This is a genomic window from Oribacterium sp. WCC10 (genome assembly GCF_900113415.1).
Lineage (GTDB): Bacteria > Bacillota > Clostridia > Lachnospirales > Lachnospiraceae > Oribacterium.
In genome coordinates this window covers 57,672-115,342 of record NZ_FOPH01000003.1, presented here as the reverse complement: position 1 = coordinate 115,342, position 57,671 = coordinate 57,672, and the positions used below count along the sequence as shown (strand labels likewise).

Below are 57,671 nucleotides of genomic sequence, written 5' to 3'. Positions count from 1 at the left end.
CTATACCGCCGATAAGGAATTTCACCTTCCCTGAAGATCTATATATGAAATCATACTCTCAGATTGAATTCTGTGAGAAAATTTCTTTTTGTTATCAGTATGATATATTCAATTATCAAAAATGTAAACAATAAACTTAAAATTAATTGCACAAAATCCATGAAATAAATTCATGCATAAATCACAAAAAGTTATAAGTGTAAATAACGATGAAATCATTGTTTTCCTATAGTATCTTTCTTCATTCTCCGCTTACACCGGTACATCAGTATATCCGCTTTGTTGACAGCATCAAAAACAGATTCATCAGATTTCTTCACCAGAATCCCATAAGCCGCCGACAGGTCAAAGTTTCCAAACTCCTCGTCTGTTTTTTTCATACCATCAAGCTTTTCCATTACTTCTTTTACTGCATCATGATTCTCTCCGAGGAACACAAATTCATCGCCACCTATTCTGTAAATCTTTCCGTATTTCCTGAGATACTTGTTGTATGTCAGTGCACTGGCTCTTAAATATGCATCCCCCACGGCATGGCCAAGTCTGTCATTGATTTTTTTAAGATCATTTACATCGATGCTTACCACAACCAGTGAACCTGCATTCTCGTATTTAAACGCATCCTTGGTATAAAGAACACGATTGGCAAGGCCCGTTACAGGATCTGTTTTCATCTCCAGGTTATTGAACATACTTGTGATAAATGAGAATCCTGCCGCCATGATCATCTCTATGATCTGCCCCGAATAAAAAATATCGGTATATATAACACCCACTATAAAAAGAATGATCACATGGTTTACTGTCTTTATCTCCCCCATGGATAAAATATATTTTTTCCTGATGATCTCGGCAAATGCAGCAAAATATATCAATGCCATAATCATTGACCTGAGATACCAGAACTGACCCTGTACATATTTGCAGCCTTCATCAATAGTGAAATATACAGGTATAAACAGATTTATAAACATGCTGACGACATACATAAAAACAATCAGAAGTACAATATGTCCGTGTCTTGTTTTCAAAAAACCTGATTCAACTGAATCACTGTAAACTATCGGAACCAGCATTGGGACTGTGTAAATCACAGTATATACTAGAAAAACAAGGTATCTGAAATCACTCAAACCATAAAAATAGTAGCCGATCATATCCGCTATGGAAGCAAATATGATCAGACCTCCTGTTCTGTATACTGCAGTTTTCACGGCTCTGTTCACTATATGATTTTCTTTTGTACTCATAATCACAAATATTGAGTCAATAATAGCCAGTAAACACCAGACATTGGCATACTTTATTATATGAATTATGAATTTCAGTATATCGATAAACAAAAACTATCTCCTAAAAAATGCCCATTCAAAAAATGAATGGGCCAAAATACTATATATATGATTTGAGTTTCAAAAGAACATACCATTGATACTGATACCTTAACCCGGATGTTCGCGCGCCGGGATGCATCACATCACAAAGCCTTAAACAGCTCTCTGTCTGAAGGATCCGATATCGAAAGCTCCAGATCTCTGACATATCCATGATTAAATATCCTTGCAAGTGTATACATCTGAGTAACCTTACTCCTTAAGTTGATACAATCACCTGCTCCGGATATGAGTTCTATATCTCCCTTACATCTATCAACGATTGAGAAAAATCTGACCGGATTTCTAATTTCTCTTACATTCATCGATTGCCCCTCCATAATAACATACAAGTATACTTTGAAATTACAATATTTCTTAATTTTTTAGGAATTTTTGTTCCGACAGTAAATATATCACCCATAATGTCACAGATGTATCACAGTATTAATACATTAAATCAACTGATTAAGCATGAGTTCAGACAACCTCCATCATATTTTCTCAATATAAACATTTTATTAACTCTTCATTTGTATTCTAAAAAAATCATTAGGGATATTGCATACAAAGACAACAAATGACATAATGAAGCTGCGCGATACTTCGCAGAGGACTCTGTACGATAGTCGTATAGAGAAGGCCTCGTAAGACAAAGACCGCAGCAGGAGGAAAATATGAATAATAATGTTTCAACAACCACTTCAGCATCCGGCATCGGTGTGTCAAGCCAGGTACGTGACCTTTCGATCATGGCTATGTTTACAGCTATAGTTCTGATCATGGCATTTACCCCATTTGGAATCATCGATCTGCCACTTATCAAAGCTACCATTTTACATGTACCGGTTATCATAGGTGCTATCGTCCTCGGACCAAAGAAAGGTGCATTTCTCGGATTTCTTTTCGGAGCAACAAGTCTCTTTAAGAACATCATGACTCCGAGTATCTTATCCTTTGCATTTACACCTACAGTTCCTGTTCCGGGTCTTTCACACGGTTCACCATGGGCTTTGTTTATCTGTTTTGTACCACGTATGCTTGTAGGCGTTACACCATTTCTTCTTTACATGGCAGTCAAGAAAGTACTTCCTAAGATGAATGATGCGGTACGTTTTGTTTTACTTGCAGCCTGCGGTGCACTTGGTGCTTTAACCAATACAAGCCTTGTCATGGGTTCAATCTTTGTCATCTTCAAGAATGCTTATGCTACAGCAAACGGCATCCCTGTTGATAAGGTTCTCGGTGTTATACTCGGTATTGTATTTACAAACGGTGTTCCTGAGATGCTTGTGGCTGCTGTTATAGTTCCTGTTATTGTGACAGCGCTTATCAAAGCTCGTATAGTAACAAAGTAATATAATATATAATGCCGGTCAGACACTATGTTTTGACCGGCATTTTCTTATTTAAATATTTATTGCAGATATCAGCAGCACTGTTGCCTTTGATTTTTGATTGAAGAATCAAACGGTTTTGAGTGGTTCAAAGGAATACGAACCAATTCCCGTCTCATAACACAAAATGGTGCGTGCTGCACACTATAAAACGGTTTTAATATGAAAATACTTTTGATAGATGTTGGCAATTCAAACATCGTTATCGGACTTTTTGAAAACGGAGTTAAGCTTTTTCAGGACAGAGCAGAGACAAGACGTAAATGGGATCAGCTCAGCTTCATGAATGAACTTAAAACCATATTTTATGAAAATTCAATTTCCAGCAATGCCATCGACGGAGCCATCATTTCCTCCGTTGTCCCGGATATTAATCCCATACTGGTATCGGCCATCAAACGTCTCACAGGCAAAAAGCCGATTATAGCAAACAAAAACAATGTAGATATTCCTGTCAGGAACTACGATATGTCCTTACTTGGAATGGACAGGATGGTTGATATGCTTGCCGCAAGAGAAAAATACGGCTCACCGCTTATGATCTACGACCTGGGCACCTGCACCACTATGTCAACTCTTGACTCTGAAGGATACTTTATCGGTGGAATGATTTCACCGGGAGTACAGCTCAGCCTTGATGCAGAAGCCGAAAAGACAGCTCAGCTCCCTGAACTCATGGCAGACGCACCGGAAAAACTTTTGGGCGATGATACAGTTTCATGTATGATTAATGGTGTAGTCATTGGCACTGCGGCAATGATAGATGGTATTCACCAGCGTGTGGCTGAAGAAATGGGTCTTTCAGCTGATGAACTTCCGCTGGTACTTACAGGCGGTCTCAGCAAACTTGTACTTCCATGGATGAAGCATCAGGCACATTTCGAACCTGACCTTCTGCTGAACGGACTTGAGATCCTTTATAAAAAGTCAAACAGTTGAACAGTTTGAATATTATGATGATGTAAGGGTCAAAAGTACAAATCATGTGCTTGCACGTTTATTTGGTACTTTATGACCCGCCAGAACACAAATAACACGGTATTTTAACACAACGATTCAGTTTGGCGAATCCGTGACGATTCTTTCGTGACTTACATAAGATTTTTACATAAATGGAGAACAAAATGCTAAAAGGAAAGAATATATTACTGGGAGTAACAGGTGGCATAGCCGCTTACAAAGCTGCAGACATTTGCTCCCGACTTGTAAAACTTCATGCCAATGTTGATGTCATCATGACAGAGCATGCATTAAACTTCATTACACCGAACACCTTTGAAGCTCTAAGCCACAATAAAGTGACTACAGATACATTTGACAGAAATCACCCTTTTGAGGTTGAACATATAGCTCTTGCGGATAAGGCGGATTGTGTTATCATCGCTCCGGCAACTGCCAATATCATAGGAAAACTCGCAAACGGCATAGCTGATGATATGCTTTCAACCACTCTCCTTGCCTGCCGTTGCCCAAAACTTATAGCTCCCGCCATGAATACACATATGTGGGAGAACCCTATAGTACAGGACAACATCACTAAGCTTAAACATTATGGATTCACTATGATAGAACCCGAAAGCGGTCATCTTGCATGCGGATATAACGGTTCAGGAAAGCTTGCAAGTCCTGAAACCATAGTTGACATGGTCGTTAATTCCTGTGCCCACGAAAAGGACATGACAGGACTAAAGCTTCTTGTAAGTGCAGGACCTACCTGCGAGGATCTTGACCCTGTTCGCTTCATCACAAATCGTTCCTCCGGAAAGATGGGATACAGCATTGCTTCCGCTGCCGCATGCCGCGGTGCCGAGGTAACTCTCGTAAGCGGTCCTGTGGAACTTTCTGCCCCTGCCGGTGTCAATATCGTAAATATCAGAAGTGCTGAAGACATGTACCGTGAGATAACCGGACGACAGAGCGAATCGGATATCATCATAAAAGCTGCAGCCGTAGCGGATTACAGACCTGCCACAATCTCAGACAATAAAATCAAGAAAAAGGATGACGGCTCTGATCTGAGCCTTCCTCTTGAAAGAACAAAAGATATACTCAAATATCTTGGTGAACATAAGAAAGAAGGTCAGTTCCTCTGTGGTTTCTCCATGGAAACTGAGAATATGCTTGAGAATTCACGAAAAAAGCTGGAAAAGAAAAATCTTGATCTTATCGCAGCAAACAATGTAAAGGTTGACGGCGCAGGGTTTCAGGGTGACACCAATGTACTGACACTTATATCAAAGGATTCCGAAACCGAACTTCCTCTTATGTCAAAGTGGGATGCCGCAAACCGGCTTTTGGACGAAATACTGAAATTAAAAAAAGATGAAAACGGCAGTGAACAATTAGTATAAGTTTAACCCTGCCCATGAATTATTTTTGAAAAGCACCAAAGGGCGTCCATTTTAAAATGGACGCCCTTTGGTACGAATCAGAAAAAAACAATCTCCGGTTTATCAAATTTCATCAAGAACTTCCATAAACTTTTCCTTCATCTCTGCCACATGCTCACGCTCTATAACAAGAGGCGGAACAAAACGGATAGTGTTGTGCTCTGCAGAAATCAATATAAGTTTCTTATCAAGAAGTGCCTTGCTTACCACATCAGAAATCTTAACGTCCGGAGCAAATTCCAGTCCCTGAATAAGACCTTTACCTCTGTGATCCACGATCTTCTCAGGATACTTTTCCTTTATCTCATCAAGTGCCTTCCAAAGATATTCTCCCATGGTCTTCGCATGTCCGGGAATATCAGCCTCTTTAAACACATCAAGAACAGCTGAAGCCACTGCGCAAACCAACGGATTTCCTCCATAGGTCGAGCCGTGATCTCCCGGCTTCATGGCATCACTTGCCTTACCCGATGCGAGAAATGCTCCTATAGGAACACCATTGCCAAGAGCCTTTGCCACTGTCATAACATCAGGCTTTACATCATACTCCTGCCATGCAAAAAGATAACCGGTACGTCCCATACCGCACTGAATCTCATCAAATATAAGGATGAGATCATTATCATCGCAGATCTGTCTTACCCCCTTCAGGAACTCTTCTGTTGCAGGATATATTCCGCCCTCGCCCTGGAAAGTTTCAAGGATGATAGCACCGGTGTTTTCATTAACAAGCGCCTTTACCGAATCCAGATCATTGTATGTGGCAAACTTCACGCCACCTACAAGAGGTTCAAAAGGCTCACGATAATGATCCTTTCCAGTAACACTGAGGGCTCCCATACTTCTTCCGTGGAATGATCCCTGCATGGCTATGATCTCTGAATTCTTCTTGCCTTTATTGAAATTATACCGACGTGCTATCTTAAGAGCACCCTCTATGGCTTCAGTGCCGGAATTGGTAAAGAATACCTTATCCATACCTGTCATGGTCGTAAGCTTTTCCGCAGCTTCTATGGCAGGCTCGTTGTAGAACAGATTGGATGTATGTAAAAGCCCCTTTTCTATCTGAGATTTCAATGCATAGTTAACAAGATCATTGCCGTAACCCAATCCGCAAACAGAAATACCTGCACCAAAATCAAGATATTTCTTATCTCCTACATCATAAATGTATACGCCTTCAGCATGGTCAAAAACCACAGGAAATCTGTTGTAGGTCTTATAAAATACCTTTTCTCCTTCATTTAAGAGACGGTCATTGACAATGTTCCCTTTCACAATAGAATCATCCATAAATTTCATTAGTCGCTTCCCCCGATTTATCCAACATCAGCAACACATTGCACACGGATGTGTATGTGCCGCGCATCATTCTTGACTGTCTTGATAGCATTACTTATATAGACTCATCAAAAATGCTTATCTATAGACTTCTCGATCATGGTTCCGATTCCCTGATTTGTAAAAATCTCAAGAAGCAGGCAGTGAGCAACTCTTCCGTCAAGGATATGAACCTGATTAACACCTTTCTTCATTGCATCGATACAGTTCTGAAGCTTTGGAAGCATTCCTCCTCCAAGGATTCCGGATTCAATCATCTTCTGTGCTTCATCAAGATCAAGTGTGTGAATAAGAGAATCCTTATCCTCAAAATCCTTATAAACACCTTCAACATCGGTAAGATAAGCAAGCTTCTCCGCATGCATGGCTGCCGCTATGGCACAGGCAGCATCATCTGCATTGACATTGTAGCTCTGACCGTGATCATCAAAACCTACAGGACAGATAACTGGAATGAAGTTCCTTTCCAAAAGATCATTGATGATGGTAGTATCTACTTTTACAACCTCACCTACGTAACCAATATCCTGTCCACCGCTGTACTTCTTTACGCACTTAAGCAGATTTCCGTCTTTACCGGAGATACCTACCGCCTTGCCGCCAAGATTATTGATCAGCTGTACAAGTGATTTATTGACCTTGTTGAGTACCATCTCAACGATTTCCATGGTGTTTTCATCAGTGACACGAAGACCATTGATGAATTTGGGCTCCATGCCCACCTTCCCGATCCATTTGGATATATCCTTGCCGCCTCCATGAACAAGGATCGGCTTAAGTCCGACAAGTTTAAGCAGTGAAACATCCTGCATTACCTGCATCTTCAAATGCTCGTCAGTCATGGCAGAACCACCATACTTTACGATAACAACCTTATCCTGAAACTTCTGAATATATGGAAGCGCCTCCACCAGTGTAGCGGCTTTATCCATTATCACCTGTTCTATATCCATGCTAATACTCCCTTGCTTCTATCTTTTGGCACTCACAAATGAAACGTAATGCAGATTACGAACGATACTCGGCATTAATGTCTACATACTCGTGTGTGAGATCACAGCCCCATGCTGTGGCAGTTTCTGAACCCTCATTCATCTCGATGAGTGCTGTAACTTCTTTGTAGCTCAATATCTCTGATGCAAAATCCTCATCAAATTCAAGAGGAACACCCTGTCTGTAAACTTCAATCTTGCCGATATCATTAACAAAATAGAGGTTGACCTTTTCAGGATCAAACGCTGCACCACTGTAACCCATGGCACAAAGGATACGTCCCCAGTTGGCATCTCTTCCGTATATTGCAGTCTTTGTAAGAGTTGAAGAAACTACAGATCTCGCAATAGTTCTTGCCTCATCCTTATCCTTTGCACTCACAACCTTAACAGTGAAAAGATGTGAAGCCCCCTCTCCGTCTGCAGCCATCCTCGTGGCAAGTGTGCTGTTTACCTGATGAAGCGCCTGACAGAAGGTCTTATAGTCTTCATTTTCCTCGGTTATCTCAGCATTACCCGCGGTACCGTTTGAAAGGATGACACATGTATCATTTGTGGAAGTATCTCCGTCAACAGATATCATATTGTATGTATCAACGATATCGTCGCTTAATGCCTTCTGGAGTAATTTCTTTGAAATCGCAACATCCGTTGTCAGGAAGCAAAGCATGGTACACATCCTTGGGTGTATCATACCTGAACCCTTGGTCATACCACCGAGATGTACCTTTTTGCCATCAAGTTCGAACTCTACGGCAAATTCCTTGTTGACTGTATCTGTGGTCATGATTGCCTTACTAGCAAGTGTTGCATTGGCTTCGCTTGCTTCAAGCTTCGGAACCATCTCTGTGATCGCATCCTTCATCCTGTCAACCGGAAGCTGTACTCCGATAACACCTGTTGAAGCAACGAGTACTGACTCTTCTGTAAATGCTCCGCCAAACTGCTCACTTGTTGCGAGGGCCTCGGCTTTGCATGCATCCATGCCTTCTTTGCCGGTGCAGGCATTGGCTATACCGGAATTGATGACCACTGCATGAACTCCGATTCCTTTGTCTACTATATTTCTGTCCCACTGAACAGGAGCAGCTTTAACCACATTAGATGTAAAGGTACCGGCCACATTGCATGGCTCCTTGGAAAATATAAGAGCCATATCCTCGCGACCTTTTTTTCTTATTCCGGCAGCAGTAGAAGCTGCCATAAAACCGGAAGCGGCACAAACTCCGCCATTAATTGAAATCATTCCCATAACCTGCCTCTTTATGATTCGATTCATAGATGTGAGTGCCAAAGGTATCTGCCCTCACCGTTGATGCGCATAACTAAAGTAATAAACGTTAATGCCGAAACCGGCACTACTATTAGTATATAGAATAATAATTATTCATACCATAATTGAATTAATATTCATTTTATGCATATCCGCTTTTATCGACTGATATCTCAGTATAAGTATGAAGCTCTCCGGTTTACCGCGCCGAAGAGCCTCATTCTATGAGCAAACTTTTTCGGATCGTTGGATTTCCGCTGATTCGAAAAAGCTCTTACCGATTTTTCGGTATCACTTATTGTTTTCGAGATTCTTGACCTCAAGCATCTTCATGGCACGTACCTTCTCAGGAAGTCCGAAAAGAGTGATGAAACCGGATGCATCGTGATGATCGTAGAGATCTCCTGTTGTGAAAGAAGCAAGTGACTCGTTATACAGTGAATAAGGTGATGTTGTTCCCGCCTTGATGACATTGCCCTTATAGAGTTTCATCTTTGTAACACCGGTAACATACTTCTGTGTTGATGTAACAAATGCTTCAAGAGCTTCACGAAGCGGATCAAACCACTTGCCTTCATATACTACCTGAGAGAACTTGGTGTCTACCATCTGCTTGAATTCCATGGTCTGACGGTCAAGTATGAGCTCCTCGATCTGCTTGTGTGCCTCCATAAGGATAGTCAAACCCGGAGTCTCATATACACCACGGCTCTTCATACCAACAACACGGTTCTCAACGATATCAATGATACCGATTCCATTCTCGCCGCCAAGCTTGTTGAGTTCAATGATGATATCCTTGACTGACATCTTCTTTCCGTTAAGCTCTACCGGAACTCCTGCTTCCCACTTGATCTCCACATCTGTTGTCTTGTCAGGTGCCTTCTCAGGAGAGTTTGAAAGAACAAGCATGTGGTCATAATTCGGCTCCTGTGAAGGATCCTCAAGCTCAAGTCCCTCGTGAGAGATATGAACAATGTTTCTGTCACGGCTGTAGGAATTGTCAGCTGAGAATGTAAGTGGAATTCCCTTTGACTTGATGTAGTCGTACTCATCCTCACGGGACTGGAATGTCCAGATATCTGTCATACGCCATGGAGCAATAATATCAAGATCAGGTGCAAGTGCCTTGATGGAAAGTTCAAAACGAATCTGATCATTTCCCTTTCCGGTAGCACCGTGACAGATTGCCTTGGCTCCTTCCTTACGGGCGATTTCTACCAACTTCTTTGCTATAGCCGGTCTTGCCATAGATGTTCCAAGTAAATATTTATTCTCATATGTTGCATCAGCCTGAAGACAAGGAACAACATAATTGTCGCAGAAATCATCTGTAATATCCTCAATATAAAGCTTGGCAGCACCTGAAAGTTTTGCTCTCTCTGCCAGTCCGTCAAGCTCATTGCCCTGTCCTACGTCTACGCAGCAGCAGATAACCTCATATCCAAAGGTTTCCTTAAGCCATGGTACGATAGCTGTTGTGTCGAGTCCGCCTGAATATGCGAGAACCACCTTCTCGCCCTGTGTGTCGTTCTTTGGTGTAAGATTGCTCATAATTTTCTCCTTTTCAAGACTTCTTGATCTGCAAAGACTAATGCTTTGAATGTGAAATGTGGTAAGCATTTCTCAAAAAGTATTTACTTCATCTGTTGTTTGGATAATACGCTCATTCGAATAAAAATGCAAGGACTTTTTGTATAAAAATGCATATTTAGTCATTTTGAAATGTATATAAATACCTATAATGCATATTTAGAGTATATTTATACATGCCAGTATTTATATCTCATATAACTCAAAGGCATTGTCGATGTGAGTGTCAAAAAAGGCTCTGCTGCCGTATTTGATACCGAACCGATATCTGTATCCGACTGCAGAGCCATCATAATTCAATCAAAGAAGTTCTCCGGGAGCACCCTTTGTTCTTCTGTTTTTCACACAGCATTCAAGAGAAATGCTTGTATATATATCTTCATCGATTTTGTCACAGATCTCACGATATTCACTGAGAGTGAGATCATCAAGCGCACACTTTTTCTTCTCACAGAGAAGTACAAGTTCACCTACTATACCGTGTGCTGTACGGAACGGAACTCCTTTACGCACGAGATAATCCGCAACATCTGTAGCATTGGTGAAACCAAGCTTTGCAGACTCATTCATACGTTCCCTGTTCCATGTCATAGTGCTGAGCATACCATTCATAAGAATAACCGAATTCTTAACTGTATCCATGGCATCAAATGCAGATTCCTTATCCTCCTGCATATCCTTGTTGTAAGCAAGAGGAAGACCCTTCATAACTACCATAAGGCTGTTGAGATCTCCGTAAACACGCCCTGTCTTGCCTCTGATAAGTTCAGCAATATCCGGATTCTTCTTCTGAGGCATGATACTTGAACCTGTTGAATATGCATCTGAAATCTTCACAAACTGATATTCGTTGGAATTCCAGATGATGATTTCTTCGCTGAGACGGCTCAGATGCATCTGGATAGTTGAAAGATCAAACACATACTCCAAAAGATAATCTCTGTCAGATACTGAATCCATAGAATTGTTTGTGGGTTTACGGAAGCCGAGCTCACGGGCTGTAAAGTCTCTGTCTAACGGATAAGTTGTTCCCGCAAATGCACCGGCACCGAGAGGACACTCATTGAGACGGTCTCTTGTATCTCCGAGACGACTGAGATCTCTCATGAACATCTCCCTGTAGGCTCCCATATGATGTGCAAGGGTAGTAGGCTGGGCCTTCTGAAGATGAGTGAAGCCCGGCATATAAGTATCGCGGTTTTCATCTATAATTCTCTCAAAGGTATCAATAAGCTTTTCAATTTCAGTTATAGTGTCATCAAGGTGGTCACGGGTATACATCTTCATATCAAGTGCTACCTGATCATTACGACTTCTGCCGGTATGAAGCCTTTTACCAGCTTCACCTATACGTTCTGTAAGTTCCGCTTCAACAAAACTGTGGATATCCTCTGCATCTCCGCCTATCTCAAGTTTTCCGTCTTCAATATCCTGAAGAATCGACTCCAGTCCTTTTACGATTTTTTCAGAATCTTCACTTGAAATTATTCCCTGCTTACCAAGCATGGTTGCATGTGCAACAGATCCCCTGATATCCTGCTTATACATGCGTTTATCAAAGCTGAGTGACTCATTAAACGCTTCTGTTAATGCATCCTCTGCCTCTGTAAATCTTCCGCCCCAAAGCTTCATTTGATCCCCTCCGTCATACATAATAATCTTCCGGATATAAAATATACCCAGTCTGTATATAACAACAGACCGGGTATAATGTCAAATAAATAAAATGAATATCTTTGGAGACACTGATTATATCAGTGTTTCTAAGAACCTCCTGCGTCGGGGTACGGATTTTAAAGGAAGTTTATGCTTCACATCGAAAATCCGGCCGGGAAAACACTTAAATCAGCGTTTCCCTTTAAACTGAATTTTCATGTTACCGGATTACAGAAGTTCAGATTCCGGGATTTCACTGTCCTTTTTTTCTCTGAAATCCCTGTCCTCATTTAATTTTTCCGGCATTACAACACTACTCTCTTCAGTCTCAGCAGAATGATCCTTCTTATCTTCATTTTGTAATGTTTCTATGGATTCTTCATCATCCTTGGCGAACTCTTCTTCATCTTCCATATCTTCATCAAGATAATAATCTTCACTCAGTTTTTCCGGAAGTATCCTTTCTATATATCCGTAACGTTTTGTAAACCATGATATAACGAAAAGTGTCGCCAGACTTAAAAGACTTATGATCATGCCCGCCTTCAGGCCCCGTGGGAAATACCTCATCTCAACTTTGTGGGATCCTGCTGAAAGCTTCACACCTGCAAAAGCCTCTTTTACCTTGGTGAGTTTTGTTTTCACTCCGTCTACGTAAACTGTCCATCCCTCATCATAAGGAATCGACGTCATCATGAAACCACCTTCCTTTGTAGTGATATCTCCGGCAAGGTATGTATCCTTCCATGTGGTAAGATTCCAGGTTTCATCATTCAACTTGTCATACACTTCTTTTAATGCCGCATAATCAAAGTAATAGACGTCGGCATCCATAGACTTTCCGTTTGTCTCATTAACCAGCGTCACACTTTCGCCCGCATTCAGATAACCGAGTTCAACAAAGAATCCTCTGTCAACATTGCTCACCTTTTTGTTTCTGTAGCCGTAATCTACCGTGACCTCTTTAATGCCGGAATTATTTACATAAGCATAATACTCCCCCGCGATACCGGCAGTGAAGACATACTTATCCCCTTCAAATGTACCAAGTACATTCCGCATAACGGGAGAAACGTTAAGAGCCTCGCACAAACTGTTCTGTGCCAGTGCCGGTGTTCCAAGATCAGCGTACCACTCCTGCATCTCCTCGTCAGAAAACATATATCCAAGCGGTAATGCATAACTGTTCCGGTAAATTGAAGTGTCCCCTGATTCACTAACGTAATTAAGCGCTGTTTCATCGGGAGCAGTCGGTTCCTGCGAATAAATGCCGTATTTTACGGAAAACAGCATATTCATGAGGGGAGTGGATCCTGTTATGGAATAAGCATTGGTTGATGCCTCCATACCCATTTTCTTGAAAAAGTCCGAACACTCCGCATAAGCTGTGGATGAAAACAATGACACACTCGGGTAATTCATCCAGGCACCATCATCCTTGGTCTTTCTGGTCATCTTCTCGAATCTGTAGAAGCTGTCATCCTTTTCGCGTACTTCAGCCACAAGCTTTCTGACGTCAGCATTATCCGAAGTATAGGAAACTCTGGAGGTTGTGGTAACCGATGTGACCGCCATATTGATAGTGAGTTCAAGAAAGAGAATGAATACAACCACGATAACTGCTATATCTCGCGATAGCTTCCTCATCTTATCCGCATAGAGAAGACAATAGTATAAAAGTATAAATAAAAGTGTCACGTAGAATGTGTACCACTTAAATGCATCATCTGTCACCAGTTTCTGGGAAACTATAATAAATAGAATTGCTATGGCAAGAGATATATTCACCTGTCGTACAGATATCTCTTTACGCTTCAGATATGCTTCATAGCACATCACAATGAGAATGAAGATATATTCAAAACTCTGACGGCATGGAAGTGAATTCGGATAATGAAAGCCATGCCATATGAAATTCAGAATATTCACACTGAAACTCAAAAAGAAGAACAACAGCATGATTCCATTCACGATCTTTTCTCTGATTCGTATGTTGGAATTCATGTAGTATAACGGCAGCAGAAGGAAAACCATGGACCCGGCATAAATATTGGGCCAGTGATCAAGCCCCTGCTCCGTCTCCACCAGCGGCATCTGTCTTGCAAACATGTCGATGATAGTAAAGTACTGCTGAACAGTGCGCGGAAAATTGATGTCTCCGGAAGCAGTAAGCTGAAGTGCATAAATCTCGGGAAGTAAAGTTACGGCCGCAAGACCTCCTGCGATAAGTGAATATATTCCGAACCTTACCATCCGGACCAGCAATGAATCTATGATATCGTGTTCCTCCACTCTTTCAGTCATATTAAGGCAAAGGAAATACACAACCATAAAGATACAGATCATTATGGAGATATAGTAATTGGACAAAATGCTTAATCCAAGAGAGATCACATACATCATGCCACTCTCTCCCTTAACAAGCTTTTCGAGACCAAGCATTATAAGCGGAAAAAGAATGATACAATCAAGCCACATCAGATTCCAGCTATAAGCGGAAATATAGCCTGACATAGCATAGCATACTGCAAAAAAAGCACATCCATAGCCGGTCTTTCGGAAATGATGTCTGAGATAATAGCACATGCTTACTCCGCAGAGTCCTATCTTCAGAACTATCCCATAGGTCATAAATTCAAGTATCAGTCCCTTGGGGCAGAGAATCATAAGCCAGTTTAAAGGACTTGCAAGATAGTATGCATAAAGAGCTGTGAAGTTTATACCAAGCCCCACATCCCATGTATAAAGAAGTGAGCCTGCATGCTGCAATTTATAGTTAAACTCAGAAGAAAAGGGCGCATACTGATGATACATATCGGTACGCAGAAATGTCTCACTGCCAAAGGGATATATTCCTTTGAAGAAAAAAATCAGCAGCATCGCCACAACCGGGAAAAGAAATGATATCAAATAGCTTTTGCCATGTTTCAAATATCTAAACTTCATCAGAAAACTCCTTACTACTTCCTGCCAAATACCAGGTATTTGCTGAAAATATAGTTTGTGATAGTCACTATGACCTGTACAAGCAGCTTCGCGACTTTATCATTCATACCCATAAAAGTAACCGTCATAAACATAATCGCCATATCGAGAAGAAGTGTGCTGACACGGGATACATAAAATCTCACAGCTTCCGCATAAAGATTCTCGGCAGAACTCTCAAACACATACTTTCTGTTTGTGAAATAAGCAAACGTAACTGCCGCCACCCATGAGATAACATTGGCAATCTGTAATTGAACAGGTGACTTGGGATCAAATACAGTGGTAACGCATATATAGTAACTAAACAGACTTACAACAGTTGTAAGACCACCAACTATGAGATAATTGATGATCTGCCTGTAACTCATATATAAATCTTTTAATCTTTGCATGACTGACTCCGGGTATATTTTCATTATTTCATTATCCTTATATCTTAAATATAGGCAATCACGGTAAAGTATAGCCCAATGGCGATTTCTTATCAAGAAATCGCAGAAATTTTGATTGTTAATTGTGCAAAATTGACTTTGAAAGTTTTTCAAAAAAATGTAAAATATATAATATATGGATTATAAGTTCAATTGTCAAGATGTAATCAAACTTTTTTTGCGTAAATCCAATCACACTTTTTTACATCTGTATTAATAGCTCATTTCGTATGAATTGCGCTATTTTTCTTGCCTTAATTTTCTTCTTAATGAATTTTCTGCGCTGATTTATTAAAGTTATGATCCCTATATTTGTTTCTCGTTAGACCATAAATTGAAAAGGAGGTTTTATGTTTCAAAATGGTGATTATGTAGTTTATGGATGTAAAGGCATACACAAAATCATCGACACAACAACATTAAATATGGATGGTGTCTCAAAGAACAAAGAGTACTATGTGATGCAGCCATATGACAAACCAACAGGTTCCGTCTACGCTCCTGTTGATGCAGCCAAGATTAATATGAGAAAGATTATGTCAAGAGCTGAAGCAGATGCATTTATCAAAACTGTTCCGGGCATCAGCATCCTTGATATCAAGAACAACAAGCAGCGTGAGGATGCTTACAAAGAGTGTATCCGAAGCTGTGACCCTGACGAACTTATGAGGGTGATAAAGACATTGTACGTTCGTAAGGAAGAGCGTATAAGTCAGGGAAAGAAACTTACACTTACCGACACACATTACATGCAGCAGGCAGAGGGGATCCTTTATGATGAGCTGGCTCTCGTACTGGATATGCCTAAGGATGATGTACCGGACTATATTTCCGGCATCGTACACAAATCAGTAGTTTAATTTTTACTTTATCCATATATGGCACTTATAGTGCTGCCGGCAGCCGGCGATGATTTTTATTGTGGGTGATAAAGATCACATATTGAATTTCGGATATAAGCTAATTTATTTTTTGTTTTAGTATGAATATAGATATAAAAAAGAGGTTTGAAGATATGATTCTTCAAGCCTCTATTTTATTCCGTTGAGTTTTTAACGGCATTTGTTTTAATGATATTGAGTATTTTGATATCGATGATTTAAGGTTATTCAACGGGATTATTGCTATCGATAAAAGAATACCTGATATCAGTATCCCGACTCATATGCACAATATCACTAAAACTTGTGAATCACCGTCACTTGTGATACGGCTCATTACTGTTTATCTTGAAGGCTCTGTATACCTGCTCAAGCAGTATTACCCTCATAAGCTGATGCGGAAATGTCATCCTGCTGAAACTAAGCTTATAGTTTGCCCTTCTCAAAACCTCAGGCGAAAGTCCAAGAGAACCTCCTATAACAAATACTATATCTGAGTTCCCCCTGACCATAAGATCAGACATTTTATCCGCAAGCTCTTCAGAACTCAGCATATCACCATTAATTGCTAGAGCTATCACATAGGCTCTGTCACTGATCTTCTGAAGAATGCGATTACCCTCAGTTTCCTTAATCTTCTCTTCTATGGAAACCGGTGCCTTATCAGGGGTCTTCTCATCCTGAAGCTCTATAATATTAATATCGTAATATGCAGAAAGCCTCTTAGAGTATTCCGCTATTGCATCCTTCAGATATTTTTCCTTGATTTTTCCAACTGTAATTAGTGTAATCTTCATAACTTTTAAATAAGGGTTGAATGCAGCCTGAGTTCGGGGGCATTCTTTTATAACGTAAAGCAGAGACTTGAAAAATCAAAATCGGACCCCTTAGAGGCAGTCGGTTCAATTTTCCTTAGCTCCCTCGTCAAGTCTGAGTTTTCATAAAGAAAACTCAGACATTGACGAGGGTCTACTGCCTCTTAGTGGTCCGATTTTTAATTTTTCCGCCGAGGCGCCTCGTTATTAAAAGAATGCTTCCTGACTCCGGCGTACGTTTATCAATGAAGTGACTCTAAACGATCAGTAACCTGCTTAAGCATCTGCTTGTTCTTCTCAAGCTTATCTCTTTCTTCCTTGACCTTAGCCTCCGGAGCCTTTGAGATAAATCTCTCGTTATTGAGCATACCCTCGGAACGCTTGATCTCAGCTTCCCACTTTGCCTTCTCCTTGAGAAGTCTCTCCTTCTCCTTCTCGATATCTACAAGATCTGCAAACGGAATATAGATAACAGCATCAGGAATGGCAACTGAAACCGCATCATCAGCGATACCTGACTTATCCTCCTGAATGATGACATCTGAAGCATACGCAAGTGTTGCAAAGAATACCTTACTATGCTCAAAAGTCTTTCTTACTCTGTCATTAGTTGTAACAACATAATTCTGAGCCTTTCTTGAAGGAGCAACATTCATCTCTGTACGAACATTTCTGATAGCACGTACAGCTTCCTTTATAGCCTCGATTTCTGCCTCATCCGATGCAAAATCAAGTGACTCTGTGTATACAGGCCAGTCTTCACGCATAAGAGGTGTTGCAGCATCTGTAAGTGTATCGTAAATCTCCTCTGTGATGAATGGACAGAACGGATGAAGAAGCTTAAGTGATGTTACGAGAACATGTTTAAGTGTCCAGAGAGCAGCGCCCTTTGTCTCATCATTCTCATCCCAGAGTCTAGGCTTAACCATCTCAATGTACCAGTCACAGAACTCCTCCCAGATAAAGTTCTGAACCTTATCAAGCGCGATACCAAGGTCAAATGCCTCCATATTACGTGTAACATCAGTAACCAGGTTATTAACCTTGCTGAGTATCCAGCGGTCAGCCATTGAAAGGTTTGCCGGCATACTCTCAGGAATATCTGCCTTATCAAGATTCATCATGATAAATCTTGAAGCATTCCATACCTTATTCATGAAGTTACGTGATGCCTCTACTCTTGACCAGTAGAAACGCATATCATTTCCCGGAGCATTACCTGTAAGAAGTGTCATACGAAGAGCATCTGCACCGTAAGTCTTGATAACCTCAAGCGGATCGATTCCGTTTCCGAGAGACTTACTCATCTTACGTCCCTTATCATCTCTTACAAGGCCATGGATAAGCACCTTACCGAAAGGAACCTTGCCTGTCTGCTCAATACCGGAGAATACCATACGTACTACCCAGAAGAAAATGATATCGTATCCTGTTACAAGCACATTGGTAGGATAGAAATACTTATACTCAGGAGTCTCCTCAGGCCATCCTAATGTCTCAAACGGCCAAAGGGCACTCGAGAACCATGTATCAAGAGTATCAGGATCCTGTGTAAAATGTGTCTTGCCGCACTTAGGACAAACAGCAGGAGCTTCTGAAGAAACCACCATCTCACCACATTCATCGCAGTAGTAAGCCGGGATTCTGTGACCCCACCAAAGCTGTCTTGAGATACACCAGTCTTTGATATTCTCAAGCCAGTGAAGATATGTCTTTGAATAGTTTTCAGGAACAAACTGAAGGTCTCCAGTCTCTATTGCCTTGATAGCAGGCTTTGCCATCTCAGCCATCTTAACGAACCACTGTGGCTTGATCATAGGTTCTACAGTAGTTCCGCAACGGTCATGAGTACCGACATTATGCTTTGTAGGAACGATCTTTACAAGAAGTCCGAGATCCTTGAGATCCTGAACCATGAGCTTACGTGCCTCGTAACGATCCATGCCATGATATTTTGAACCTGGACAGTTAATAGTCGCATCGTCGTTCATGATATTGAGTTCAGGAAGATCATGTCTCTTTCCTACCTCAAAATCGTTAGGGTCGTGTGCAGGAGTGATCTTAACAGCACCTGTACCTACCTCCATATCAGCATGCTCATCACCAACGATCGGAATCTCTCTGTCAGTAAGAGGAAGCTTAACAGTCTTTCCGATGAGATCCTTATATCTCGGATCCTCCGGATTTACTGCGACTGCAGTATCTCCAAGCATAGTCTCAGGTCTTGTGGTGGCAATCTCTATGAATCTGCCTTCCTGACCTGCGATAGGATAGTTAATGTGCCAGAAGTTACCATCCTGTTCCTCATGGATAACTTCAGCATCAGAAAGTGAAGTATGACATACAGGGCACCAGTTGATGATACGTGATCCCTTATAAATATATCCCTTCTTGTAAAGCTTTATGAAGGTAGTCTCTACAGCCTTTGAACATCCCTCATCCATAGTGAAGCGAAGTCTGTCCCAATCTGCCGAAGAACCCATCTTATGGAGCTGGTTAACGATTCTTGACTCGTACTCTTCCTTCCATTTCCATGCTTCCTTAAGGAATCCTTCACGTCCGAGATCATGCTTGTCAATGCCCTGCTCCTTAAGCTTATTAGTAACCTTAACCTCTGTGGCAATAGCGGCGTGGTCACATCCCGGCTGCCAGAGAGCTTCAAAGCCCTGCATTCTCTTCCAACGGATCAAAGAATCCTGAAGAGTATTGTCAAGAGCATGTCCCATATGGAGCTGCCCTGTGACATTTGGAGGTGGCATCATGATGGTAAATGGCTTCTTATTGGCATTTACCTCTGCATGAAAATGATTTCCTTTCATCCACATTTCATAAATGCGGTCCTCAACCTCTTCCGGATTGTACTGTTTTGCAAGTTCCTTCATAAATGTTGTACCTTTCTGTAATGTGATATATAGGCTCCTAAACATAATGCAAGGCTTCCTATATCGACTTATGTCACTTACTTTTATGATTCTCAGATTTTTGCCCTGTATTCGCGTTTCCACTTTAAGACCATGATCTTCGCATGTTCACGGAATTCCGAATGGCTTTTCTGATATAAATCAAATATTTCCATGGCACGTTCATCGTGCTCAGCCTTTGCCTGTACATTATCATACTCTTGCTCCCAATCTGCAAGAGTTTCTACATCGATAGTATCAAGATACTTTTCGATAGTATTGACAGACGGCTCTAATTTACTTATGAAATACAGCTTTCGTAACGGCTCCTGGGAAACTGTGGTAACATATACTTCCTCATAAAGATCCGCCGCCTTACGGAACTGCATAACTGTCACATAAGTTCCGGCCAGCTTCATCTGTACTCCGGTATCCACTTCTGCAAGAAGTGATTCCTCATAAGACTCTATGGCCCTTCCGTATCTTCCCATACGGAAGTAGGTGTCTCCCAACATGTTCAAAAATACATGTCTGTCAATGTTTCTTAGCTTTTTATACTCTGACTCAAAGCGTGAAATCTCGACCTGAGTGTAGTAATTGCTCTCTCTCAGGATCATAAGCAGTAATCGCTCCTGATCAGTGTCATCCCCGGCTCCCATAAACTGTTCGAGCTTCGCGGCAAGAATGCCCATGGACAACTCATCTCTTATCCACGTCGTAAGTTTATGGTCAACAAAATCCGAAGGGATGATGACCGGATACCTGTATATGACATAGCTCAGTTCCTGAATAGACCATATATCTATATCAAGCTTCTCATAATAGAACGGATGCCTTGCACCCTTATTACATAGTAGTAATCCCATGAATTTATCCTATAACTTATTTTTCCGACAAATCTATCTCTTCAACTATCTCCTTATCAGAGGCAGGGAAGAGATCTCCGAAGCCCAAATCCTTAACTGTTACACGAAGAGTATCCGCATCAGCAAACTCCGTAGACATACGTATCCTTGTCGTGCGGCTTTCTCTTTGTGGAAAAGTATCAAGCATCATACGCAGTCTCAAAGGTCTCTGAGGCTTTGTAATTGATGTGACCTGAAAATCAATAAAATCCTGATCATCAAGTATCATCTCATAACTTGCACTCGTATCCATCCAACTCTCACCGGCACGGACAATCGGAAGAGTTTCAATCTTTTCATTAACCAATACCTTAACCGAAACATCCGAATTGCAACGGGTGTCACATAAGATCATATACTCGTCATTCTTGCCATCAGCCATATTCTTGACATATATCTCGGCTCCAATGGCAAACATACCGGGCTCTATAAGCACTCTGCGACGCTTGCAGATGAAGTTCATGAAGTTTGTTGCAAAGTTTGTATCCTGAAAACCTCTTCCGGATAAAAACACTGAAGAATATGAATTTTTACTCATGACTCTTTCAGCAACAGTGCTCAATATCTTGTCAGCGATCTTTCCACCTGATGCAGTCTTAAGGATATCGAGATTAAATGCTTCCTCTTCCGCCTCTGACCCAACCATAACATAACGTCTGGTTCCTCTCGAAACATGCATCTCATAATAGTAAAGGCACTGATTGTTGAGCTCGAACATGCCAACCATGCGGTTATATAAACTGCTGTCCTGATCCAGAACAAAGTGGGCAAAACTTTCGGTATGGCTCACTATGTAAATATTGTTTTCATGTACACCCGCTCTGATAAGTGCTTCCTTAAGCTTATTCACAATCTCACGACCGGGCTTTCTAATGGATACAGCAACGATATCATCCTCTGAACCGCCACTGTCTTTTCCGAGAAGTTCATGAAAATAATGTGCAAGAATATCCACAGCATTGTATTTTATTCTGGAAATCGTCGCAGTTCCGTTCTTTTCAAGAAGGCTCAACAGCTTATCAACAATGACGCCTGAACCGGCAAGAGTAGCCTTATAAGCATCTTCTCCTATGGTCCACTCATCTTCCTTTTTATCCTTTGCGATAACAGTCGGTTGAAATCTTGAAACCGTTTTATCATTTATGCAGATGCACGTATAGTCATCATTTAGTGAAATTCCAATGTAGCGATTCACTTAATCATTGCTCCTTATCTTTCGTTTCGGTCAATTCTTTGGTGAAAAGTTCTTCAATGACCGACTCATTTCTCACATAGCGAAGCATCACTTCGCGAAGCTCTCTATCATTATCCTGACCAAGCAGGCCTGACATTTCGTTTAAGATATCAAAGGTATCTCCCTTGAGACGGATACTGTTATCAGCTTTAATTGTTCCGCTCATAACGATATCATTGCCCTTAGTCTCATCATAGATCTGATACTCAGCCTTTTCCCTGGTGAATAATGTCACCGGTCGAACATAAATGTTCTGATATACTCTGCTGATCTCTTCCTCTTCAAAATCATGTTCATCCGGTAGTATCCTCATATAGAGTGACGGACGAATGGTCTTATCTCCATGATATTCGATATAATATTTGTCCATGACAAAATCAGGTATACGTATAACATCACTGAGAGTTCTTGTATACTGGAAAATCATCTTCTTTTGGATAAGAATGTCCATGACATCCTGAAGAATGAGTTTTTCTTCTCCTGTCAGCTTTTTGTTTTCTGCCATATGTTTTGACATGGCAAGCAGGTATATCATAGGTACTCTGTCTTTGTATCTCTCATCACGAATGATCCCGAACACATCCGAAAATACATCGTCCGAAATCTTCTGACCGTATATAAAGTAGTCTATACAACGCTTGGTAATATAAGCCCTGATCAGAATATTCTGCTGTGAAGGCTGCTCTCTGTAAATGTGGTAAACCTCATCGAGTCCATCCTCTGTCCAACTGAAGATCATCTGGGCAAGAAGTCTTTCTGTCATATCAGAAGCATCGACGCCGGTCTTCCTGCCTCTTCTTAAGATGGCAAGCATATCTCTGGACAGACCGTTATACTCCTTTAAAAGGAATCTGATGATATCCTTGTCATTTGTTCCCATCTGAAAAATCTGAAGAGCAAGCATCATCACTTCTTTGGAACGTCCATGCTTCTCATCTTCAATGATGGCACGGCAAAGTTTTTCAAGGTACTGGCGCTTGATATCCGGTTCACCTGTCTCCAGAACAATCTCGTATGCTTCCTTGAAAAGATTAAGCTTTATATAAGTCCGAAGTAAACTGTCGATATCCTCGTGACTAAGATAAACGATATCAAGGCTTCTGAGGAAATCTATATCCATATCACTGATACTCTTATCAGAGTCCCTGGTATGATCATCATGATATGAAAGCACTGCATGCTGAAGGAATAAACGGTATGGCCTTGATATATCCATATCGTTTACAACCTGTTCCACAAGTCTAAGCTGATTAATACTGTCTATGCCGCTCTTTGCTATGGATCTGGCCTTCGACAGTTTCAACATGGCATGCTCTGGAAGTATCTCAAAGCACTTCTTTTCCAGACTCTCTTTATGCATGATACGTGTCATATCATACTTTACATCGATATATCTGTTTCCATAGACATCCTGAAAAAGTATCTCACTGTTCTCAAAGAATACAGGCACATAAGCCACGCCATCCTTAAGAGCATATACTTCCTCGCGGTCAAGTTCACGATACTTTATGACAACAAAACTCATGCGCTTATCATCAGTAGTTATCCTGTAGGAACGCAATATGGCAGGAAGTACCGATGCAATCCTTTCGTCGATCATATCGGAAAGAATCATTCTGTCATAAATGACACTAAGTCGCTGGTCGAATTCCGATCTCAGAAGCTTATCTATGGCAAAGCTTTGAATCTTATGCTCGAAACGCTGATATATGTCATCTTTGTCATCAAAATTCACAAGTATATTGTAGAAAAGAGGAAGCTTCATATTTTCCTCTATAACCTTCTCGTACGCAAAATACAGGTAAACCTCTCTTGGAAGTTTACCATCCCAGCCCTTAGGCATGGCATAAATGTAGTATTCATACAATCTTGTGATGGTTGATCCCATCTCAATGGCTCTCTGATAAATGTCAAATGCCATCTTGTCTGTAGCGCCTTCTCTGATGCAGATTCCCGCAGCCTTTTCGATAAGCGGCTTATCTTCTACACTTAATGCAAAAACATCCTGCAGCTTCGGAGAAGCTGCAGTTTTCTTAGCAGCTTCAAGTAATGTTTCCTTTGACGTATCGGTCTTTCTGTCAGCAGTATTCTGTAAAGCAATAAGAAACTGTCTGTGGGCAATGCTTCTGTCCTGACCGCTTTTCAGTCCCTGATATATAGTGAAGAGTCTTGAATCCTGCATGAATTCAGCATCCTGAAAATCACAATAATCGAAAACACGAAGTGCGAGCTCTTCATTATCATTACAAAGATTTATATAATCCTCTTTGGTATGAATACCTGAAATGATCTCACCGGACCTGTATGATGAACGGACATCAAAAGAATACGGAAGCTGTACTTCGCCTCCGTTTGACACGATATAAAGCTGACCCTCTACCTTGTCACCGTCCTTAAGCTTACGTGTATCAACATTACACTTAATGCGTGAACGGATGCCTCCAAATGCATCCTTTTGTACAGTGACATTAGGATTGTCCGAATATATAAGGCCCTTTAGTAATATCCCATTTTCCGAATAAAGTATGAGTTCAAATTTAGCGAGCTCTCCTGCATTAACCGTACCCTTAAATGACTCATCGCTAAGTTTAAGTTCCGGTTTATCAAGCTCAACTATCCCTCTTGCTAGTTTATTTATACGTTCTTTCATTCTATATTTTCTCCGGGAAAAATCTCCATGAAGACATATTTTAACACAGAAAGGGCTCTTATTAAAGATGTTTATATGATATTGGCCCCATTTAGCGCGGCTTCTGCTCTTATGTCGATTGAAATACAGAAATTTTCCTGTTATGATAGTCAAGCATTATAAACATTATATTCAAAATACATATGCATATATATACGATTCACAAAGAGCAACCGATATTATCAGGTATATATGTACATATAATAAACGCAAAGGAAGCCTAAGCATGATAACAGAACCACTGACTCTCTATAAATTGATGATTCTTTACTTATTAAAGACTGTAAACTATCCTTTAACCAATAATCAACTCAGCGGTTTCTTTCTCGACTATGAATACACCACCTACTTCACATTGCAGCAGGCCATATCAGAGCTTGATGATGCAGGTCTGATCAAGACCCACCAGAGCAAAAAGTCAACCAGATACGAGATAACTCAGGAGGGTTCCAATACCATAGAACTTTTCGGCAATGACATCTCCTCCGGTGCCGTAGAAGACATGAACCGTTTCCTGAAGGAAAACAAGGTACAGCTCAGACAGGAATCTTCAAACTATACAGATTATTTTGAGACTGAGAATGGCGAATACATAGTTCATGCCGAGGTCAGAGAGGAAAACTCTATACTTTATGCCATTGATATCAATGTCCCGGATAAGGAATCGGCTGAGCGTATGTGTGCGAAATGGGGTCAGAAAAACCAGGAAATATATGCATTTATAGTAAAACAGTTACTAAGCTGATACAGCCGCTTCGACATGAAGGCAATGTCATTTTTCTTTTATCTTCTCAGTTAATCGATTGTTTTCAACGACATTACCCTAACTGAATATCACGATACAAAAAGAGTGCTGCAAGCCGCAGCACTCTTTTTCATTTATTTCTTCTTTTCAACAATTACTTCTTCAGGCTTCTCAGCATCAAGCTTCTTGATATCCTCACCGGTCTTTGAAGAAAGAAGCTTCTCTACTGATACAAGCTTTACACAAAGTGTAAAGAGGTTGGCAGCAACCTTAAGATCATCCACAGGAGGATATGTAGGAGCAATACGGATATTGCTGTCCTTTGGATCCTTGTGATACGGGAATGTAGCACCTGCGTCAGTAAGCTTGACTCCTGCCTTCTTACAGTGATCAACAACAGACTTTGCACAGCCATCCATAGTCTCAAAGCTGATAAAATAACCACCGTTCGGTTTCGTCCATGTACCGATACCGAGACCGTCAAGATTCTTGGCAAATACTTCCTCGACAATCTCGAACTTAGGTCTGATGATATCCGCATGCTTACGCATATGCTCAACCATACCGTGAATGTCTCCAAAGAAACGTACATGTCTAAGCTGATTAACCTTATCATATCCGATAGTCTGATGCTTCATCTGGCTTCTGATATCATCAAGGTTGTTTGATGATGTAGCAAGAGCAGCGATTCCGGAACCCGGGAATGTTATCTTTGAAGTTGATGCAAATTTATAAACCATGTCAGGATTGCCGGCACGCTTACACTCTGCAAGAATCTCAATAAGATAATCCTGATTCCTGTCATAAAGATGATGAATACCGTAAGCATTGTCCCAATAAATACGGAAATCCTTTGCAGCAGGCTGAAGTCTGGCAAAACGACGAACTGTTTCATCGTTATAGCTGTAGCCCTGAGGATTGGAATACTTAGGAACACACCAGATTCCCTTGATAGCCTCATCTTCCTTTACAAGCTTCTCAACCATATCCATATCAGGACCTGTAGGAGTCATAGGTACGTTGATCATCTCAATGCCGAAATACTCTGTGATTCCGAAATGTCTGTCATATCCCGGAACCGGGCAGAGCCACTTAACTTTATCCAGCTTAGACCATGGAGTGTTTCCCATAACACCGTGAGTCATGGAACGTGAGATGGAATCATACATGACGTTCAGAGATGAGTTTCCATATATGATGATATTGTCGGGATTGTTCTCCATCATATCAGAAAGAAGAATCTTTGCTTCCTGAATGCCGCCGAGCACACCGTAATTTCTACAGTCAGTACCGTCATCGCAGTACATATCCGCTCCACTGGTAAGAGCATCCATAAGTCCCATGCTGAGATCAAGCTGCTCTTTGCATGGTTTGCCTCGGCTCATATCAAGTGTCATCTCCATAGCCTGGTACTTTTCGTACTCTTTCTTCAGTCCCACGAGCTCCTTCTGGAGTTCTTCTTTTGTCATCTCAACGTAAGCTTTCATCAGTGGCCTCCTGCCTGAATATAAATTTTTCTCTCCGAGTATAATCAAAAAGCCCGATGCTTGCAAGCATCGGGCCGTAAAAAAGTTTATAAAAGATATACCTGATAGCAGATTATAATTAATCATTGTAAATTTGACAAAGCCTCATTACTCTCCAGCGCATCAACACGGGTTTCAAGAAACTTGAGTTCACGCTTCGCTTCTTTATCAGACGGATACTGCTCAAGATATTCCTTTACAGCATTGTACGCAGCTTCCCATTGGGCGGTCTTCTCAAGATATACTATCTCGTCGAATCTAAGCTCTCTGTCATTTTTAATACCAAGCGCAGATGCTTCATCAAGTTTTTGCCTTGCAGTATCACAGTCACCATTGTTCAATGCTTCCGTTGCTTCAGTAATAAGCTTCTTGGCATCAAGCTGAGACTGAATCTTACGATAATTCTCTTTGTCACCATCTACCTCTCTCAGGGTATCTATGGTTTTCTGAGCCGCCTCATAATCGCCGGTCATATACTCCGCCTCTGCACGATAAGTCATAATATCAAGCTGAAGCTCACCTACTTTTCCGTCACTAAGCTCCATCGCTTCATTAAAACTCTCAATAGCGTCCTCATACTTGGCTTTCTGAAGCTCCTCTATACCCTTAAGTCTCAAATCATTGATCTTTTTTGATGAACAGGATGTCAGAAAAAGCATCAAGGCAAGTATCACCAAAATTCTGCCGGGTAATTTCTCTCCAATAATGTATTTTAACATGATTTTGACACTTTCCGATATTCTATCAGTTCTTTCCGGTTGAACCGAAGCCACCTCTGTCTGCATTGCCAAGAGTTTCAACCTCATCGAATACGATGTGTGGCTGATGCTCGATAATACGGAACTGGCAGATACGGTCATTAACATGAAGCTCAGTATCTCTTGTAGCATATACGGGCATACGGATAATGTCGTTATCTCCGCAGTAAGTCTCGTCAATAACTCCCAGCGAGTTTGTCTGAATAAGTCCAAAATTCTTGAAAGTAGAGCTTCTCGGTGCAAGAAGCATCTCATAACCATCCGGTACCTGAAGGGATATTCCCATGCTGATAAGCTTGAAATCCCCCTTCTTGAGAGTGACATTCTCGGCAACTCTCAGATCAATCCAGTCGCTCTTTCCGGCAATATATTCAAGCTTCTCAATCTCCTGTGAATGATACTTAATCTTAATTGTCTTTTCCATAATTCTCCTCATAGTATGATATAAATGTCATATATTCATTTAATCCATCATTCGTTTTCAGATAATGTTTCTGTGTCATTTTCTTTTCCAGAATCATCCGGCACTTCGAAAACCTCTGATTCCGGAGTCTCTTCATCCGAAGACTCCTTCTGTTCAGCTGCACCCATGATGTCAATAACTTCTTCATTGACTTCCTTTTTGATCTCGTCTTCCATTTCAGGATTAAGATCCGGAAGATTATCAAGTGAACTGATACCGAATCTTCGAAGAAATTCTTCTGTTGTTGCAAACAATGCAGGTCTTCCGGGAGCATTGAGACGTCCAACCTCATATGCAAGTCCGTATTCCACAAGCTTATTTACCGCATGATCCGAAGAAACTCCTCTGACACGCTCTATTTCAGCCTTGGTAACAGGCTGCTTGTACGCAATAATAGCCAATGTCTCCATGATAATATCGGTGAGCACAGGCTTCTTCGGGTGCTTGGCAACTCTTATGAGACCATCAAAGCATGCAGGGTTGGTAGTCATCTGATAATGATTTGCCACCATTTGAATAATGATACCACCGTTACGCTGTTCATACTTTTTCATAAGTCGCTCAATCGCCTTTTTCGCCGGACGTTCTCCGCAATCAAGTGCAGTCTTTATCTCTTCCAGGCTGACTGAATTGCCCTTGGCAAACAATAGAGCCTCTATCGTGTTTTCTTCCATAGTAAGCTCATCAGAGAACTCTTTATCGATCTCCATGGCAAGCTTTTTTTCGATAGAATCAAGCTCATCATCTTCGATAGGCAATCTTAACTGTTCATTGTTATTCATTTATTACAAGTCCTCCAGATTTGTAAGGTCAAGATCATCATCCGACTGATTGGGATCATCAACTTCCGTGATATCCATATCTCCGAACGGGATCTCCTGTACGAGAGTGATACGTCCCATCTTCATAAGCTCAAGTATGGCAAGAAAGCTTACAACCACATCCATCTTATCCTTTTTCTTTCTAATCATATGACGGAATGAAAACTTATGATGTCCGCGGACATACTTGAGAACATCTCGTATACGTCCCTCAAGAGATATTTTTTCTTTCTTAATAACGCCAAACTTCGAACGAACCTTATCTATAGAATCTTCCTTACGTCTCATAACGTCTTCAAATACAGTTTTGAGACTTTCAAGAGAAACCTTCTTTAAAAGCTCATCCATATCTATCGGCGGCACATACTTTTCAACCTCTTTAGGTATGGTAGGCCCCTTATAATAGTATCTGTCCGCATCGTCCTCACGTTCCTGAAGAATCTGCCCCATAAGCTTATATTTTCTGTATTCAAGAAGTCTCTCGACAAGTTCCGCTCTGGGATCCACTTCCTCACCGGTCTCCTCATCAACTTCTTTAGGAAGAAGCATACGTGACTTTATCTCAAGAAGTGTTGCCGCCATAACAAGGAAATCAGATACTATATCAAGATTTTCCTCTTCCATATGACTGACATAGTCCAGATACTCTGCCGTGATCTGCACTATAGGGATATCAAAAATGTCTATCTTATCCCTTTCGATAAGATGAAGCAGCAGATCCAGAGGACCTTCAAATTTTTCAAGTTTATATGTAATTTCAGGCATATGATCCTTCCTTACGGTTTTATAGTTACAAAGCTTATCTCCGGTAGATCATTGATCCTTATATTAATCGAATGAGTACCAAGACCCCGGCTTACAATCAAAGTTCCGTCACCGTACCTGAACTCTCCGGCACATTCCTTCACCAGAAACTGAAACTGCGGAGTCATAAGCGCACCGAAATGAGGAAGTCTTATGGTACCTCCGTGATAATGTCCGGAAAGAACAAGATCTGCACCATGACCAATGACTTCCTTATAGTACATAGGTGTATGTATCATAGTAATATGGAACTTTTCCTGAGACATTTCTCCCACATGCGATCTGATATCCCCCTCTGTCAGTTCTTTTCTTTCTTTGAACAGAAGCGGTCTGTAGTAACTCATAGGTAAAGTGACGCCTGTGATATCAAAATCCTCAAATGAAACTACATCATCATCAAGAACTACTATATTATCAAGTGCTCTTTTAAGCTTTAAAGCTGCAGGTATATAAATATCCTGTATATTTTTATCATATTTTACCACGTCTGTGCAATCTTCTAAACCGGCTTTCTCCATAAGCCTCTTTTCATGATTACCGTATGAAAAGTAAATTGTATACTTTGCCCTCAGTTTGTCAAGCAACTGAAGAGCTGTATCAACTTCATCGAAAGAAACTTTTTTTCTGTATTTGTGCACTTTATGTGACACTATAAGGTCGCCGCCTATAAGTATAAAATCCGGATTGAGTTCATCGATTTTTTTTAACAGTTCTTCATTACCTTCACCGAACTCTTTTTCATGAAGATCAGAAATATAGACAAATCTATGCTCTGATTTTAACTTATTTGAGCGAATTTCATACCTGCAGACATTCAGTTTATTTATTTCCAGAAATGATATAGTTATGAGCAGAATGCCACATAAACAAACTAAAATTATTATATTTATCACTATGGAAAACATCTATACCACCCCTATATAATAATCCCCATGCATTAAGTTCATCATAATATTTTTTTCTATAATTTTCCGACATATCTATTTCAACAACAATCTAATGCATCTGTCACTATCCATTTATTTATTTTTTATAAGGTAATTTAGTAATCATGAATTTTAATTTTGAAGAACCATCAGCTTATGAAGACATAATCTCTTATGCACCATTCTGGCGTACTATGAAAAAGAAAAAAATCTCACAATATGATCTTATCAACAAACTTCTGATATCATCCAGTATGATTCAAAAGCTAAGAACAGATAAACCCCTCACACTAAAATCCATAGCAATGTTATGTCTAAGGTTAAATATACTTCCCACGGATGTATTTATGCTTTGTCCCAATGGAGACAAAAAGAAAAAAGTGTCGGGTTAACCGACACTTTTTAGTTTTATTATCATTCAGCCTGTTCTGTAACATCCTGAGCTGCATACTTTGCTCTAACCTCTTCAAACGGTGTCTTACCGGAAGCAGAATCATTTGTCTGTCCATCGGCACTTACTGTCGATCCCTGTTGTGAAACACCTGTATCTGAAGCAGGACTCTCTGATGTTATATTCTTATCTGCACTTACTCCGTCCGTTTCTTCTGTTACATTCTGATACTTCTCAGGATGAAGCTTCATATCTTCTTCCTTCTGAACATCATGAAGAATATGAAGGAATTCTTTTCCTGTGATAGTCTCACGTTCTATAAGATACTCAGCTATACGATCAAGCGCAAATCTGTTTCTGGAAAGGATATCCTTTGCTTCCTCATAACACTCTTTAAGTATACGCATAACTTCGATATCAACCTGGGTTGCAGTATCATCACCACAGTTCATAACTGTACGACCTGTATTGAGATACATAGACTCCTGTGTTGCAAGTCCCATAAGTCCGAACTTTTCAGTCATACCATACTGAGTAACCATGGCTCTGGCAAGCTTGGTTGCCTTTTCGATATCATTGGAAGCACCTGTGGTAACAGTATCAAAAACAATCTCCTCTGCGGCACGACCACCCAGATATCCTACAAGCATCGCATGAAGTTCTGCCTTGGTATTGAGATACTTTTCCTCCTCGGGAACCTGCATGACATATCCAAGAGCTCCCATGGTTCTGGGCACTATAGTGATCTTCTGCACAGGCTCTGCATCCTTCTGAATAGCAGAAACAAGAGCATGCCCAACCTCGTGATAGGATACTATACGGCGTTCTTCCTGTGAGAGAATACGGTCTTTCTTCTCCTTTCCGACAAGAACAACTTCAACAGCTTCAAATAAATCAGCCTGTGAAACCTTCTTGCGTCCATGCTTAACAGCTGTAATCGCGGCTTCATTCATCATATTGGCAAGATCCGCACCCACTGCACCTGATGTAGCCAGAGCAATCTCATTGAAATCAACCGAATCATCAAGCTGAACATCCTTGGCATGAACCTTTAAGATATTAACACGACCCTTGAGATCCGGCTTTTCAACCACGATACGTCTGTCAAAACGTCCGGGTCTCAAAAGCGCCGGATCAAGAATCTCAGGTCTGTTGGTGGCACCCATGACCATGATACCCTTTGAAGCATCAAAACCATCCATCTCGGAAAGAAGCTGGTTAAGTGTCTGCTCTCGTTCGTCATTTCCGCCATACCGTGTATCTCTGGTCTTACCTATGGCATCTATCTCATCGATAAATATGATACAAGGTGCAGACTGAGTTGCATTCTTGAAAAGATCTCGTACACGGCTTGCACCGACACCTACAAACATCTCAACGAAATCAGATCCGGAGAGACTGTAGAACGGAACCTGAGCTTCACCGGCAACAGCCTTGGCAAGAAGTGTTTTTCCGGTTCCCGGAGGACCTACAAGAAGTGCACCCTTCGGAAGCTTGGCACCTATAGCTGTATACTTCGTGGGATTGTGAAGGAAATCAACTATCTCCACAAGGGATTCCTTGGCTTCATCCTCGCCGGCAACATCCTTAAATGTAACTCCGGTTTCCTTCTGCATATACATCTTGGCAGTTGACTTTCCGACTCCCATGATACCACCGCCACCGCTTCCCATACGGCGCATGGTCATATTCATAATGATGAAAACCAGGATAAACGGAATAACGATACTTATCATGGCTTCCATGATATATCCCGAATTGTCAGGCTTTGACTTGTATATCACAACGCCATGTCTCAACATACGATCCACAAGATTCTCCGCATCCGCATTGATGGGAACAACATAATATCTCATGTTGACCTGATTCATGTATTGACTGTAGGAATCCAGAGATGATTGATCCATAGAACCCGATGTGCCCGACATATCTGTCTTCAGATATAAAGTAATATCTGAATCTCCCCACTCAACCTTGGAAATTTTATTTCCATCGATCATGGAAATGAATTCGGTGTAGCTGACTTCCTGTGCAACACCGGATACAAAGAAGCCTCTGATCAGTGTATAAACAAAGAAAGTGATAACTGCAGCGATGATCAAAATAATAAATGTCTGGCTGGAATGATTAAATCTCTTTCCGTCATTACCCTGGTTGTTATTGTTGTCCATCTATATCTCCATCCTCACCCCTGTAAGGGTATACTACTGCTCATAACAGTAATTCAATTATAAAGAACGAAATGCCTAAAATCAAGACAACCACAGTGAAGCATAGGTTCACAGATAAGACATTTCCCCATCCTATATATAAAAAAACGACCTGTTCAATCTTAATAATAAGAAAAACAAGCCGTTTTAATAAAAAACATTTCTGCTTTAATTATTCGAAGATAAGCGGATCAATGGGTGTGACTAATACCTGTTTTGTTGTCAATTCTACTACACGTGTTATCATGTACAGGCTTTTGTCTCTTGACTCACCGATTAGCGCCAGCACACATTCGTGTGCATAGAGCAGGAATCCTTACACATTCCTTTGAAGCGCTCAAAGCCGCGTGGCTCCTTCGATTAAAAATCGAAGGCAGTTGTGCTGCTGAACATCATCTCTCAAACTCATGAATGAATATACCTGAACGAAGCTTCGGCTCAAACCATGTGGACTTAGGCGGCATAAGCATTTCATGATCCGCAACATTTATAAGTTCATCTATGCCTGTTGGATGCATAACAAATGCCACAGCCGGTCCGGTCTCCTCTATGGTTCCGTCCATCACATGACTATATGTATACTGGCTGACCTTTCTTTCCAGTTCCTTTATGCCTCTGATACCACCCACAAACTCAATCCGCTTGTCGGTTCTCGGATCTTTTATGCCAAGTAACGGCGACAGAACAAGATCCTGGAGAATCGAAACATCAAGAGATCTGACTGGATCTCCCTTTCTCTCGTCCACCACCTGATCTTTTGCCCTTATAAGGAACCATTCACCGGAGATATACATAAGCATCTCTCCTTTCACTTTCGGAACAAATGCTTCCTTTACATTAAAGACTGTAAAGTTTTCTTCTATGCTGAGCATAAGTTCCTCAGGCTCATGGCCGTACAGATCTTTTACAACCCTGTTGTAATCAAGAATCTTTAGTTCATTATCAGGAAAAAGAACCGACAGGAAGAAGTTAAACTCCTCTTTTCCGGTGTAACCGGGATGCTCTTCGCGGCGTTTAAGTCCTACCTTAACGGCACTTGCCGCACGGTGATGACCATCCGCTATATATGTTGAAGGAACAGCAGAAAATTCTTTTTCAAGCAGAGCTACAGTTTCAGGGGCATCTATCTTCCATACCCTGTGTCTGATCCCGTCATCGGAAATAAAATCATACAGTGCTTCCTTCTCTTTTTCTCTTTCAACTATGACTGTAATCTCTTTTCTTTCACGGTAGGCAAGGAATATCGGGCCTGTCTGACACGAACAGGTATCCACATGTCTTATACGGTCCTGTTCTTTCTCCTCCACGGTATTCTCGTGCTTCTTGCAGACATTATCGAGATAATCATCTATCGAGCTTAATGCAGCTATTCCGGTTTGCGAACGTCCGTCCATAGTCAGTTCATATATGTAGTAACAAGGCTCCGGATCTCTCACATAAGTTCCATCTGCAATACGGGTCTTCAGTAATGCATCTGCCTTTTCGTAGACCTCGCTGCTGTACATATCCTGCTCCGGAGGGAACTGTGTCTCCGGCCTGTCGATATTAAGAAAAGAAAAAGGATTATCTTTAACCGCCTCTCTTGCTTCCTCTCTTGAATAAACATCATACGGGAGTGCGGCGACTTTGCCCACTACCTCTCTGTTCGGACGGAGAGCCCTAAAAGCTTTAACTGTAGCCATATATTACCTCCAGACAAATATTCAGATACAAGCATCAAAGATATTTGACACCCTTGATGATAAAGGTCATAAACTAACACAAATCATAGTGTTGTACTTTTGAACCTTACATCAAACTTAAACGTAATTAAAGAAATAACGGAAACTTTCTTTCACCGGGGAAGATTTCCGTATAAATCTTATCATAAATTAAATCTTCCACTTACGCAAAATACGAAAGTGGAAGATCTTTTTGAAATACATCGATCTGATATCGACTTCAATTCTCACATCATAAGACATTATATAACTCCGCCGATTGACAGGAACAATGGTGCAAATACCAGGGAAATGACCGTCATCAGTTTGATAAGGATGTTTATGGATGGTCCCGATGTATCCTTAAACGGATCACCCACCGTATCTCCGACAACCGCAGCCTTATGGGCCTCAGAGCCTTTTCCTCCATTGTTTCCGTTTTCTATATATTTCTTTGCATTATCCCATGCACCACCTGAATTGGACATGAATATCGCAAGCATGACACCTGATACAAGAGATCCTGCAAGAAGTCCTCCAAGTGATTCCGCCCCGAGTAAAACTCCGGTCAAAAGCGGTGCCGCCACAGCCAGTATTCCAGGAATGATCATTTCTCTGAGAGCCGCTGTAGTCGATATACCAACACATGACTTATAGTCCGGTCTTGATGTTCCCGCCATGATACCGGGATCCTCATGGAACTGGCGTCGAACCTCTTCAATCATTGAATAGGCTGCCTTTGAAACGGAATTCATAGTAAATGCACTGAATATGAACGGAAGCATCCCTCCTATCAGAAGTCCTATGGTAACTCTTGTATCGAGAATATTGATACTTTCAAGCTTCACAGAATCCGCATAGGAAACAAAGAGAGCCAGCGCCGTAAGTGCGGCAGAACCTATTGCAAAACCTTTTCCCATGGCTGCAGTTGTGTTTCCGACTGCATCAAGCTTGTCATTGATCTCACGGACAGATTCATCAAGTCCGGACATTTCGGCAATTCCGCCGGCATTATCCGCTATAGGTCCATAGGCATCAACAGCGACTGTCACTCCAGTTGTGCTTAGCATGCCTACTGCGGCAAGAGCTATCCCATAGAGTCCCATGGTACTGTATGCAATAAATATGCCAATACAGATAAGAAGGATGGGGACTGCTGTGGATCTCATGCCAACTGCAAGACCGGAGATAATGTTTGTTCCGGCACCTGTCTCAGACTCCTTCGCAATCTCCTTAACAGGATGATAATCACCAGATGTATAGAATTCGGTAACCGTACCGATTAGAACTCCTACCACGAGACCTGCTATAACCGGTATTGCAGCCATAATACTTCCAAAGGAAATAATACTGAAAAGAACTGCCACAACAAGAACAACGGCACTCGCAATATAACTCGCTTTATTCAATGCCTTATGAGGATTTGTATCATCACCGCCGCCCACAAACAGGGAGCCAACGATGGCTGCCGCAAGTCCAAAGCCTGCAATCATAAGCGGATAAACAACGCCATTCCCATCCACATATGACACCACTCCGAGAGTAAGAGCAGAGACAAGTGCACCCACATAGGATTCGAAGAGATCAGCACCCATACCGGCAACATCGCCTACATTATCGCCTACATTATCGGCAATAACAGCAGGATTTCTCGGATCATCCTCGGGTATACCCGCTTCAACCTTCCCCACAAGATCAGCTCCAACATCGGCGGCTTTAGTATAGATACCTCCTCCCACACGGGCAAACAACGCAATGGAACTGGCCCCCAGTGAAAATCCGGAAAGCACCGAAACATCCCTTGTAATGATATAAATGAGCGATACTCCCAGAACACCAAAACCTGCCACGCACATTCCCATGACTGAACCACCAGCAAATGCAATCTGAAGAGCAGAACTCATGCCCTTAGTCATAGCAGCATTGGCGGTACGAACATTGGCCCTGGTAGCTATGGTCATGCCAAAATATCCCGCCAACGTCGAGAAAAATGCTCCGGCAAGAAAACATACCGCCGTCACCCAGGAACCTATCCCTGCGCCGATAAGCACAAACAGTACAGCAACAAACAAAATCAGGATGCGATACTCAGCAAGCAAAAAAGCATGCGCTCCTTCAGATATTGCGCCTGCGATTTCTTTCATCCGGTCATTTCCTTCATCGGCACCGACGATTCGGCCGGACTGAAAGCCTGCAAAAATCAGAGCACAAACGCCAAGAACCGGAGCCAGATACATTAATACATCAAATGTCATCATCTTCTGATCCTCCTTTGAATCGCATAGCAAACCTGCTATTAAAGTCCTTCATAAATATCGAAATATCAACATACACTCAATATATTTCTTTTCACCTTTAGTATAACTGACCTGTGAAAAGATTCCCATTTTAAATGACTGAGCATGTATTAAAAGATGATAAACTGGTCTTCCGGATGCTTCATATGGCATGGCACAAATGCCATCCGGACGGTTCAAAAACATCGGGGACGATTCTTTTTCGAGAACCGCCCCCTGATAAGGAAATATATAAGAACGTGAGTGTCAAAAGCATTTGTTACTCACGTCCTTTTGCTGTGCAAAATGACTACGTTATTCTTGTTCGGGCGGGTCATAAAGACTCAAATCAACGTGCAAGCACGTGATTTGAGTCTTTTGCCCTTACATCATATTAGTTTATTTCACTTTGCGAACTCTGAGAATACCGTCGATATGTCCAAGATTCTCCATACCATCCTCATTAAGATGCTGGTCGATATCCATAAGGGTATATGCGTAATTCCCCTTTGACTTATTCTGAAGTCCGTCAATGTTTATTCCGGCATCACCAAGTGCCTTGGTGATCTGTCCAAGCATGTTAGGGATATTTCTGTGAAGTATAGCGATTCGTCCGCCGCTCTGACAAACGCCCATATCCGTCTCAGGGAAATTAACTGAATTATGGATATTACCGTTATCAAGATAGTCCTGAACCTGCTCCACAGCCATAACAGCACAATTATCCTCGGCTTCCTCTGTTGAAGCTCCAAGATGAGGAAGTACAAGTGCTCCCTGCATATTGGCGGACTTTGTATTAGGGAAATCTGTTACGTAGGTTTTCACTTTGCCCCTGGCCAATGCCGCTGCCATATCATCATCATTGACAAGAACGTCTCTTGCGAAATTAAGAATATGAACTCCGTCCTTCATTCTGCTGATGGAATCTCTGTTGATCATTCCCTTTGTTGAATCAAGTGCCGGAACATGCACAGTGATATAATCTGATTTCTCATAAATCTCATCAACTACAGCCGCATGATGAACCTTCTGACTGAGTTTCCATGCGGAATTAACAGAAAGATACGGATCATATCCGTAAACATCCATTCCAAGTTCAACTGCCGCATTGGCAACAAGAACACCGATAGCACCAAGTCCGATAACACCGAGCTTCTTCCCCTTGATCTCTGTACCTGCAAAATTCTTCTTGGCCTTTTCAGCCTTCTTGGCAATGTCAGGGTCAGCTGCATTTTCCTTTATCCAGGCTGCACCGCCCACAACATCACGGCTTGCAAGCATGAGACCGGCGATAACCAGCTCCTTAACGGCATTGGCATTGGCACCCGGTGTATTGAATACAACTATGCCCTGCTCTGCACACTTTTCAAGAGGAATATTGTTAACTCCGGCACCTGCACGTCCGATGGCACGAAGAGTCTTTGGGAAATCCATCTCCTTCATATCTGCAGAACGGACAAGCACGCCTGCTGCATTCTCAATAGTATCTACAAGTGTATAGCCTTTACGGAACTTTGTTGTTCCCACGCGGCTTATATTATTTAAGCAAAAAATTTCACGATCTTTCATACTATAATGCGGAAAAATCTCCGCGGCCTCCTTCTTATGATGTAGATGTCCAAAGTATTTGTCACCCACTAATGATGCCCTGCACGTGATTTGGCACTTTATGTCCCTGGATCAGTTATTCTTCTCAAAATCATCCATGAACTGAACAAGCTTCTCAACGCCTTCCTTAGGCATAGCATTGTAGATGGAAGCTCTCATTCCGCCTACTGTACGATGACCCTTTAAGTTCTTGAAGCCTGCTGCCGATGCCTCTGCGATGAACTTCTTATCAAGTTCTTCGTTGCCTGTAATGAAAGGAACATTCATAAGTGATCTGTCCCTAGGAACCACTGTTCCCTTAAACATCTTTGAACTGTCGAGGAAATCATAGAGAATCTTTGCCTTCTCTTCATTTCTCTCCTTCATAACAGAAAGTCCGCCCATCTCCTTCAGCCACTTAAATACAAGTCCGCATACATAAATGTTGTAGCATGGAGGTGTATTGTAAAGTGACTTATTGTCAGCATGAGTCTTGTACCGAAGCATGGTTGGTGTACCCGGAAGAACATCCTCTGTGATGAGGTCATCACGGATAACAACGATGGTAACACCTGCAGGTCCCACATTCTTCTGAACACCGCCCCAAAGCACGCCATACTTTGAAACATCCATAGGCTCACTCAAAAACATTGATGAAACATCTGAAACCAGCGGTTTTCCCTTGGTATCAGGAAGTTCCTTAATAGTAGTTCCGTAGATTGTATTGTTCTGGCAAATATAAACATAATCTGCATCATCATCGATCTGAAGATTCGTAAGATCCGGAATGTATGAAAATGTCTTGTCTGCCGAACTTGCGATGACATTAACCTTGCCATACATCTCTGCTTCCTTGGCTGCTTTCTTTGCCCACTGTCCTGTAACGATGTAATCTGCAACTCTGTTTTTCATGAGGTTCATGGGTACCATAGCAAACTGTGTGTTGCCGCCACCCTGAAGGAAAAGAACCCTATAGTTATCAGGAACCTGAAGGAGCTCACGAAAATCAGCTTCAGCTGTATCTATAATGTTCTGATAGTCTTTGGAACGATGGGACATCTCCATAACCGACATGCCTGATCCCTTATAATCAAGCATCTCTGCTGCACATGTTCTCAAGACCTCTTCAGGTAAAACTGCAGGTCCGGCGCTGAAATTGTAAACTCTGCTCATTTTCCATTACTCCTTTGAATATATATATTGATATGACGTGAGTGTCAAAAGTATTTACCACTCACTGATGATGTGTGGCACACACAGGTTATGTGAAGCCCACCTGTGAAATATGTCTCGAAGCATCATAAATTTTAAGAATCCGATATAATCAATATAACAATGGGTTATATTATGTTTCTTGAATGATTTCTTTCGGATATGTGCATACTATAGCACCATTATGCTTTATCGTATATATAAAATATTTTTATGTATATTTACGCAAACAATCTTTGCTTCGGTCAGTGCTGATCTTATGAAAATCCTATTATTTTCTGATAAGTTCAGCTATCTTGTCACCCATCTCATCCGTATGAAGTCTTGTAAGCCCGTTTTCATCTTCATCCATGATATCACCTGTGCGGAAGCCCTGAGCAAGTGCCGATGAAACAGCATTTTCAATCGCATCTGCCTCATCTGTAAGATTAAGTGAATATCTCAGAAGCATGGCTGCACTCAGTATAGTCGCAAGAGGATTGGCGATATTCATCCCTGCAATATCGGGAGCAGAGCCACCTGAAGGCTCATAGAGTCCAAAGCTGTCTTCACGGAGAGAGGCCGACGGAAGCATTCCGAGGGAACCAGCAATCTCAGCCATTTCATCAGAAAGAATGTCTCCGAACATATTTTCGGTAGCTACCACATCAAACTGTCCGGGATTTCTTACAAGCTGCATGGCTGTGGAATCCACTAATGCATTCTCAAGCTGAACTTCAGGGTAATCAGCCGAAACCTCTGCAAAAATCTTTCTCCACAATCTGGAAGAATCCAGAACATTGGCCTTATCCACGGAAGTAAGCTTCCTGCCGCGCTTCATGGCAATCTCAAATGCCTTTTTGGCTATACGTCTGATCTCATAGTCGTGGTACTCAAGTGTGTCGATGGCGACCTCTTCTCCGTCCACAATCTCGGTTTTTCTGGCACCAAAATACAGACCACCCGTAAGCTCTCTTACCATCATTACATCAAAGCCCTGCTCTGCTATAGACTCACGAAGCGGGCAGGCTTTCTTAAGTTCAGGATACAAATGTGCAGGTCTGAGATTACAGAACAGACCCAGTGACTTACGAAGCTTCAGAAGTCCTGCCTCCGGTCTCTTTTCGGGGGGAAGCTCGTACCACTTTGACTGACCTACTTTTCCTCCGATGGAACCCATGAGAACAGCCTGAGCAGCCTTACACTTTTCAATTGTTTCATCGGTTAGCGGAACACCGTAGGCATCTATGGAGCATCCACCCATAAGTACCTCTTCAAATGTAAACTCATGTCCGAATACTTCGCCGACTTTATTGAGAACCTTAACTGCTTCTCTGACGATTTCCGGTCCTATGCCATCTCCGGGTATGGTCGTGATCTTCACGTTCATTCTATATCCTCCATATCATACGTAATGATGTGAGTGAAAATGTATCCGCCACTCACTTATGATGCACAGCACGTCATAACTTATACAAATATTATATTACAGTTCCATTCCGATAGCACAAATATATTTACGCTATGACTGATATCACCTTTTCAATGAAAGTCATTCTATAAAAACATTGAACTTATACGCTATATATACGAAAATGCATGTGTGATATACTCTGATGAGGATCCGGCAGCATTCTGCCATCCGGCAACGTTGATTTATAATGTCTCAAACTTTCCACTGATCCAAAGCTTTTTAGGTAAACACTGATTAAAAAGGATACATTTATGGAACATCACGAATTTAAACTACATTCAGACTATCAGCCTACCGGCGACCAGCCGCACGCCATCGACCTTCTGGTGGCAGGTTTTAAAGAAGGAAATCAGTTCGAAACACTTCTTGGTGTTACAGGTTCAGGTAAAACATTCACCATGGCCAATGTCATACAGGCTGTTAAAAAGCCCACTCTTATCATCTCCCACAACAAAACGCTTGCAGCCCAGCTGTACTCAGAGATGAAAGAGTTCTTTCCTGAAAATGCAGTAGAGTATTTCGTTTCATACTACGACTACTACCAGCCTGAGGCCTATGTGCCTTCAACAGACACATATATCGAAAAAGATTCCGACATTAACGATGAGATAGATAAGCTCAGAAACTCAGCCATGGCTTCGCTCTCAGAACGTGACGATGTTATAGTGGTTTCATCTGTTTCATGCATTTACGGGTTGGGTGCACCTACGGAATACCTCAACATGGCTATCTCTCTTCGCCCCGGCATGCAAAAGGACAGGGATCAGTTCATAAGACAGCTCATAAACATTCAGTACAATCGTAATGATATGGACTTTAAGCGGGGAACTTTCCGTGTCATGGGCGATGTTGTAGATGTATTTCCTGCCAGCGAGGGTGAAGAAGCTTATCGTGTAGAATTTTTCGGAGATGAAATCGACAGGATCACTCGCATCAATGCTCTTACGGGGAAAGCCAATGCAACGATGGAACATATCATGATTTTCCCCGCAAGTCCCTATGTCATCCCACAGGAAAAACTCAATCTCGCATGTGGCAACATACTGGAGGAACTTGAAGACCGAGTTCAGTACTTCAAGGATAATGATAAACTCATCGAAGCTCAGCGCATATCCGAAAGAACAAACTATGACGTTGAGATGCTTAAGGAAACCGGTTTCTGCTCAGGTATCGAAAACTATACGAGACACCTGAATTTTGCACAGCCTGGTGAACCCCCATATACCCTTATGGATTATTTCCCTGACGATTATCTCATTATCATTGATGAGTCTCATGTTACCCTTCCACAGGTCAGAGGTATGTATAACGGTAACCTGTCCCGTAAAACAACACTTGTTGATTTCGGTTTCAGACTTCCTTCCGCTCTTGATAACCGTCCGCTGAATTTTGAGGAGTTTGAACAAAAAGTCGACCAGATGCTTTTCGTTTCCGCAACTCCGGGTGAGTATGAGGCCGAACATGAACTTTTGCGGGCTGAACAGATCATCAGACCCACAGGTCTTCTTGACCCGGAAATTGATGTCCGCCCCACAAAGGGACAGATTGATGATCTTATCGTTGAGATACACAAGGAGATTGCCAGAAAAAGCAAGATACTTGTCACTACTCTCACTAAGCGTATGGCCGAGGATCTGACCAAATACCTTAAGGATGCCGATATCCGTGTCAAATACCTTCATTCAGACATTGATACTCTGGAGCGTGCGTCAATCATCAGAGATATGCGTCTTGATAAATTTGATGTTCTGGTGGGCATAAACCTTTTGAGAGAAGGACTTGATATCCCGGAAGTAGCCCTTGTTGCCATCCTTGATGCGGATAAAGAGGGTTTCCTCCGTTCCGAGACATCACTTATACAGACCGTCGGCAGAGCCGCAAGAAATTCCGAAGGACATGTCATCATGTATGCCGATAATATCACCGAGTCCATGAATCGAACCATCACAGAAACAGAACGCCGCCGAAAGGTGCAGATGGAATACAATAAGGAGCACAACATCACTCCTACCACCATCAGGAAGGCTGTTGCCGATCTCATAGCAATCTCCAAGGCCACAAGTCTTGATGATAAGCATGGAATCAAGAAGGATATCGAGTCAATGACTCATCAGGAACTTGACAGGCTTATCAGGGAACTCACAAAGAAAATGCGTGCCGCAGCTACGGAGCTTAACTTTGAGGATGCTGCAAAGTACCGCGACAGAATCGAAGAGATTCGGAAAAGTATGGAGAAGGACAGCTAACGAAGATCTATATGATTTCTGACTCAAATAGACAGGTTCACAGGAAAGCACAAAGCGCGTAGAAAACGGCAAACGAGAACCCGTATACATGACTCCGGTTATGAATATTCGAAAATTGATATATGGCTCCCGTGTTTAATGACACGGACTAAAGCATACAACAAATCCAAAAGCAGATACCCGCGGCAATTCCATCAAAAATTGCCGCTACGGTATCTGCTTTATTGTTGAAATCATTATCCTTTTTACATAAATCCGTAAAGACACACAGAATAGCTTATACGATAATGCGTCCGCACAAATTAAGTGTAGTTCTTGTCCTGAACTGCATCCCGTGTCCTTTCCCAGGTAGGCTTACACTTCTTGTAATGTCTGCGGTAATACTCACTATACATGACATCCACAAGGAAAAGCTGTGAAATCTCTGCTGATGTTGAACCGTTCTGAAGAGTTCCTTCATTAGCACCGCAAAGTAACAGTATATCTGCATACTGAGTAAGCTGAGACTTTGTAAATCTGGTTATGACGATTGTCCTGGCTCCTGCCTTTTTAGCCGACTTGGCGATTTCTACAGTATCCTTGGTTGAACCTGAATATGAGAAAATCAATGCAACATCATTACTTGTCAATGTAGCCGCAGTGATAAGCTGCATATGCGCATCCATGTTACAAACAACCTTAGGCTCTATACGCAGAAACTTATTCATAGCCTTCATAGCTGTGAGCATCGAGGTTCCTACTCCGAAAAATACTATACGCTTGGCATCGGTAAGAGCATTCATGGCTTCAGTCATCTGCTTACCGTCTATAAGCGAATATGTTTCCTGTATCGCAGAAATGTTTTCAGACAGTACTTTCTTTGCAAGCTCGGCTATGTCATCTTCAAGGGTAATGGTCTTGTCCTCTGTGACATTAAGTCCTGAATCATTGGAACGCATACTCAGGGAAAGCATCATCTTGAATTCCTGATATCCCTTCACGTTCATGGTCTTACAAAATCTGAATACAGATGTATCACCTACATCACAGGCCTCTGCAAGATCTGAAATAGACATAAACAGTACTTGCCTCGGATTAGCCAATATATAATCCGCAACTTTCTTCTCTGCCTTTGTAAATTGATTATATGCCGAACGAATCTTGGTTATGTAATCCTCCTGCATCTCTTTCTCCTCTCAAAAGGTTTCACAAAAAATAATGAACAAATTCAAATAGTGAGCTGTACAAGGATGCTCACTCGTTACATCCGTACATAATGCGACAGGCCAAATTTTCATATCTCTTGGTTTATCATATCACGGGTGGAAATTTATTTCAATCCATTGAGCACGGAAGAATTTCGCTTTTATTGATCCGCATTAATCGGGTGGGTTACACTACCGTTCACACAACCTCACTAACAATTTTCACACAAAAGAAGCATTAACTTGTTTTTTGGCTCACGATGCCGTATAATCAAAAAGTTGAAAAAATGTTTTTCTGTTTCTATAGCTTAACAGGATAGAGCGCAGGCCTCCGACGCCTGTAGTGACGGTTCGAGTCCGTCTAGGAACATACATTGCAAAACTCCCGGGATGAAGCTTTTATACTTCATTCCGGGAGTTTTTTATCACAATAATTTTACGGTCTCTTTGTTCCGCAATTTGTACAGAAATTGCCGCCGTTTTCAGTTCCGCACTGTGGGCAGAACCATGTAGCCGGCTTTGGTCTCGGCTTTCCGCAGTTTGTACAGAAGTTTCCGTTGTTGGAAGCTCCGCACTCGCATGTCCATCCACCGGCCTGCATCTTTGGCTGTTCCGGCGCTGCACCGTTTGTACCCATAGCGCCTACAACTCCCTGAGGAGCCATCTGAGGTGCCTGAGCCTGCTGCTGCATCTGTGAAGCCTGCTGATTCTGCTGAGCCATACCATACAGAGTATTGGCATTCATACCGCCTGCCATATTTGCCATATTCATACCGGCAAATGCCATCATAGGACCTGTGGATGTATTGTTTGCAGCATCCTTCATTGCCTGTGCCTGAGCAGCGGTGAGTGTTGCAGCACCCATACCCGGATCGCGAAGTGTAGCATTGAGCTGAAGTGTCTGGATCTTCTGAGCATCCTCTTCGGAAATAGTTGCTGAGCTTAATCCGAAAGAAGCAATCTCGATTCCATAATGCTTGCCCCATGTCTCTGTGAGGTGAGTATTAAGTGCTTCAGCGATGTCATCAGAATGTGCAGGAAGCTCTGAATATCTGATTCCCTTAGCTGAAATGTCTGCAAATGCAGGCTGAAGAGCTGTAAGAAGCTCTGACTTAAGCTGTGAATCGATGCGGTCACGAGTGTACTCATCAGTAACATTACCACAAACCTTCTTGTAGAAAAGGATAGGGTCTGCGATTCTGTAGCTGTACTCACCATGGCAACGTATGCCAAACTCAACATCAAGATTGATATTCCTGTCGATAAGACGGAAAGGAATCGGATTCTGTGTACCGTACTTGTTTCCGAAGATATCCTTGGTATTAAAGAAATACACTCTCTGATCAGTAGCTGTATCACCGGCAAATGTCACACGCTTTTTCCACTGATTGAATGAATCAACGATACCCTTCTTAAGTCCGCCGTAAAAGATAGTAGGCTCTGATGAAGAATCCCAAACGAACTGACCCGGCTCAGCACTGACTTCAACGATGGCACCGTTATCAACGATAATCATACACTGACCTTCGTTTACAGCAACGATGGAGCCGTTTGTGATAACATTATCGCTTGCCTTGGTATTAAAATTGTTTTTTCCTCTACGTGGAGCACCTTTCTTCATGAGTACTCTCTCATCCAGTGAGTCACAGTAGAAGTACTCACGCCACTGGTCTGAAAGTACTGTGCTTACAGCAGCTTTACCAACCTGCAAAAGTCCCATATAACTTCCTCCTATACTCCGGGAACATCAGCCTGATGTCCAGCAATGATCAATGATTCAAAATCATTATCTTTAAACTCCTCAGAAATGTATGGAACAACATTCCTCACATCCTCGAACAGCTGATGATAAATGCCTAGTTACAAGAAAAACTCTGCACACCCCTCAAATATTAAAAAAATTGTTTTAGTTATCTTTTATTATAAATCAATTTTTTTCCGGTCACAACATTTGTATTACAATAATAGCTTTATATTTCTCCCTCCGGAACCGTTCTGACGCCGATTGATCCAGGATGAACCGGAGGGGTCCATTTTAAAACGGGACGCTTCGGCAAAAAAATCCAATATAAAAGACAGCCATCCGGCTGCCTTTTAGAAAAAAGATTAAAACAATTTTACAGATGGAATCCCGGAATAACCTCCGACCAGTCATTTATTCCGATGATGCTCTTTGCAAAATCAGAAATCTGAAGTGACTGTGCAGGATCATCTATATACTTAAAAACTTCTCTCGCCGGCTTGGCCTGTAATGAGCCATCTGCACCGGTGGTTGAAAGTCCAAAATACAGACCATCCTTTGTCTCACCTTCATTATCAAGCTGGCGTGAAAGCATATATGCATCAATATCCGGATTGTTCTCAACTATATAGTGTCCGTATGCTACTGCCGCTGCCTGTTCAGTTGTAGAATCCTTATACAGATTCTTCACAGAACTGAATCCCTGCTCAGTCATGAAAATATTGCGAACAGCTCCGTTGTTATCCAGCATATTGCCGTTGTGCATATAATTGGTCAAAACGCCAAGATTCAGATAACTCACAACCGGAGTAGTCACATCCTGAGTGACCTTGTTTGAACTCTCGTCATCCCAGAAAACAGGATCCGTAAGCGGGTAAGGATAAGGATGAATGGCCAGAGCCCAGTTTGTCCGTCCTTCCTGAGCGTCAAGAGATGCAAAAGTATCAAGAACATCCTTTCCGGGGTACTTGGTAACTATTCCGGATTCTGTTGGTATAGTCCAATAATAATCCAATGAGAACATAACATTGTCATTGGCAGAAACAGACTTGATTGCTGTATAGAAAACCCTGAATGTTCTCTGGAATATCCTTGTATAATCAGCCACACTGTAATTACCAACATAATTCCAGTACTGATTGTTTATTTCATTTCCTATAACCCAGTTTGTGATCTTTCCATGGCTGTTATGACCGTTATACCTGTTTGCAAGAAATGAAGCCAGCGCTTTAACCATCTGAAAACCATCTTCGGTTTCAACATTAAATCCGTAGTACAGAGCAGCATCCGAAGACTGAACTGCAGTGCCGGGTCTGTACAGATCAGGATACTGTGCATTCCATCCGTTAACGATACCTGCAGTAACGGCAATACCGCTGGAACTGAGACGATTGATCTCCTGGTCGAGCTGATTTACAAGTCCTGAATCAAAGGAATATGTCTTGCCCTCAAAGGTATAATTAATGCCCTGACCGAAAAGCTGGCTCGTTGTGATTGCAACAAATGCATGCTTAATATTTAAATCAATAGCATCATCAAGGATATTGGGGTCTACCATCAGACCTTTTTTACCAAGATTAAGTGCGGGCGTCTGATCAGCCGCAATCGCTTCCGGGTTGGAAATGTAACAACGGTTGGAAACTATGTAATATCCGTCTCCCTGTGGAACCGCCAGAACAAAAGCATCGTATATTCTGTTGCTTCCATCTTCCCTGAAGAGATCAACAGTTACTGTGATCTTTCCGTTACCGATCTCCCTGACAGAAAGATAATCACTTCTGCCGTTAAGATCCATTTCATAAGGTTTCATATCAAATAGATATAAGTTCTGAACCTGTCCTAAAAGTGCACTTGCATCTACAGTGATATTGATCTTCGTCGGATCATAAGGATTTAATGCAACCTCAGTGACCTTTGCATACCCCGATACAACATTCGATGCATTGAGTGAAGCCTCAGTTGTATAATCAATCCTGTAACTAACCCCTGCACTTGAAGCATTCTGTGAAACAGTGGCAGAAGAACCGGCACCGGGATAAACAAATGTCGAAGGATCAACACCTGTTCCGGCAACATCCGCATAAGCCGGAAAACCCGAAAGTGCAAGAACGATCCCCGCAACACACAATGTTTTCAGAGATCTGTTTTTTATATTTAATGTCATTTATACCTTCCTCTCATAAGTTGATAATAAAAAAACTACACATAAGGACTGGAATCCTGATGTATAGTTTTTATGTTCACTGCTTAAATAATGTTTGCCTCACTTACGTGGCTGATGCGGAAGTCTCCGCCATCTTATCGTAGGTATCCTCATCTACAAGTCCAAAATAGAAAATATCACAATTCTTCTTATCTGATCCGTAGACCTTGATTGCATAGCACCGATCGGTGATCTTGTAGGCCGATCCGTCTGCCACACCATCATCAAATGTATCCGCCGGAAGCATAGTAAGCTCTTCTCCCATGGATACAGTTTTCTTCAGAACGCGGTTTGATACACCGGCATCCTGTCCATCAACAAATTCATTAATACAGAAAATAACCTCAGCCTCCGAATATGAATCGGAAACCAGATGAAATGCTGCATTGTCAGCAACAATATAAGCCTGCTGATCCTTACGGCTTACAGGGTCATTGACTTTTGCAAGTATATAATCACTGTCTACCACTATCTGGATAGGCTTAACAACACCAACGTTCCTGACAACAGCCTGAGCAAATGATGTCGAACACAGTGTTGTAACCACTCCTGCAGTCACAGCAATATATCGGAATAATTTCTTCAAGTGCATGAATACTCAAAGCTCCTTCTTAATCTTCATGTCAATAGTAAAAACAGTCGATATCGATATGAATTTAATTTTTTATCTAGAAACATTATAAAATAAAAGGCGGATTGAGACAACCCAATCCGCCTATATGTAAACTAAATTTAAGAGTAAGTAAGCTTTGTTTAGAAAAAGGAAATCAAGAGAAAATCTTTACAAAGTTTTTCTTTCCACGCTGTACAACAACGCCGTCCTTGAAATCTTCCGCAGTATATGAAGTCTTGATATCTGTAACCTTCTCACCTGCTACCTGAACGCCGCCCTGCTGAACATTCTGACGAGCCTCTGATCTTGACTTTGCAAGACCTGAAACTGCAAGGATACCGCAAATGTCAATAGCGCCGTCTCTGTAATCCTCAGCCTTAAGTGTGTACTTAGGCATATTCTCACTGTCACCGCCGCCTACAAATATAGCCTTGGCAGCTGAATCAGCCTTATCAGCTTCTTCCTTTCCGTGAACAAGTTCTGTAAGTGAGTAAGCAAGTCTCTCCTTAGCCTTGTTAAGCTCTGCACCTTCCCACTTAGCCATCTCCTCAATCTCCGGAAGAGGAATGAATGTAAGAAGTTTAAGGCACTTGATAACGTCAGCGTCGTCAACATTTCTCCAGTACTGGTAGAAATCATACGGAGTTGTCTTCTCAGGATCAAGCCATACCGCACCGCTTGCTGTCTTACCCATCTTCTTTCCTTCTTTGTTAGTGAGAAGTGTGATAGTAAGCGCGTGTGCATCCTTTGCTTCCTTCTTACGGATAAGTTCTGTTCCTGCAAGCATATTTGACCACTGGTCATCACCACCGAACTCCATATTACATCCGTAATCCTTGAAAAGACGGTAGAAATCATAACCCTGCATAAGCATGTATGAGAACTCAAGGAATGTAAGCCCCTGCTCCATACGGTTAACATAGCATCTTGCACGGAGCATATCATTTACTGAAAAACATGGTCCGATATCTCTCATGAAATCGAGGAAGTTAAGGTTTCTGAGCCAGTCAGCATTGTTAACCAGCATAGCCTTTCCTTCACCGAACTCGATAAAACGGCTCATCTGCTTCTTGAAGCACTCACAGTTATGATCGATCTGCTCGATAGTCATCATAGTACGCATATCTGAACGTCCTGAAGGATCTCCTATCATAGCTGTTCCGCCGCCAACAAGAGCTATAGGCTTGTTTCCGGCTTCCTGAAGACGCTTCATAAGTGTCAGAGCCATAAAGTGTCCAACATGCAGAGAATCAGCCGTCGGATCAAAGCCAATATAGAAAGTAGCCTTACCGTTGTTAACAAGCTCTTTGATTTCTTTCTCGTTTGTGACCTGTGCGATCAGGCCTCTGGCTACCAATTCTTCGTATACACCCATCGAATCTTTTCTCCTTATATAAATTAATCCAAAACTGACACAGCTGATCTTCAAATCATGCAGCTTACGGATTCTATGATATATATGGCATTAATCTATGTCATATTTTACCATTCGCCGAAATCCGGTATGAACCACAAATAATTTCGATTCGCGAACTTTATCTAGTATATACAAAATCCCGGTCTAAATGCAAGCATTTAGGCCGGGGTACTTATGTCTTTATCAGTCTTCGAACCTGGTCATCTGAGTATAATCATATACATCTGAAATGAGTCTCTTGGTATCTTCCCATCCTATACATGCATCGGTAATGGACTTTCCGAAGATATGATCCTCTACCTTACAGCTGCCTTCCTCGATGTAGGACTCAACCATAAGCCCCTTTACAAAACGTGCAAGCTCTGCAGAGTACTTGCGTGAATGCATGACTTCCTTCGCGATACGAAGCTGTTCCTTATACTTCTTTGCAGAATTACAGTGGTTTGTATCTACCACAACCGCAGGATTCAAAAGCTCTTTCTTTGTATACAGGTTGTAAAGAAGCTTCAGATCCTCATAGTGATAGTTCGGCATGATCTGACCATGCTTTGACTGTGCTCCTCTCAGAATCGCATGTGTGTAAGGATTTCCATCGGACTGAACCTCCCACTCGCGGAAAATAAAGTCATGTGCATGCTGTCCTGCATAGATAGAATTAAGCATGACTCCGAAGTCTCCGGAAGTCGGGTTCTTCATTCCGGTAGGAACATCTATACCTGATGCCACAAGTCTGTGCTGCTGGTTCTCAACAGAACGTGCGCCAACAGCCACATAGCTCATGATATCACTGAGGTAACGGAGATTGTCAGGATACAGCATCTCATCAGCTGTTGACATTCCTGTCTGTGAAAGGACTTCCATATGAAGCTTTCTGATGGCTGCGATACCGCCTAAAACATTGGCATCCTTTTCAGGGTCCGGCTGATGAAGCATTCCCTTGTAACCCTGACCTGTTGTACGTGGCTTGTTTGTGTATATACGCGGCACGATCATGATACTGTCCTTGACCTGATCTGCAATCTCTTTTAATCGGTTGCAATACTCAAGTACCGGATCCGGATGATCTGCCGAACATGGTCCGATGATAAGAAGAAACTTCTTTGAGTCTCCTCTGAATATGGCCTTGATTTCCTCGTCGCGTTCTGCCTTTATCTTGGCAAGCTCTGCTGAAAGAGGAATCTGTTCTCTGATTTCCGCGCTGGACGGAAGCTTTGCTCTGAATTCAAATCCCATAGTGTACTCCTTTCAATGCGAGGGTCTTCATATCTACCCTTCCCGTGGACTTCTATCTGAATTCATGCCGATGCTTACCGGTCATGACGATTTCCCAGGTATCATAAACTTTGATAAATGCAGAAAATGCAGATAAAAGCCGCATTAGCTGAAGTATAGTTCTTGTGAGACATAAAATCAAGTAATCATAGGGCATAGAAAATATAACCTGTATGAGGGATACAGTAAATGCAAGGTTGCGCGACGTCCCACGAGATTGAAAGAACATCCTCTTGTCATGTGCGCCCAATATGCACAAAAGTGCATATTGAATCGTACATGTCTGCGAGTATATTCTTTCAACTCACAAGCCTGGTCACCCATCCCTTGCATTTTCTTATCCCTATATGTGATAGTCTTGTTGTATAGTTTTCTCTCATTTTTATAGGAGAACTAATACTTATAGAGCATCATCAAAGAATATATACCGCCTTCGGGTCGAAATCCAGGCAGGCTTCTTCGTTTACCTCATATACCTTTCTGTTTACGGGATTGTAGTCCGAGAGCTGCACTTCCATATCTCCGATTTTCAGGCGATAGTACTGGTATGATCCCATGAAGGTTGACAGTGAAACCACGCCCTTCAGGATTCCTTTATCGCTGAGTTTTGCATTTTCAGGTCGAATGACCAGAGAGGCTTCCTCGTGAGGTTTTATCCTGTTATGGTTTCTTACGGTTATCTTTTCTCCGAATACACTGATATCTGCGGTTTCATTTTCTTCATCCACGCTTTCCACTTCCGCCGGTATGAAGTTTGCTTCACCGATGAAATCCGCGACAAATCTTGATGCCGGGTGATAATATATCTCCCTCGGTGTTCCCACCTGTTCCATTTTTCCTTTGCTCATAATGATGATCTGGTCGGAAATGCTCATGGCCTCAGACTGATCATGGGTTACATAGATAGCTGTTATGCCCACCTTCTGCTGTATGCGTCTTATCTCAGTACGCATGGTGACTCTAAGCTTCGCATCAAGATTGCTGAGAGGTTCATCAAAAAGCAGTACTCCCGGCTCAAGAACCAGTGCTCTCGCGAGAGCGACTCTCTGCTGCTGTCCGCCGGAAAGCTGGTTTGTCATTCTTGACTCCATCCCCTCCATCTCCACAAGTTTAAGGATATTGATAACCTTCTCATGTATTACTTCTTTAGGTAGCTTTCTAAGCTTCAGACCGTAGGCAACATTATCGAATACATTGTAATGCGGAAGCAATGCATAACTCTGAAATACCATTGCCGTATCTCTCTTGTTGGGAGTCAGTTCATTTACAGCTTCAGAACCTATATAAATCTGCCCTTCATCAGGAGATTCAAAACCTGCGATCATACGGAGAGTTGTTGTTTTTCCGCAGCCTGAAGGGCCGAGGAGAGTCACGAAACTTCCCGGTGCAATGTCAAGGTTCATATCTTTCACAGCATAAAACTGCTTTTTAGTCTTTGGGTCAGTGTATATCTTTGAGATGTGCTTTAAACCCACACCCTTTTTCTCTTTTTCCATATCAGCTTTCCTCCCTTATTTCTCTGCTGGTTCCAAAATGCTTTATCACCAGATTCATGATGGCAACCGCAGAATATGTGATAAGAATAAGTACAGTCGCGTATGCACAGGCCACACCGTAATTACCTTTTTCCGCCTGTTCATTGATCTGGCAGGTAATCATAAGGAAATCCGGAGTTACCAGCAATATGACTGCAGAAATAGCGGTTATGGATCTGACAAAGGATGTCACAAGTCCGCTCAAAAATGAATCTTTTATAAGCGGAAGTGTCACAGAAGTAAATACTTCAGCACTGTTTGCTCCCATATCATAGGCCGATTCCTCTATAGATTTGTCTATCTGTCTCAATGCCGAGATACCGGATCTTGTTCCGGTCGGAAGCGATCTTACAACAAATACAATGACAAGGATAAGTCCGGTACCGTAAATCTGCTGAAGGATTCCAGTACGGAAAAGTCCGTTGGCATATCCTCTGATATATCCGATACCGAGAACTGTTCCGGGAACCGCCATGGCAAGCATGGAAACAAACTCTATGAATCCCTTGCCTCTAAACTTCTTTTTGACTACAAGATAAGAGATAATCATGGAAAGAAGTGCAGTTATGGGTGCTGAAACAAAGGACAGCATAAAGGAATCCTGAAATGCCTCAAGTCCCGAGGTCTTCATCATGTACTGGAACCACTTTAGGGTAAGGCTGTAGTCTCTTCCCCAAAGCTTAAACATTGCCCCAAAGGGCACCATGATATACATGAGAGTTACAAAAACTGCTACGATACTGCAGAATATGGTCAAAGGTACTCTCACACTTCTGTCCTCTATAGGCATTCTTCCTCGACTTGCTTTTCCTGACAGTGTTGCCGCCGTACGTTTTTCAAGATAATACTTCTGTATCAGGAACAGAACCACAGTAAGAGAAAGAAGCACCACTGACATGGCAGCCGCACCGGTACTGTCAAATGCTCCGGTTACCTGAAGATATATGGTGGTTGCGAGAGTATCATAAGAACCGCCGATCATCATCGGATTGGCGAAATCCGCAACAGACTCGATGAAAGTTACGAGGAAAGTATTGCCCAGACCCGGAAGCATCAGCGGGAAGGTCACAGTCATGAAAACCTGCCATCTGGTCGCCCCCATATCTCTCGTGGCTTCCTCGAGAGACGGATCAATATTCTTCAAAAGTCCCTTGAGCATCATATAGCATACCGGAAAAAATGTCAGAATCTGAACTATGGCTATGCCCTTAAGTCCATATATATCCGAATCATATATATGAAGGATAGAACGTGTAATGATTCCGGATCTTCCGAAAAGCATGATCATGGAAAGGGATAATACAAACGGAGGCGAAACCACAGGAAGTGTGGAGACAACATTAAACAGCTTCTCCAGAAAAACACTTCTGAGCTTAACGTAAACCTCCACATAGGCAAAAAGCAGGCCTATGGCTGTTGATGCGATTCCCACCAGAAATCCGAGCACCAGAGTATTCCTGAAGGCAGTCCTGAATCTATCCATACTGAGCACTCTTCTGAAAACATCAAGAGTCACTCTGCCGTCCGAAACCACACTGTCTATCAAAAGCATGAGAAGCGGATAAAGTATAAATAAAAGCAGGAATACTATCAGAACCGCTATGGTACTGACCATTATGGGATCAGAAAAGAACTTTTGCCGTTCCAGTCTTTGACTTTGTGAACCGTTCATAAGTTTGTCCTCCGGGGGCAAATACAAATCATTTCAAAAGGAGCAGGAGGAGAAAGTCCCCTCCTGCCTGATTATCATTCTGTAAGGAATCTTCCGGCATCTGCTGAAGAAGCAGTGCTTCCAAGAGCCTCAAAGAAATCTTCTATATACTGCTCAGTATTGGCTTTGGCATCTTCAAAGTCATAATCGATGGTATTGTTCATATCAAGACCGAACTCTGTTGCTTCCTTAGGCTGCTCCGCATTGCTGAGAACAAGGAACTGATATGAGCCATTATCCTTCGCAAGATTTACACAATCAGGTGATAATGCATACTCAATCCAGAGCTTTGCTGCATTAGGATGCTTGGCACCCTTGAAGATAGCTGTTGCACCGATCTCGAATGATGTACCGTCTTCAGGAACAACCAGTCCGATATTGTCATACCCCTGAAGAATCTGATAGATACCGTCATGAAGGAAACCTATTCCGATCACGCACTCACCAGGACCAACCATCTTTGAAGGACCGGAACCTGACTTTGTATACTGGGAAACATTGGCATCCAGCTTCTTGAAGTATTCCATTGCTTCGTCATGTCCCTTCATCTGAACCATGGTGTTGATGATAAGCTTAGCTGTTCCTGCAGTATTAGGATTTGACAGCATAATGAGTCCCTTATACTCTTCCTTTGTAAGGTCATCCCAGGTCTTAGGTGCTTCAAGTCCGAGTCTCTGAAGCTCTTCATTGTTCACCATAAATCCAAGTATGCCCTTATATATTCCATACCACTGATTTGTGGAATCTTTATACTCATCACCTATAAGATTAACCGCATTGGCAGCTTCATAGGTTTCAAGAAGTCCATCCTTTACCGCTTCGTTGTAAGGATCTGTAGTTCCTCCGAACCATACATCACCGGACGGATTTCCGGCCTCTTCCTTGATCTTTGTGTAAACCTCGGATGTTGACAGTCTCTGATACTGAACCTTGATGCCATAGAGCTTTTCAAAGTTCTTGCAGGCTGCTGCAAGATATTCCTCTTCACAGGAGCCGTACACTGTAAGAGCCCCCTCAGCCTTTGCATCTTCTATGAGTTTATCCATAGAACTGCCTGCATCTCCCGGCTGTTCCCCGGCTTCCTCTTTAGCCTCAGTCTCTGCCTTCGCTTCGGTTTCGGCAGCAGCTGTAGTGGTTCCGCCCGTGGAACTTCCGCCCGTGGAACTTCCGCCCGTGGAACTTCCGCCGCACCCGACCAGAGAAGATGCTGCAAGTACTGCAGCAAGAAGCACAGCTAATGTTTTTTTCATGTTACCCTCCTTTAAAAAATCATATTTTGAGGCGTTGACATATGTCTGTCTTGCGCCAAAAGTATTCTTCATTTAGTCTCACAAAAAAATTATACCACCAGCTAAAAATGAAAGAAATATTATTTTTGTGCATTTTTAATGTTAAACGCAAAAAAAGAGCCATGGTTTTGTTAATAACCACGGCTCTTTTAATGGCAACATTGCACACAAATGTGTACTCTGGCGCTAATCAGTGAATAGCAAACACTTTTGACACTCACGCCATAATTATATTCAGGGAAAAGCTGAATAAATCAGTGTTTCCTTAGTAAATCAGACACCCTGATATACATGGAATGCGCCGTCTACAGGAAGAACGACACCTGTTACAAAGTTTGAACCCTTAGGGCTTACAAGGTACAGCAGTGCTCCGATGAGATCTGAAGGATCTCCATACTTCTCCATAGGTGTTGCATCGATGATATGCCGGGCACGAGGCTTTGGAGTGCCGTCCTCATTGAAATGAAGTGCATGATTCTGTGTTGTCTGGAAGAAACCCGGTGCTACAGCATTGACTCTGATGCCGCTCTTTGCAAAGTAGATGGCACACCATTCTGTAAAACTTGCAACTCCGGCTTTTCCTGCTGAATATCCCGGGATTCTGGTGAGCGGATGATATGCGGACATAGAAGAAATGTTTATGATGTTTGCATTGTCCTGACCAACCATAACCTCTCCGAAAACCTGAGTAGGAAGCATGGTTCCGTAAATATTTAAGTCAAGCTCCTTA

At 42.0% G+C, this 57,671-nt stretch carries 43 protein-coding genes, 1 tRNA gene and 1 riboswitch (2 of these 45 cut by a window edge); of the genes, 8 read left to right on the top strand and 36 right to left on the bottom strand.

Annotation, left to right across the window (positions count from 1 at the left end; translation table 11 throughout):
* Positions 1-42, bottom strand: a riboswitch (FMN riboswitch); it reaches 72 nt to the left of the window's first position.
* 173 nt (positions 43-215) lie between these two features.
* Both BM294_RS03155 and BM294_RS03150 read right to left on the bottom strand, forming a co-directional pair.
* Positions 216-1,343 (bottom strand): GGDEF domain-containing protein, encoded by a 1,128-nt coding sequence (locus BM294_RS03155; protein WP_091204847.1) that lies wholly within the window; start codon positions 1,341-1,343, stop codon positions 216-218.
* A 134-nt stretch (positions 1,344-1,477) separates the two neighbouring features.
* Positions 1,478-1,699 (bottom strand): hypothetical protein, encoded by a 222-nt coding sequence (locus tag BM294_RS03150; protein ID WP_091204845.1) that lies wholly within the window; start codon positions 1,697-1,699, stop codon positions 1,478-1,480.
* Positions 1,700-2,050: 351 nt separating this feature from the next.
* Here BM294_RS03150 and BM294_RS03145 point away from each other — a divergent pair, with 351 nt between their 5' ends.
* From BM294_RS03145 to coaBC, 3 genes are all read left to right on the top strand, one after another.
* Complete coding sequence (locus tag BM294_RS03145; protein ID WP_091204844.1) at positions 2,051-2,731, top strand: ECF transporter S component; 681 nt, start codon at positions 2,051-2,053, stop codon at positions 2,729-2,731.
* Between the two features lie 201 nt (positions 2,732-2,932).
* A complete protein-coding gene (locus BM294_RS03140) occupies positions 2,933-3,709 on the top strand; it encodes a type III pantothenate kinase (protein WP_091204842.1) in 777 nt (258 codons plus the stop codon).
* Between the two features lie 185 nt (positions 3,710-3,894).
* The gene (gene coaBC / locus BM294_RS03135; protein WP_091204841.1) at positions 3,895-5,121 is read left to right on the top strand and encodes a bifunctional phosphopantothenoylcysteine decarboxylase/phosphopantothenate--cysteine ligase CoaBC; all 1,227 of its coding nucleotides are present in this window, start codon (positions 3,895-3,897) and stop codon (positions 5,119-5,121) included.
* A gap of 102 nt (positions 5,122-5,223) precedes the next feature.
* On the opposite strand, the gene BM294_RS03130 is transcribed toward coaBC, so the two are convergent.
* From BM294_RS03130 to BM294_RS03100, 7 genes are all read right to left on the bottom strand, one after another.
* Positions 5,224-6,426 (bottom strand): aspartate aminotransferase family protein, encoded by a 1,203-nt coding sequence (locus BM294_RS03130; protein WP_175494482.1) that lies wholly within the window; start codon positions 6,424-6,426, stop codon positions 5,224-5,226.
* Between the two features lie 143 nt (positions 6,427-6,569).
* The gene (gene argB, locus BM294_RS03125) at positions 6,570-7,454 is read right to left on the bottom strand and encodes an acetylglutamate kinase (protein ID WP_091204839.1); all 885 of its coding nucleotides are present in this window, start codon (positions 7,452-7,454) and stop codon (positions 6,570-6,572) included.
* Between the two features lie 55 nt (positions 7,455-7,509).
* Positions 7,510-8,739 (bottom strand): bifunctional glutamate N-acetyltransferase/amino-acid acetyltransferase ArgJ, encoded by a 1,230-nt coding sequence (gene argJ, locus BM294_RS03120; protein ID WP_091205045.1) that lies wholly within the window; start codon positions 8,737-8,739, stop codon positions 7,510-7,512.
* A gap of 318 nt (positions 8,740-9,057) precedes the next feature.
* Complete coding sequence (locus BM294_RS03115; protein ID WP_091204838.1) at positions 9,058-10,320, bottom strand: argininosuccinate synthase; 1,263 nt, start codon at positions 10,318-10,320, stop codon at positions 9,058-9,060.
* Between the two features lie 339 nt (positions 10,321-10,659).
* Positions 10,660-11,991, bottom strand: a complete 1,332-nt coding sequence (argH, locus tag BM294_RS03110; protein WP_091204837.1) for an argininosuccinate lyase — start codon at positions 11,989-11,991, stop codon at positions 10,660-10,662.
* A 252-nt stretch (positions 11,992-12,243) separates the two neighbouring features.
* Positions 12,244-14,961, bottom strand: coding sequence for a YfhO family protein (locus BM294_RS03105; protein ID WP_091204835.1), 2,718 nt, complete (start codon positions 14,959-14,961; stop codon positions 12,244-12,246).
* 14 nt (positions 14,962-14,975) lie between these two features.
* Positions 14,976-15,395 (bottom strand): GtrA family protein, encoded by a 420-nt coding sequence (locus BM294_RS03100; RefSeq protein WP_091205044.1) that lies wholly within the window; start codon positions 15,393-15,395, stop codon positions 14,976-14,978.
* Positions 15,396-15,784: 389 nt separating this feature from the next.
* On the opposite strand from BM294_RS03100, the gene BM294_RS03095 reads away from it, so the two are divergent.
* Positions 15,785-16,294, top strand: coding sequence for a CarD family transcriptional regulator (locus BM294_RS03095; protein WP_091204834.1), 510 nt, complete (start codon positions 15,785-15,787; stop codon positions 16,292-16,294).
* A 338-nt stretch (positions 16,295-16,632) separates the two neighbouring features.
* Here the strand turns inward: BM294_RS03095 and rlmH are convergent, their stop codons facing one another.
* The 5 genes from rlmH to BM294_RS03070 form a co-directional block, all read right to left on the bottom strand.
* Complete coding sequence (gene rlmH, locus BM294_RS03090) at positions 16,633-17,112, bottom strand: 23S rRNA (pseudouridine(1915)-N(3))-methyltransferase RlmH (protein ID WP_091204832.1); 480 nt, start codon at positions 17,110-17,112, stop codon at positions 16,633-16,635.
* A gap of 260 nt (positions 17,113-17,372) precedes the next feature.
* Complete coding sequence (locus BM294_RS03085) at positions 17,373-20,012, bottom strand: valine--tRNA ligase (protein ID WP_091205042.1); 2,640 nt, start codon at positions 20,010-20,012, stop codon at positions 17,373-17,375.
* Positions 20,013-20,104: 92 nt separating this feature from the next.
* On the bottom strand, positions 20,105-20,896 hold the full coding sequence (locus BM294_RS03080) for a tetratricopeptide repeat protein (protein WP_091204831.1): 792 nt from the start codon (positions 20,894-20,896) through the stop codon (positions 20,105-20,107).
* Positions 20,897-20,912: 16 nt separating this feature from the next.
* On the bottom strand, positions 20,913-22,130 hold the full coding sequence (locus BM294_RS03075) for a DUF5716 family protein (RefSeq protein WP_091204829.1): 1,218 nt from the start codon (positions 22,128-22,130) through the stop codon (positions 20,913-20,915).
* Positions 22,131-22,134: 4 nt separating this feature from the next.
* Complete coding sequence (locus tag BM294_RS03070) at positions 22,135-24,819, bottom strand: DUF5717 family protein (RefSeq protein ID WP_091204827.1); 2,685 nt, start codon at positions 24,817-24,819, stop codon at positions 22,135-22,137.
* A 265-nt stretch (positions 24,820-25,084) separates the two neighbouring features.
* Here BM294_RS03070 and BM294_RS03065 point away from each other — a divergent pair, with 265 nt between their 5' ends.
* The gene (locus BM294_RS03065; protein WP_091204826.1) at positions 25,085-25,603 is read left to right on the top strand and encodes a DUF4364 family protein; all 519 of its coding nucleotides are present in this window, start codon (positions 25,085-25,087) and stop codon (positions 25,601-25,603) included.
* Between the two features lie 134 nt (positions 25,604-25,737).
* On the opposite strand, the gene BM294_RS03060 is transcribed toward BM294_RS03065, so the two are convergent.
* From BM294_RS03060 to BM294_RS03035, 6 genes are all read right to left on the bottom strand, one after another.
* Positions 25,738-27,090 carry an aspartate aminotransferase type Ic gene (locus BM294_RS03060; protein WP_091204824.1) on the bottom strand — a complete coding sequence of 451 codons (1,353 nt, stop codon included), beginning with the start codon at positions 27,088-27,090 and terminating at the stop codon, positions 25,738-25,740.
* 122 nt (positions 27,091-27,212) lie between these two features.
* Positions 27,213-27,848: a tetratricopeptide repeat protein gene (locus BM294_RS03055; protein WP_091204823.1), complete on the bottom strand. Its 636-nt coding sequence runs from the start codon at positions 27,846-27,848 to the stop codon at positions 27,213-27,215.
* 25 nt (positions 27,849-27,873) lie between these two features.
* Positions 27,874-28,311 carry a dUTP diphosphatase gene (locus tag BM294_RS03050; RefSeq protein WP_091204821.1) on the bottom strand — a complete coding sequence of 146 codons (438 nt, stop codon included), beginning with the start codon at positions 28,309-28,311 and terminating at the stop codon, positions 27,874-27,876.
* Between the two features lie 47 nt (positions 28,312-28,358).
* Positions 28,359-29,132 carry an SMC-Scp complex subunit ScpB gene (scpB, locus tag BM294_RS03045; RefSeq protein ID WP_091204819.1) on the bottom strand — a complete coding sequence of 258 codons (774 nt, stop codon included), beginning with the start codon at positions 29,130-29,132 and terminating at the stop codon, positions 28,359-28,361.
* A 3-nt stretch (positions 29,133-29,135) separates the two neighbouring features.
* Entirely contained in the window at positions 29,136-29,936 is an 801-nt protein-coding gene (locus BM294_RS03040; protein ID WP_091204818.1) for a segregation and condensation protein A, read from the bottom strand.
* Positions 29,937-29,947: 11 nt separating this feature from the next.
* Positions 29,948-30,880, bottom strand: coding sequence for a metallophosphoesterase (locus BM294_RS03035; RefSeq protein WP_091204816.1), 933 nt, complete (start codon positions 30,878-30,880; stop codon positions 29,948-29,950).
* Between the two features lie 146 nt (positions 30,881-31,026).
* Between BM294_RS03035 and BM294_RS16670 the strand changes: the two genes are divergently transcribed.
* A complete protein-coding gene (locus BM294_RS16670) occupies positions 31,027-31,293 on the top strand; it encodes a helix-turn-helix domain-containing protein (RefSeq protein ID WP_334292723.1) in 267 nt (88 codons plus the stop codon).
* 22 nt (positions 31,294-31,315) lie between these two features.
* On the opposite strand, the gene ftsH is transcribed toward BM294_RS16670, so the two are convergent.
* The 6 genes from ftsH to leuB form a co-directional block, all read right to left on the bottom strand.
* Positions 31,316-33,463: an ATP-dependent zinc metalloprotease FtsH gene (ftsH, locus tag BM294_RS03025; RefSeq protein ID WP_091204814.1), complete on the bottom strand. Its 2,148-nt coding sequence runs from the start codon at positions 33,461-33,463 to the stop codon at positions 31,316-31,318.
* A gap of 431 nt (positions 33,464-33,894) precedes the next feature.
* Entirely contained in the window at positions 33,895-35,184 is a 1,290-nt protein-coding gene (locus BM294_RS03020; RefSeq protein ID WP_091204812.1) for a DUF1015 domain-containing protein, read from the bottom strand.
* A gap of 281 nt (positions 35,185-35,465) precedes the next feature.
* Positions 35,466-37,460 (bottom strand): sodium-translocating pyrophosphatase, encoded by a 1,995-nt coding sequence (locus tag BM294_RS03015; protein ID WP_330389771.1) that lies wholly within the window; start codon positions 37,458-37,460, stop codon positions 35,466-35,468.
* 417 nt (positions 37,461-37,877) lie between these two features.
* Positions 37,878-39,047, bottom strand: a complete 1,170-nt coding sequence (locus tag BM294_RS03010; protein WP_091204810.1) for a phosphoglycerate dehydrogenase — start codon at positions 39,045-39,047, stop codon at positions 37,878-37,880.
* Positions 39,048-39,158: 111 nt separating this feature from the next.
* Complete coding sequence (gene serC / locus BM294_RS03005; RefSeq protein ID WP_091204809.1) at positions 39,159-40,238, bottom strand: 3-phosphoserine/phosphohydroxythreonine transaminase; 1,080 nt, start codon at positions 40,236-40,238, stop codon at positions 39,159-39,161.
* 310 nt (positions 40,239-40,548) lie between these two features.
* A complete protein-coding gene (leuB, locus tag BM294_RS03000; protein WP_091204807.1) occupies positions 40,549-41,646 on the bottom strand; it encodes a 3-isopropylmalate dehydrogenase in 1,098 nt (365 codons plus the stop codon).
* 335 nt (positions 41,647-41,981) lie between these two features.
* Here leuB and uvrB point away from each other — a divergent pair, with 335 nt between their 5' ends.
* Entirely contained in the window at positions 41,982-43,976 is a 1,995-nt protein-coding gene (gene uvrB / locus BM294_RS02995; protein ID WP_091204805.1) for an excinuclease ABC subunit UvrB, read from the top strand.
* Between the two features lie 302 nt (positions 43,977-44,278).
* Here uvrB and BM294_RS02990 read toward each other — a convergent pair whose 3' ends face one another.
* Positions 44,279-45,139, bottom strand: a complete 861-nt coding sequence (locus BM294_RS02990; RefSeq protein WP_091204804.1) for a MurR/RpiR family transcriptional regulator — start codon at positions 45,137-45,139, stop codon at positions 44,279-44,281.
* A 318-nt stretch (positions 45,140-45,457) separates the two neighbouring features.
* Between BM294_RS02990 and BM294_RS02985 the strand changes: the two genes are divergently transcribed.
* A tRNA-Arg gene (locus BM294_RS02985) sits at positions 45,458-45,530 on the top strand.
* A 66-nt stretch (positions 45,531-45,596) separates the two neighbouring features.
* Here BM294_RS02985 and BM294_RS02980 read toward each other — a convergent pair.
* From BM294_RS02980 to BM294_RS02940, 9 genes are all read right to left on the bottom strand, one after another.
* Positions 45,597-46,880 (bottom strand): SPFH domain-containing protein, encoded by a 1,284-nt coding sequence (locus BM294_RS02980; RefSeq protein WP_091204802.1) that lies wholly within the window; start codon positions 46,878-46,880, stop codon positions 45,597-45,599.
* A gap of 397 nt (positions 46,881-47,277) precedes the next feature.
* Positions 47,278-49,065 carry a DUF5722 domain-containing protein gene (locus tag BM294_RS02975; protein ID WP_091204800.1) on the bottom strand — a complete coding sequence of 596 codons (1,788 nt, stop codon included), beginning with the start codon at positions 49,063-49,065 and terminating at the stop codon, positions 47,278-47,280.
* A 103-nt stretch (positions 49,066-49,168) separates the two neighbouring features.
* Positions 49,169-49,690 (bottom strand): hypothetical protein, encoded by a 522-nt coding sequence (locus BM294_RS02970; protein ID WP_139225841.1) that lies wholly within the window; start codon positions 49,688-49,690, stop codon positions 49,169-49,171.
* A gap of 181 nt (positions 49,691-49,871) precedes the next feature.
* Positions 49,872-51,092, bottom strand: a complete 1,221-nt coding sequence (gene tyrS, locus BM294_RS02965; protein ID WP_091204798.1) for a tyrosine--tRNA ligase — start codon at positions 51,090-51,092, stop codon at positions 49,872-49,874.
* A 225-nt stretch (positions 51,093-51,317) separates the two neighbouring features.
* Positions 51,318-52,367: a 3-deoxy-7-phosphoheptulonate synthase gene (locus tag BM294_RS02960; RefSeq protein WP_091204796.1), complete on the bottom strand. Its 1,050-nt coding sequence runs from the start codon at positions 52,365-52,367 to the stop codon at positions 51,318-51,320.
* Between the two features lie 452 nt (positions 52,368-52,819).
* Positions 52,820-53,902, bottom strand: coding sequence for an ABC transporter ATP-binding protein (locus tag BM294_RS02955; RefSeq protein WP_091204795.1), 1,083 nt, complete (start codon positions 53,900-53,902; stop codon positions 52,820-52,822).
* Position 53,903: 1 nt separating this feature from the next.
* Complete coding sequence (locus BM294_RS02950; RefSeq protein WP_091204793.1) at positions 53,904-55,613, bottom strand: ABC transporter permease; 1,710 nt, start codon at positions 55,611-55,613, stop codon at positions 53,904-53,906.
* Between the two features lie 74 nt (positions 55,614-55,687).
* Complete coding sequence (locus BM294_RS02945; RefSeq protein ID WP_091204791.1) at positions 55,688-56,902, bottom strand: ABC transporter substrate-binding protein; 1,215 nt, start codon at positions 56,900-56,902, stop codon at positions 55,688-55,690.
* A 312-nt stretch (positions 56,903-57,214) separates the two neighbouring features.
* Positions 57,215-57,671 carry the 3' portion of an SDR family NAD(P)-dependent oxidoreductase gene (locus BM294_RS02940; RefSeq protein WP_091204790.1) on the bottom strand. 386 nt of this gene lie beyond the right edge of the window, so the window shows 457 of its 843 coding nt (coding positions 387-843); its start codon lies off the right edge, out of view; the stop codon is at positions 57,215-57,217.

Coding starts and splice junctions, on each gene's coding strand:
- rlmH (WP_091204832.1), bottom strand. CDS start 17,112: ATGAAGATTACACTAATTACAGTTGGAAAAATCAAGGAAAAATATCTG.
- BM294_RS02950 (WP_091204793.1), bottom strand. CDS start 55,613: ATGAACGGTTCACAAAGTCAAAGACTGGAACGGCAAAAGTTCTTTTCT.
- BM294_RS03060 (WP_091204824.1), bottom strand. CDS start 27,090: ATGAAAGCTTACGTTGAGATGACAAAAGAAGAACTCCAGAAGGAGCTC.
- uvrB (WP_091204805.1), top strand. CDS start 41,982: ATGGAACATCACGAATTTAAACTACATTCAGACTATCAGCCTACCGGC.
- BM294_RS03065 (WP_091204826.1), top strand. CDS start 25,085: ATGATAACAGAACCACTGACTCTCTATAAATTGATGATTCTTTACTTA.
- BM294_RS03040 (WP_091204818.1), bottom strand. CDS start 29,936: ATGCCTGAAATTACATATAAACTTGAAAAATTTGAAGGTCCTCTGGAT.
- BM294_RS03010 (WP_091204810.1), bottom strand. CDS start 39,047: ATGAAAGATCGTGAAATTTTTTGCTTAAATAATATAAGCCGCGTGGGA.
- BM294_RS03085 (WP_091205042.1), bottom strand. CDS start 20,012: ATGAAGGAACTTGCAAAACAGTACAATCCGGAAGAGGTTGAGGACCGC.
- argH (WP_091204837.1), bottom strand. CDS start 11,991: ATGAAGCTTTGGGGCGGAAGATTTACAGAGGCAGAGGATGCATTAACA.
- BM294_RS03015 (WP_330389771.1), bottom strand. CDS start 37,460: ATGATGACATTTGATGTATTAATGTATCTGGCTCCGGTTCTTGGCGTT.
- BM294_RS02945 (WP_091204791.1), bottom strand. CDS start 56,902: ATGAAAAAAACATTAGCTGTGCTTCTTGCTGCAGTACTTGCAGCATCT.
- ftsH (WP_091204814.1), bottom strand. CDS start 33,463: ATGGACAACAATAACAACCAGGGTAATGACGGAAAGAGATTTAATCAT.
- argJ (WP_091205045.1), bottom strand. CDS start 8,739: ATGATTTCAATTAATGGCGGAGTTTGTGCCGCTTCCGGTTTTATGGCA.
- BM294_RS02980 (WP_091204802.1), bottom strand. CDS start 46,880: ATGGGACTTTTGCAGGTTGGTAAAGCTGCTGTAAGCACAGTACTTTCA.
- BM294_RS02960 (WP_091204796.1), bottom strand. CDS start 52,367: ATGGGATTTGAATTCAGAGCAAAGCTTCCGTCCAGCGCGGAAATCAGA.
- argB (WP_091204839.1), bottom strand. CDS start 7,454: ATGGATATAGAACAGGTGATAATGGATAAAGCCGCTACACTGGTGGAG.
- BM294_RS03055 (WP_091204823.1), bottom strand. CDS start 27,848: ATGTTAAAATACATTATTGGAGAGAAATTACCCGGCAGAATTTTGGTG.
- scpB (WP_091204819.1), bottom strand. CDS start 29,132: ATGAATAACAATGAACAGTTAAGATTGCCTATCGAAGATGATGAGCTT.
- leuB (WP_091204807.1), bottom strand. CDS start 41,646: ATGAACGTGAAGATCACGACCATACCCGGAGATGGCATAGGACCGGAA.
- BM294_RS03100 (WP_091205044.1), bottom strand. CDS start 15,395: ATGCAAAGATTAAAAGATTTATATATGAGTTACAGGCAGATCATCAAT.
- coaBC (WP_091204841.1), top strand. CDS start 3,895: ATGCTAAAAGGAAAGAATATATTACTGGGAGTAACAGGTGGCATAGCC.
- BM294_RS03115 (WP_091204838.1), bottom strand. CDS start 10,320: ATGAGCAATCTTACACCAAAGAACGACACACAGGGCGAGAAGGTGGTT.
- BM294_RS02990 (WP_091204804.1), bottom strand. CDS start 45,139: ATGCAGGAGGATTACATAACCAAGATTCGTTCGGCATATAATCAATTT.
- BM294_RS03080 (WP_091204831.1), bottom strand. CDS start 20,896: ATGGGATTACTACTATGTAATAAGGGTGCAAGGCATCCGTTCTATTAT.
- serC (WP_091204809.1), bottom strand. CDS start 40,238: ATGAGCAGAGTTTACAATTTCAGCGCCGGACCTGCAGTTTTACCTGAA.
- BM294_RS03050 (WP_091204821.1), bottom strand. CDS start 28,311: ATGGAAAAGACAATTAAGATTAAGTATCATTCACAGGAGATTGAGAAG.
- BM294_RS03150 (WP_091204845.1), bottom strand. CDS start 1,699: ATGAATGTAAGAGAAATTAGAAATCCGGTCAGATTTTTCTCAATCGTT.
- BM294_RS02955 (WP_091204795.1), bottom strand. CDS start 53,902: ATGGAAAAAGAGAAAAAGGGTGTGGGTTTAAAGCACATCTCAAAGATA.
- BM294_RS03140 (WP_091204842.1), top strand. CDS start 2,933: ATGAAAATACTTTTGATAGATGTTGGCAATTCAAACATCGTTATCGGA.
- BM294_RS03105 (WP_091204835.1), bottom strand. CDS start 14,961: ATGAAGTTTAGATATTTGAAACATGGCAAAAGCTATTTGATATCATTT.
- BM294_RS03095 (WP_091204834.1), top strand. CDS start 15,785: ATGTTTCAAAATGGTGATTATGTAGTTTATGGATGTAAAGGCATACAC.
- BM294_RS03070 (WP_091204827.1), bottom strand. CDS start 24,819: ATGAAAGAACGTATAAATAAACTAGCAAGAGGGATAGTTGAGCTTGAT.
- BM294_RS03020 (WP_091204812.1), bottom strand. CDS start 35,184: ATGGCTACAGTTAAAGCTTTTAGGGCTCTCCGTCCGAACAGAGAGGTA.
- tyrS (WP_091204798.1), bottom strand. CDS start 51,092: ATGGGTGTATACGAAGAATTGGTAGCCAGAGGCCTGATCGCACAGGTC.
- BM294_RS03035 (WP_091204816.1), bottom strand. CDS start 30,880: ATGTTTTCCATAGTGATAAATATAATAATTTTAGTTTGTTTATGTGGC.
- BM294_RS02975 (WP_091204800.1), bottom strand. CDS start 49,065: ATGACATTAAATATAAAAAACAGATCTCTGAAAACATTGTGTGTTGCG.
- BM294_RS03145 (WP_091204844.1), top strand. CDS start 2,051: ATGAATAATAATGTTTCAACAACCACTTCAGCATCCGGCATCGGTGTG.
- BM294_RS16670 (WP_334292723.1), top strand. CDS start 31,027: ATGAATTTTAATTTTGAAGAACCATCAGCTTATGAAGACATAATCTCT.